The organism is Silvanigrella paludirubra, assembly GCF_009208775.1.
Taxonomy (GTDB): domain Bacteria; phylum Bdellovibrionota_B; class Oligoflexia; order Silvanigrellales; family Silvanigrellaceae; genus Silvanigrella; species Silvanigrella paludirubra.
Genome location: NZ_WFLM01000005.1, coordinates 406,866 through 464,536 on the forward strand (window position 1 = coordinate 406,866; position 57,671 = coordinate 464,536).

Annotated in this window: 49 protein-coding genes and 1 tRNA gene (2 of these 50 cut by a window edge); 27 read left to right on the top strand and 23 right to left on the bottom strand. The window is 30.2% G+C overall.

Annotation, left to right across the window (positions count from 1 at the left end; genetic code table 11):
- Positions 1 to 445 carry the 3' portion of an SgcJ/EcaC family oxidoreductase gene (locus GCL60_RS15085; RefSeq protein ID WP_153421500.1) on the top strand. Its footprint begins 53 nt before the window's first position, so only the last 445 of its 498 coding nucleotides appear in the window; its start codon lies off the left edge, out of view; its stop codon occupies positions 443 to 445.
- Between the two features lie 3 nt (positions 446 to 448).
- Here the strand turns inward: GCL60_RS15085 and truB are convergent, their stop codons facing one another.
- The 6 genes from truB to GCL60_RS15115 form a co-directional block, all read right to left on the bottom strand.
- Positions 449 to 1,444: a tRNA pseudouridine(55) synthase TruB gene (truB, locus tag GCL60_RS15090; RefSeq protein WP_153421501.1), complete on the bottom strand. Its 996-nt coding sequence runs from the start codon at positions 1,442 to 1,444 to the stop codon at positions 449 to 451.
- Between the two features lie 8 nt (positions 1,445 to 1,452).
- On the bottom strand, positions 1,453 to 1,878 hold the full coding sequence (gene rbfA, locus GCL60_RS15095; RefSeq protein ID WP_153421502.1) for a 30S ribosome-binding factor RbfA: 426 nt from the start codon (positions 1,876 to 1,878) through the stop codon (positions 1,453 to 1,455).
- Between the two features lie 14 nt (positions 1,879 to 1,892).
- Positions 1,893 to 5,204, bottom strand: a complete 3,312-nt coding sequence (gene infB, locus GCL60_RS15100; RefSeq protein ID WP_153421503.1) for a translation initiation factor IF-2 — start codon at positions 5,202 to 5,204, stop codon at positions 1,893 to 1,895.
- 72 nt (positions 5,205 to 5,276) lie between these two features.
- Complete coding sequence (locus GCL60_RS15105; RefSeq protein ID WP_153421504.1) at positions 5,277 to 5,774, bottom strand: hypothetical protein; 498 nt, start codon at positions 5,772 to 5,774, stop codon at positions 5,277 to 5,279.
- Positions 5,743 to 7,359 carry a transcription termination factor NusA gene (gene nusA, locus GCL60_RS15110; protein WP_153421505.1) on the bottom strand — a complete coding sequence of 539 codons (1,617 nt, stop codon included), beginning with the start codon at positions 7,357 to 7,359 and terminating at the stop codon, positions 5,743 to 5,745. Before nusA ends, GCL60_RS15105 begins: the two co-directional genes overlap by 32 nt.
- A 59-nt stretch (positions 7,360 to 7,418) precedes the next feature.
- A complete protein-coding gene (locus GCL60_RS15115; RefSeq protein ID WP_153421506.1) occupies positions 7,419 to 8,090 on the bottom strand; it encodes a hypothetical protein in 672 nt (223 codons plus the stop codon).
- Positions 8,091 to 8,309: 219 nt separating this feature from the next.
- Here GCL60_RS15115 and GCL60_RS15120 point away from each other — a divergent pair, with 219 nt between their 5' ends.
- Positions 8,310 to 8,807 carry a YraN family protein gene (locus GCL60_RS15120; protein ID WP_153421507.1) on the top strand — a complete coding sequence of 166 codons (498 nt, stop codon included), beginning with the start codon at positions 8,310 to 8,312 and terminating at the stop codon, positions 8,805 to 8,807.
- A gap of 26 nt (positions 8,808 to 8,833) precedes the next feature.
- Here GCL60_RS15120 and GCL60_RS15125 read toward each other — a convergent pair whose 3' ends face one another.
- Entirely contained in the window at positions 8,834 to 9,091 is a 258-nt protein-coding gene (locus tag GCL60_RS15125; protein ID WP_153421508.1) for a hypothetical protein, read from the bottom strand.
- A 306-nt stretch (positions 9,092 to 9,397) separates the two neighbouring features.
- Between GCL60_RS15125 and GCL60_RS15130 the strand changes: the two genes are divergently transcribed.
- The 3 genes from GCL60_RS15130 to GCL60_RS15140 all read left to right on the top strand — a co-directional run bounded on the left by GCL60_RS15130 (position 9,398) and on the right by GCL60_RS15140 (position 13,275).
- A complete protein-coding gene (locus tag GCL60_RS15130) occupies positions 9,398 to 9,859 on the top strand; it encodes a transposase (protein WP_272914833.1) in 462 nt (153 codons plus the stop codon).
- Between the two features lie 35 nt (positions 9,860 to 9,894).
- Positions 9,895 to 10,158, top strand: a complete 264-nt coding sequence (locus GCL60_RS15135; RefSeq protein ID WP_237639070.1) for a hypothetical protein — start codon at positions 9,895 to 9,897, stop codon at positions 10,156 to 10,158.
- 1,380 nt (positions 10,159 to 11,538) lie between these two features.
- Positions 11,539 to 13,275: an ABC-F family ATP-binding cassette domain-containing protein gene (locus GCL60_RS15140; RefSeq protein WP_153421511.1), complete on the top strand. Its 1,737-nt coding sequence runs from the start codon at positions 11,539 to 11,541 to the stop codon at positions 13,273 to 13,275.
- A gap of 50 nt (positions 13,276 to 13,325) precedes the next feature.
- Here GCL60_RS15140 and trxB read toward each other — a convergent pair whose 3' ends face one another.
- Positions 13,326 to 14,249 (bottom strand): thioredoxin-disulfide reductase, encoded by a 924-nt coding sequence (gene trxB / locus GCL60_RS15145; RefSeq protein WP_153421512.1) that lies wholly within the window; start codon positions 14,247 to 14,249, stop codon positions 13,326 to 13,328.
- A 486-nt stretch (positions 14,250 to 14,735) separates the two neighbouring features.
- Here trxB and GCL60_RS15150 point away from each other — a divergent pair, with 486 nt between their 5' ends.
- Both GCL60_RS15150 and GCL60_RS15155 read left to right on the top strand, forming a co-directional pair.
- A complete protein-coding gene (locus tag GCL60_RS15150; RefSeq protein ID WP_153421513.1) occupies positions 14,736 to 15,464 on the top strand; it encodes a M15 family metallopeptidase in 729 nt (242 codons plus the stop codon).
- Between the two features lie 75 nt (positions 15,465 to 15,539).
- Positions 15,540 to 16,319 (top strand): SDR family oxidoreductase, encoded by a 780-nt coding sequence (locus GCL60_RS15155; RefSeq protein WP_153421514.1) that lies wholly within the window; start codon positions 15,540 to 15,542, stop codon positions 16,317 to 16,319.
- 78 nt (positions 16,320 to 16,397) lie between these two features.
- On the opposite strand, the gene GCL60_RS15160 is transcribed toward GCL60_RS15155, so the two are convergent.
- Both GCL60_RS15160 and GCL60_RS15165 read right to left on the bottom strand, forming a co-directional pair.
- Complete coding sequence (locus tag GCL60_RS15160; RefSeq protein WP_153421515.1) at positions 16,398 to 17,159, bottom strand: tyrosine-protein phosphatase; 762 nt, start codon at positions 17,157 to 17,159, stop codon at positions 16,398 to 16,400.
- A 144-nt stretch (positions 17,160 to 17,303) separates the two neighbouring features.
- Positions 17,304 to 17,390 (bottom strand) — tRNA-Leu (locus tag GCL60_RS15165).
- Positions 17,391 to 17,519: 129 nt separating this feature from the next.
- Between GCL60_RS15165 and fabG the strand changes: the two genes are divergently transcribed.
- Both fabG and GCL60_RS15175 read left to right on the top strand, forming a co-directional pair.
- A complete protein-coding gene (gene fabG / locus GCL60_RS15170; protein WP_153421516.1) occupies positions 17,520 to 18,338 on the top strand; it encodes a 3-oxoacyl-[acyl-carrier-protein] reductase in 819 nt (272 codons plus the stop codon).
- A gap of 392 nt (positions 18,339 to 18,730) precedes the next feature.
- The gene (locus GCL60_RS15175) at positions 18,731 to 20,002 is read left to right on the top strand and encodes a hypothetical protein (protein ID WP_153421517.1); all 1,272 of its coding nucleotides are present in this window, start codon (positions 18,731 to 18,733) and stop codon (positions 20,000 to 20,002) included.
- Positions 20,003 to 20,173: 171 nt separating this feature from the next.
- On the opposite strand, the gene GCL60_RS15180 is transcribed toward GCL60_RS15175, so the two are convergent.
- Positions 20,174 to 21,577 carry an RsmB/NOP family class I SAM-dependent RNA methyltransferase gene (locus GCL60_RS15180; RefSeq protein ID WP_153421518.1) on the bottom strand — a complete coding sequence of 468 codons (1,404 nt, stop codon included), beginning with the start codon at positions 21,575 to 21,577 and terminating at the stop codon, positions 20,174 to 20,176.
- Between the two features lie 5 nt (positions 21,578 to 21,582).
- Positions 21,583 to 23,088, bottom strand: a complete 1,506-nt coding sequence (gene der, locus GCL60_RS15185; RefSeq protein WP_153421519.1) for a ribosome biogenesis GTPase Der — start codon at positions 23,086 to 23,088, stop codon at positions 21,583 to 21,585.
- Between the two features lie 140 nt (positions 23,089 to 23,228).
- On the opposite strand from der, the gene GCL60_RS15190 reads away from it, so the two are divergent.
- Together GCL60_RS15190 and GCL60_RS15195 are read left to right on the top strand one after the other, a co-directional pair.
- Entirely contained in the window at positions 23,229 to 24,602 is a 1,374-nt protein-coding gene (locus tag GCL60_RS15190) for a CCA tRNA nucleotidyltransferase (RefSeq protein ID WP_161998241.1), read from the top strand.
- Positions 24,603 to 24,612: 10 nt separating this feature from the next.
- Positions 24,613 to 25,359 (top strand): RNA methyltransferase, encoded by a 747-nt coding sequence (locus GCL60_RS15195; protein ID WP_161998242.1) that lies wholly within the window; start codon positions 24,613 to 24,615, stop codon positions 25,357 to 25,359.
- Here the strand turns inward: GCL60_RS15195 and GCL60_RS15200 are convergent.
- The 4 genes from GCL60_RS15200 to GCL60_RS15215 all read right to left on the bottom strand — a co-directional run bounded on the left by GCL60_RS15200 (position 25,345) and on the right by GCL60_RS15215 (position 31,023).
- The gene (locus tag GCL60_RS15200) at positions 25,345 to 26,481 is read right to left on the bottom strand and encodes a beta-alanine-activating enzyme beta-propeller domain-containing protein (RefSeq protein ID WP_153421522.1); all 1,137 of its coding nucleotides are present in this window, start codon (positions 26,479 to 26,481) and stop codon (positions 25,345 to 25,347) included. The genes GCL60_RS15195 and GCL60_RS15200 overlap by 15 nt on opposite strands.
- 385 nt (positions 26,482 to 26,866) lie before the next feature.
- Positions 26,867 to 28,477, bottom strand: a complete 1,611-nt coding sequence (locus tag GCL60_RS15205) for an aldehyde dehydrogenase family protein (protein WP_153421523.1) — start codon at positions 28,475 to 28,477, stop codon at positions 26,867 to 26,869.
- 157 nt (positions 28,478 to 28,634) lie between these two features.
- Positions 28,635 to 29,687, bottom strand: a complete 1,053-nt coding sequence (locus GCL60_RS15210) for a hypothetical protein (RefSeq protein ID WP_153421524.1) — start codon at positions 29,685 to 29,687, stop codon at positions 28,635 to 28,637.
- Between the two features lie 103 nt (positions 29,688 to 29,790).
- Positions 29,791 to 31,023: a KamA family radical SAM protein gene (locus GCL60_RS15215; protein ID WP_153421525.1), complete on the bottom strand. Its 1,233-nt coding sequence runs from the start codon at positions 31,021 to 31,023 to the stop codon at positions 29,791 to 29,793.
- 191 nt (positions 31,024 to 31,214) lie between these two features.
- Between GCL60_RS15215 and GCL60_RS15220 the strand changes: the two genes are divergently transcribed.
- The 12 genes from GCL60_RS15220 (at position 31,215) to GCL60_RS15275 (ending at position 44,216) form a co-directional block, all read left to right on the top strand.
- Positions 31,215 to 32,504 carry an FtsX-like permease family protein gene (locus GCL60_RS15220; protein WP_153421526.1) on the top strand — a complete coding sequence of 430 codons (1,290 nt, stop codon included), beginning with the start codon at positions 31,215 to 31,217 and terminating at the stop codon, positions 32,502 to 32,504.
- A gap of 17 nt (positions 32,505 to 32,521) precedes the next feature.
- Positions 32,522 to 33,211, top strand: coding sequence for an ABC transporter ATP-binding protein (locus tag GCL60_RS15225; protein WP_153421527.1), 690 nt, complete (start codon positions 32,522 to 32,524; stop codon positions 33,209 to 33,211).
- 123 nt (positions 33,212 to 33,334) lie between these two features.
- Positions 33,335 to 35,755, top strand: coding sequence for an outer membrane protein assembly factor BamA (gene bamA / locus GCL60_RS15230; protein WP_153421528.1), 2,421 nt, complete (start codon positions 33,335 to 33,337; stop codon positions 35,753 to 35,755).
- 44 nt (positions 35,756 to 35,799) lie between these two features.
- Positions 35,800 to 36,414 carry an OmpH/Skp family outer membrane protein gene (locus GCL60_RS15235; RefSeq protein ID WP_153421529.1) on the top strand — a complete coding sequence of 205 codons (615 nt, stop codon included), beginning with the start codon at positions 35,800 to 35,802 and terminating at the stop codon, positions 36,412 to 36,414.
- Between the two features lie 5 nt (positions 36,415 to 36,419).
- Positions 36,420 to 37,430 (top strand): UDP-3-O-(3-hydroxymyristoyl)glucosamine N-acyltransferase, encoded by a 1,011-nt coding sequence (lpxD, locus tag GCL60_RS15240; RefSeq protein WP_153421530.1) that lies wholly within the window; start codon positions 36,420 to 36,422, stop codon positions 37,428 to 37,430.
- Between the two features lie 23 nt (positions 37,431 to 37,453).
- A complete protein-coding gene (fabZ, locus tag GCL60_RS15245) occupies positions 37,454 to 37,933 on the top strand; it encodes a 3-hydroxyacyl-ACP dehydratase FabZ (RefSeq protein WP_153421531.1) in 480 nt (159 codons plus the stop codon).
- The gene (gene lpxA, locus GCL60_RS15250) at positions 37,930 to 38,754 is read left to right on the top strand and encodes an acyl-ACP--UDP-N-acetylglucosamine O-acyltransferase (protein WP_153421532.1); all 825 of its coding nucleotides are present in this window, start codon (positions 37,930 to 37,932) and stop codon (positions 38,752 to 38,754) included. Before fabZ ends, lpxA begins: the two co-directional genes overlap by 4 nt.
- A gap of 3 nt (positions 38,755 to 38,757) precedes the next feature.
- Positions 38,758 to 39,990, top strand: coding sequence for a lipid-A-disaccharide synthase (lpxB, locus tag GCL60_RS15255; protein WP_153421533.1), 1,233 nt, complete (start codon positions 38,758 to 38,760; stop codon positions 39,988 to 39,990).
- Positions 39,987 to 41,726: an ABC transporter transmembrane domain-containing protein gene (locus tag GCL60_RS15260; protein WP_153421534.1), complete on the top strand. Its 1,740-nt coding sequence runs from the start codon at positions 39,987 to 39,989 to the stop codon at positions 41,724 to 41,726. Before lpxB ends, GCL60_RS15260 begins: the two co-directional genes overlap by 4 nt.
- Positions 41,719 to 42,954 (top strand): tetraacyldisaccharide 4'-kinase, encoded by a 1,236-nt coding sequence (locus GCL60_RS15265; RefSeq protein ID WP_153421535.1) that lies wholly within the window; start codon positions 41,719 to 41,721, stop codon positions 42,952 to 42,954. The genes GCL60_RS15260 and GCL60_RS15265 overlap by 8 nt, the downstream gene beginning before the upstream one ends.
- A gap of 14 nt (positions 42,955 to 42,968) precedes the next feature.
- On the top strand, positions 42,969 to 43,418 hold the full coding sequence (locus GCL60_RS15270; protein ID WP_153421536.1) for an NUDIX domain-containing protein: 450 nt from the start codon (positions 42,969 to 42,971) through the stop codon (positions 43,416 to 43,418).
- 84 nt (positions 43,419 to 43,502) lie between these two features.
- The gene (locus tag GCL60_RS15275) at positions 43,503 to 44,216 is read left to right on the top strand and encodes a substrate-binding periplasmic protein (protein WP_153421537.1); all 714 of its coding nucleotides are present in this window, start codon (positions 43,503 to 43,505) and stop codon (positions 44,214 to 44,216) included.
- 10 nt (positions 44,217 to 44,226) lie between these two features.
- On the opposite strand, the gene GCL60_RS15280 is transcribed toward GCL60_RS15275, so the two are convergent.
- Genes GCL60_RS15280 through GCL60_RS15295 form a run of 4 tightly spaced genes read right to left on the bottom strand, consistent with a single transcriptional unit; the run spans position 44,227 to position 48,547 of the window.
- Positions 44,227 to 44,838 (bottom strand): NUDIX hydrolase, encoded by a 612-nt coding sequence (locus GCL60_RS15280; protein WP_153421538.1) that lies wholly within the window; start codon positions 44,836 to 44,838, stop codon positions 44,227 to 44,229.
- Positions 44,838 to 46,076, bottom strand: a complete 1,239-nt coding sequence (locus GCL60_RS15285; RefSeq protein WP_153421539.1) for a small ribosomal subunit Rsm22 family protein — start codon at positions 46,074 to 46,076, stop codon at positions 44,838 to 44,840. The genes GCL60_RS15280 and GCL60_RS15285 overlap by 1 nt, the downstream gene beginning before the upstream one ends.
- A gap of 7 nt (positions 46,077 to 46,083) precedes the next feature.
- A complete protein-coding gene (mltG, locus tag GCL60_RS15290) occupies positions 46,084 to 47,100 on the bottom strand; it encodes an endolytic transglycosylase MltG (RefSeq protein ID WP_153421540.1) in 1,017 nt (338 codons plus the stop codon).
- Position 47,101: 1 nt separating this feature from the next.
- Positions 47,102 to 48,547, bottom strand: coding sequence for a hypothetical protein (locus tag GCL60_RS15295; protein WP_153421541.1), 1,446 nt, complete (start codon positions 48,545 to 48,547; stop codon positions 47,102 to 47,104).
- 61 nt (positions 48,548 to 48,608) lie between these two features.
- On the opposite strand from GCL60_RS15295, the gene nadC reads away from it, so the two are divergent.
- From nadC to GCL60_RS15315, 4 genes are all read left to right on the top strand, one after another.
- The gene (nadC, locus tag GCL60_RS15300; protein ID WP_161998243.1) at positions 48,609 to 49,565 is read left to right on the top strand and encodes a carboxylating nicotinate-nucleotide diphosphorylase; all 957 of its coding nucleotides are present in this window, start codon (positions 48,609 to 48,611) and stop codon (positions 49,563 to 49,565) included.
- A gap of 14 nt (positions 49,566 to 49,579) precedes the next feature.
- On the top strand, positions 49,580 to 52,696 hold the full coding sequence (locus GCL60_RS15305; RefSeq protein WP_153421543.1) for a type III pantothenate kinase: 3,117 nt from the start codon (positions 49,580 to 49,582) through the stop codon (positions 52,694 to 52,696).
- Positions 52,693 to 53,847 (top strand): trans-sulfuration enzyme family protein, encoded by a 1,155-nt coding sequence (locus GCL60_RS15310; RefSeq protein ID WP_153421544.1) that lies wholly within the window; start codon positions 52,693 to 52,695, stop codon positions 53,845 to 53,847. Before GCL60_RS15305 ends, GCL60_RS15310 begins: the two co-directional genes overlap by 4 nt.
- 68 nt (positions 53,848 to 53,915) lie before the next feature.
- Complete coding sequence (locus GCL60_RS15315; RefSeq protein ID WP_153421545.1) at positions 53,916 to 54,083, top strand: hypothetical protein; 168 nt, start codon at positions 53,916 to 53,918, stop codon at positions 54,081 to 54,083.
- 74 nt (positions 54,084 to 54,157) lie between these two features.
- On the opposite strand, the gene GCL60_RS15320 is transcribed toward GCL60_RS15315, so the two are convergent.
- The 3 genes from GCL60_RS15320 to GCL60_RS15330 all read right to left on the bottom strand — a co-directional run.
- Positions 54,158 to 54,526, bottom strand: coding sequence for a DUF1304 domain-containing protein (locus GCL60_RS15320; RefSeq protein ID WP_153421546.1), 369 nt, complete (start codon positions 54,524 to 54,526; stop codon positions 54,158 to 54,160).
- Positions 54,527 to 54,689: 163 nt separating this feature from the next.
- Complete coding sequence (locus tag GCL60_RS15325; protein WP_153421547.1) at positions 54,690 to 56,102, bottom strand: hypothetical protein; 1,413 nt, start codon at positions 56,100 to 56,102, stop codon at positions 54,690 to 54,692.
- A gap of 666 nt (positions 56,103 to 56,768) precedes the next feature.
- Positions 56,769 to 57,671, bottom strand: the 3' portion of a protein-coding gene (locus GCL60_RS15330; RefSeq protein ID WP_153421548.1) for an iron-containing alcohol dehydrogenase. The gene runs 558 nt beyond the window's last position; 903 of the gene's 1,461 nt are visible here — the last part of the coding sequence; its start codon lies off the right edge, out of view; it ends in the stop codon at positions 56,769 to 56,771.

A 57,671-nucleotide genomic window follows, 5' to 3' on the forward strand; every position in this document is an offset into this window, starting at 1 on the left:
ATTAGTTGTTATTCATACAGTAGCAAATGCTTTGAGTAAATCAGATGAAAATTCCATTAATAATGTAATTATTAGTTATATGAAAGGCTGGAATGAGAATAATGCAGATAAATTTTCTGAATCTTTTTCATCTGACGCTGAGTTTGTTAATATCTTTGGCCAAAGATTTATAGGTAAAAAAGCTGTTAGGGACAGACATGAAGTTGTTTTAAACACTTTTTTAAAAAATACTAAACTAGAAGCAACTCAAATAGACTTAAAAGAAATAAAAAGCTCAAATGTAGTAATTGGACATATTAATTGGAAAATTATTGAGCCACATAATAAACAAGACGCTGAAAAAGTAGATTCACAAATTAAATATGGAATTTTTACACAAGTTTTTGTTAAAGAAAATGGCAAATGGCTTATAGTAGCTTCACAAAACACTCTTAAAAAAGACTAAAGTCTAATTAATTTTTTTCTTAGGCATAATTTTAAATACATTGTTTACTTGAATATATTCAATATCAGAATAAAACATAAATTCAAAATTTTGAATAGATACAAATATTTTATTATATGAACTTCCATTACGTAAAGAATTTAAATCTAATTTGCCTTCTAATACATCAGCTGAAACAAATATTACATTTCCAGAAGATAATTGTTTATGATACTCTTCATTTAAAACTACTTTAGGAATATTTGGTAACATTTCTTCTGGTGAAATCATTTTTTCAATAATTTGATCTGAAGAAATTTTACTATCTAATGAAAACACGATTGCATTTTCTACTGACCAAGGCTCAACATATTCTCTACGTAGTTGAGTACAATGCCCCACAGTTCCAATTGACTTTGAAATATCTCTAGCAAGAGATCGAACATAAGTTCCTTTGCCACAAAGTACTCTAAGTGTTATTGATTTAGCTTTTAAATCGAAAGATACAATATTAATTTTTTCAATTTGAATAATTCTTTTTTTTGTTTCGATGGAATCGGGGAGTTTACCAGTAGCCCTCATATATTCATATAAAGGTCTTCCGTTCATTTTCAATGCGCTATAAACAGGAGGAACTTGTTCAATATTACCTATAAATTGGTAAAGATTTTCTTGTATTTTTTCATTAAATTGTTCTGGTACCGCTTCTTCATTTATTACTCTGCCTGAATAATCTAAAGTATCTGTCTCGGTTCCTAATGATATTGTAAATAAATATTGTTTTTTTCCATCCATTATTTCGTCAGATAATCGAGTGGCACCACCAATTAAAACTGGAAGTAATCCAGTGGCAAAGGGATCAAGTGTTCCTAAATGACCGACCTTATCAATATTTAATATTTTTCTCATTGCAGAAACAATCTTGTGGCTATTAATTTCAGCTGCTTTATCAATCAAAACAAGGCCGCACAAATTTTTTTTATTTGTGCCCTTATTCTCTATATTTTTAGTTACATTCATTTGATTACTTATTTATGATTAGAGTTTTTTTCATCTGATGGAAAATCATTGTCATTAGAATTATTTCGACTTTTTTCGTCTTCTCGTAATTCATCACTTACTTTAGAAATGAGAGCTCCCATTTTAACAGAATACTCAATGCTATCATCATAATGAAAAATCACTGCAGGTGTATAACGAACAAGTAAAGCTTTTCCAAGCTCGCGTCTGATATATCCAGATGCTTGTTTTAATCCTTTTTCTGCTTCTTGGCGTTTTTGTTTTTCGCCAAGAACAGAAAAATAGACTTTTGCAATCTGAAGATCGGGAGACATTTTTACTGAATTTAAAGTAATGCCACGCACTCTAGGATCGGATATTTCTCCACGAACAAGCATTAAAGCAATGTGCTCACGAATTTGCTCCGCAAGTTGTAACATACGTTTAGTAGCCATGAAATCCTCTTACCTTAATTTAATGTTGCCGCAATTTCTTCGACAATAAAGGCCTCAAGAATATCACCAACCTTAATATCGTTATAATTTTCAACACCAATACCGCACTCAAAGCCTTGCGCAACTTCTTTCGCATCATCTTTAAAGCGTTTTAGTGAACCAATACGTCCTGTATAAATAACCACACCATCACGAACTATACGAACGTGAGAGTTACGAACTACTTTACCATCTGAGATCATGCTACCCGCAATAACTCCCACTTTTGGAACTGAGAAGGTATTACGTACTTCTGCATGACCAATCACTTTGTCTTGTTTGATAGGAGCAAGAGTTCCCACCATAGCAGCTTGAACAGCTTCAATAAGTTCATAAATAATGCTGTAGCATTGAATCTTAATGCCACCTTGTTCAGCTACTTGAGCAGCAACACGATCAGGGCGTACATTAAAGCCAAGTATTAAAGCATTAGAAGCTTTTGCAAGAATAACATCTGTTTCTGTTATGCCACCAACAGCGGCATGAAGAATTTTTGTTTTTACTTTAGGAGTATCTAATTTTAATAAGGAAGCGCGAATGGCTTCTGCAGAACCGTGAGTATCTGCTTTAATAATAATAGAAACTTCTTGAGCTTTGTCATCTGTACCAGACATCATAGCAAGCAACTCATCCATTGAGGAAGCACGCTGGCTTGAGAGATCTTTTTGGCGTTGTTTTTCAATACGGTAAGCAACAGCTTCTTTCGCAATCGCATCACTGACAACGCAGTTAAATTGATCTCCAGACGCAGGTACATCACTTAAACCGATAATTTCTACAGGTGTAGCAGGCTCTGCAACTGTAATTTTATTGCCACTTGCATCGTTCATTGCACGAACACGACCCATAGAAGTACCAACAACAATAAAGTCTTGTTGTTTTAAACTACCTTTTGTTACGATAACAGTAGCAACAGGGCCTCTTGCTTTGTCTAATTTAGCTTCAATTACAATACCTTCTGCAAGTGTATCTTTAGAAGCTTTTAGATCAAGAACTTCAGCTTGAAGTAAAATGGATTCAATTAAATCATTTAAACCTTGGTGTGTCTTAGCAGAAACTTGAACAAAAATGGATTCTCCACCCCATTCCTCAGGCATAACGCCTTGCTCAGATAATTCACGATTGATGCGGTCTAAATTAGCTCCCGGTTTGTCAATTTTGTTAATTGCAACAATGATAGGAACTCCAGCGGCTTTTGCGTGCGCAATCGCTTCCGAAGTTTGCGGCATAACACCGTCATCGGCAGCAACCACTAAAACAACAATATCTGTAACTTGAGCTCCACGAGCACGCATTGCCGTAAAGGCTTCGTGACCAGGAGTATCAAGGAACGTTAATTTTTGTCCTTTATAATCAATTTGATACGCACCAATATGTTGTGTAATTCCACCTGCTTCTTTTGCGGCTACATTCGCAGAACGAATGGCATCTAGAAGTGATGTTTTACCATGGTCAACGTGACCCATAATTGTGATAATTGGCGGTCTAGATACTGTGTTTGTATCATCATTTTTAACTGTTTTACGAGATAAAATGTCACCAATAGAAATACTTGAACTTTGAGTTTCAAAACCAAATTCTTGCGCTACAAATGTAGCTGTATCAAGATCAAGTTGTTGATTTATTGTTGCAGACATTCCAAGCTTCATTAAAACCTTAATTACAGCGCTTGCTTTTTGGCTAAGTTCACCAGCAAGATCGTTTACTGTAATAGATTCGTCAACTCTGACGATTTTTTTGGAAGCTTTAGTTGGATTTGCTGCTTCTGTCTTTTTAATTTCTTTTTTCTTAAATGATTGAGAGGTTTTTTTACGATTCGGAATCATTGTACGAACAACAACAGCCTGATCTTCGCCACCTTCAACTTCTGTATATATGTCTAAATCTTCTTCAGTTTCTTCGAGACGACGCGCATTTTTAGCTCGAATGCGACGAGCATCTTCTTCTTCGCTAATTCTACGTTTTTCTCTATCTTTATCTTTATCACGATCTTTAAGACGTGAAGGAACATCTTTTGTTGGAGTTGTTGGAGCAGCATCTGCGCCCATTACAAAAGGACGGCTACCTGGTGCAGCTGCTCCTCCTGGACGCGGAGAAAATCCGCCTCTATCACCACCAAAACCTTGTCCTGCTGGACGAGGAGCACCCGCTCCGCCAGCTCCAGCTCCTGTACGGAAAGAACCTTGACCAGAAGCATTATCACGAGCTCCGCCAAAACCTCCACCTTGCGGACGGCCTTGACCACCACCAGATGCACCCATACCAGGACGGCCACCTTGACCACCTCCAGTTGAGCTTCCTTGGTAACGGGAATCACGAGATCCGCCGCCGAAACCTTGTCCTTGTGGGGATCTTCCGGAGTCGCGACCACTTCCTCCCGCTCCACTACGAGGAGCATTGTTATCGTCTCTACGATAAGAGTTTTGTGCATTAAAACTTGCTGTCGTGTAGCTTTGTGGCTTCGAAGCAGGTTGTGGAACTGGAGCTGGTTCTGCCTTTCTAACAATCACAGCACCGCCATCCATTTTTGGGGCAGGGCTTGTTGATTTATTATTTTGTGCGTTAGCTCCAACTGTGGAAGCAGGGCGTACAACTTGGGCAGAATTTGAAGAACTTGGGGAATTGGTGGTTTGCACGTTATTGATCTCGTCACTCTCTTGAGAGCGCATAGCTGATGCACCTACTTCGGAGCCCTTTGGCGTATCGCTAAATACGCCATTAGTTCTTCCGGCGCTTGCCTCTTGAGCTTGAGCAGAAGCAGCTGTTGTCTCTCTGGAATCTTGGGTTGTTGATTGAATTCCTGCACCTGCAGGAGTTTTTAAAACTTTTTGATGATGTGTGGAATCGGAAGCGCCCTCTTCAGAGTCTTCTTCTATGCGATGCTTTGGCTCTTCTTTTTTTGCTTTTAGCGAATTTGTAGATGAACTTTCGTCATCATGCGCTTTTGCAGAAGAAGCGGAAGCTTTTTTTATAATTGTTGTTTTTTTTGTAGTTTGCTCATTTAATTGCATGTCATCATTACTTTTTGGAGCAACATCTTCATGGGAATCCGAAGAAACTTCTACTTTTCTACGAATAATGAGTTTACTAGCTGCAGCCTTTTGTGCAGCTTCTTTTTCAGGGTTTTTACCTGATCGATGAAATGCACGCAACTTTGCAGCCTCTGTTTCAGAGATTGCATTGAAGTGGTTTTTTACTTGGATCCCGAGTTCTTGGAGCTTAATAATGGCTGCCTTGGTCTCAATTCCCAACTCTTTAGCCAAATCAAGTACTCTAATGCGACTCATCAAATGCAGCTCCCAATAATAATCATGCCAGCAAGTACGGCATAGTATAAAAAATAAGACGTGCGATTATGACTATGAATTAGACATAACGGCGGACAAAACTTTAATAACTGCATCCTTGCGGCTGACAAGCATTGCTTTAACAGCTTTTTCTTTGCCAAAAAAGGATTTTCCAAGCAAAACGGAATCAGCGTTGATTTTAATTCCAAAAACTCTACTTTTATATTTAGCAAGTAAAGTTTCACAATGGCGATAAAAACGATCACTTCCATCATTAGAAAAAATAAGAACCCTAGAAATTCGGTTTGGGTCTTTCGATTTTTGCCGAGAACGCATAGAAACTAATCCAGCTTCTTCTGTTTGCAATAAAGTTTCAATACTTTCCAGACCACCACGGAGACTACCGCAGCGGCGAGCAAAGGCAAGCGCTTGAATCAAATTATCGTTTAATTCAATACACGGAACTTTTATAGTACCTTCAGGAGAAAAAGTCTGGAAAGACTTTTGCATTGTATGGAACAATAATTGATTTTCAGTTTCAGTTTCCAATAATCTTGGCAGTTTCAGCATGTAACTTTCCAGAAAGTTTAACAGGTAAACCTGTTTTATAAGCAATTTCGTCTGCATTTGAACTTGCAACAGAGTTGAAATCAGCAAATCCAGCAGTATGAATAACCGCAGCAATTTGTTCAGCAACACCTTTTAATTGCATCCAATAACGAAGACGTTCTACAGGAACATTTTTAGAATCTACTTTTTCAGGATCAAGAAGTGGCTGAGGACGTGTTTTAGCAACAATGTCGTCAATAGCAGCTTCTGCTTCCTCAGATTCGGTAGTTTCTTCATCTATAATGGGTTCGCCTAAATGAAATTCTTCAAGATCTTCATCTGTGCTTGACTCCGCATTTTGAGCTGCTTGAGTCGCAGCGAGTTCAGCTGCACCTTGTACAACTTGCTCAGCCTCTTCTGGAGTTAAACGAAGAAGTTTTACTAAACTACGGTGATCCATGCGAGAAATATCTGCGGGATCTTTATAACCTTCATTCACTAAAATTTCTGCGCGCATTTCTCCTAAAGCAGGAATTTGAGCAATTACATTTTTATACTCTTGAACGAGTTCGCGCATTTTTGATTCGGAGCGAATGTCAACTTTCCAACCTGTTAATTGAGCCGCAAGACGCACATTTTGTCCTCTTTTACCAATGGCAAGAGATAGATGCTCATCTGGGACAACAACTTCCATAATATGGAGTCTTTCGTTCACAATTACTTTTGAAGGCTCAGATGGTGCAAGTGCATTACACACAAAACGAGCTGGGTCACGATCGTATGGAATAATATCGATTTTTTCACCACGAAGTTCTTGAACAATTGCTTGAACACGAGCACCTTTGATACCAACACACGCCCCAACAGGATCGATAGATGGCTCTGTACTGTACACAGCAATTTTTGAGCGGCTTCCCGGATCACGAGCCGCACTTTGAATAACCACAATTCCTTCTGAAATTTCAGTTACTTCTTGCTCAAAAAGACGTATTAAAAGTTCAGGGTGAGCACGACTTAACATAACTTGAGGCCCACGAGTTGATTTTTTTACATCAACCACAAAAGCAATTACTTTGTCTCTAATTTTATATTTTTCACCAGGAATTTGCTCACGAACAGGTAAAACACCTTCAGTTGGTCCAAGATCAACAATAATGTCTGCTTTATCAAAGCGACGAACCTGACCTATAACAGTTTGGTGTTTTTTATCGCGAAATTCACGAACAACCTTTTCTTTTTCCGCTTCCATTACTTTTTGAACGATAGCTTGTTTTGCGGCTTGCGCAGCAATACGGCCAAGCTGATCCGTAGGAAGAGGTTCACCAATTTCGTCGCCAACTTGTAAGGAATCATCCATAACAATTGCTTCGGAAGTTGGTATTTGTTTACTTGGATTAACAAGATCTTCATCTGCCACTACTGTCCTGTAGCGAATAAGTTCTATTTCCTCAGTTTCTTCATTAAAGCGTGTTTCGAAAACGCAATCACCAAAATGTTTGCGTGCCGCTGTAAGAACGGCTTCTCTTAATGCGCCAATAAGAAGTTGACGATCGATATTTTTCTCTTTACCTACAGTTTCGATAACACGCTTCAAATCTATTTGCATTAAATGCACCTCAGAAAACAAGTCAAGAATTCAATAAATCTCAGCTCTATGAGATCCAACTATTTGGATTTTTTAAACGCTCCATTACGCGCCTTGTGCCTTGCAGCGTCTTTTGCCACTTTTACGGACTTTGACGAAGGATGAAAAGGAAGTGCAAAAGCAACTTTGATGTCCTCTAGAGGAACTTCAAACCGATGGGCACCTTCCACAAGCACAATGACTTTAAATCCTTTATTATCACAAATTTCATTTAAAACCATAGTATACTTACTTCTTCCAGCAACTTTTTGCCAGGTTTCTACAGTAAGCATATCTCCGACAGAAGCTTCAAAGTCTTCCAAATCGTGGAGCGTAGGCTCTGAACCTGGGGATCCTACACGAATATTAACATCATCCGCAAACGGATCGAGAGCGTTGGTAGTAAGAAGATACTTATGAATTTCAGTACATTCATCAAAAGTAAGAGCTGTTTCAGCCTGACGGGGAACTTTGCAAGCTTCTACATCAGCCAAAGAGTAGCCCTTATCTAAAATGATATCAACAACTGGCTCACCTTCTTCGTATAGAAAAAGCCAATTACGAATTCGCATTTTTAAAACCCCAGGATTTTCAACCTTGGTTTCCTTTAGTTCACTTAGAGCTTTTCTAAGATCATCTAAGATTTGTGTATGAAGTTGTTTAGTTAACAGCCTAGGGTCACTGATTTTATTAGTATCATTCGTAAGATACAAGATTTCTCCAACATTTTCGAGCAGGTTTACTTCAAAATTCGACCCAAAAGAGGGTAACTCTGAAAAAAGGCAAAACAATAAACAAATTGGGTATAACGTAATGCGTTTAAAATCAAATCAAATTTTTTAAGAAGTGTCCAAATATTTTATCTATCCCAAAAAAAGACAAATTTTTAGTAAAAAATATTTTTCTGAGCATAAAATTTTAGGGAAGACAAAATGACGAAGGATCACAAGAAAGAATTAGGAAAATGGGGTGAGGATCAGCTAGACAAATGGATGATTGAACAAGAATGGCATCCAATTGAAAAAAATTTAAGAATTCATGGAGGCGAAATTGATAGGATCTATATTTTAAAAAAACACACCGATGAAAAATTGTTTTGCATAGCCGAAGTGAAAACAAATATAATTTACAACAAATCTAATTTAAATTTATTATTAAGTGAAGTTGGAATTAAAAAATATATAAAAACTAGGCAAATGAAAAATTTATATAAAATTGGAGAAAATTACTTAAGCAAAGGATTTAGTAAAATTTTTTTAAGATTGTTCATTATTTTAAAAACAACCAAAAAAATAGATACATCCTTATTTGAAGGTAAATTTAGTCCTTTTAAATTATGTTTTAAAAGTAATCATTACTTTATTATTTCACTCGAACCAGAATTTACAAAAATTCAAGCAAGAAAAAGTTTACTACAAATTAAAATATGAAAATTTAAATTTCAATAAAAAATATTTTAATTAATCCAAGGAGGAGCTTTATCTTTAGTCCATTTAATCCATTCTATTTGTGGAAAATATTCTGGCAAATGTCCTGTTGCTAAATAAATTTCTTTAAATCCTTTATCATATATATCTTTGGCAAATTCCTCCCCTTTTTTTTCTTGCCCTAATTCAGAATCATTATAAATAGGAATATTAAAATTAAAGTCACCCATTTGTTCAAAAAATAAATAAGGATTATCAAAACATACTATATTTTTACCGGTTGACATCATTTTCCAGAGAGTATGAATAAAAGCGTCGTCATCTATTAAAATAGCATGAATATCTTTTAAAGTAGATTTGACTTTAGAAAAGAAATATATGGCCTCTTAATTTAATTAAGTATGAAATTAACGATGAATCTTTTTCTGGCTCATTATTTTTATTTACCAATAAAATAGAAGAAATATAAGAGATGTTTATTAGGGACTGTCCAACATAGAATTTAGAAGAAATTGACAGAATATAAAAGAAGGTGTTCAATTATTTTCGCTAAAAAGATAAAGGAACACCAGATGAGAAATATAAATCAGATAATGATTCTTGTGCAAGAGATATCTCTACTTTTTTTGAGTTATAAAACCAGAAAACACGAAATGAAAAATATACTGGGAGGAATTATTTGGATTTTAGTTACTGGATCGCAATGGCATTTATTACCACGAGAAAACTTTCCACCAAAAAGTACTTGTTATTATTGGTTTGAAAAATTTAGAAAAAACAATATTCTTGGAATTATATTGTTTAACATGTCTTTAAAAAACAAGAAGAATAAAGAATACCAAATAAAAGAAGCTTACATTGACGCAACGTTTACCGAATCTAAAAGAGGAGGAGATAAAATTGGGGGAACAAAAGCTGGAAAAGGGACAAAATTATTTGCAATTGTTTCAAGAAATAATAGAATATTACATTTGAGTCTAGAAAATGCAACGCCTCATGAATCAAAATTTATATTGCCAATAATAGAAAAGATGCCTAAAAAATTAAACCATTAATTCTTATTGGTGATAAAGCTTATGATTCATTTACAATAAAAAATCAGTTACAAGAATTAGAAGTGAAATTAATTGCTCCTAATAAAATAAATCGAATAAATAATAGGCAAGATGGACGTAATCTTCGTCGATATAAAAGAAGACACATAGTTGAAAATTATTTTGCCGATTTACAAACATTTCGTAGGGTGATTATTCGTTATGAAAGAAAATCAGAAAATTATCTGGCATTTGTGAAACTAGCAGCAATTTGCTTAAATTTTTGGAAATTCAATATTGGTATGAAAATTGTTGCTTGAAATTATGTTGGACAGCCCCTAGAATAAAACTGGATTTACAATGTGGACAAAAGTTCTTGAAAAAGAAATATTTCCTTGACCAAAAAAACAATCAATTCAATAAAATCACTTTGGAGCAAGAACATTTTTATTAGATTTTATCTGGTACTAAGACATTGAAATTAAATCATCATCAAGAATTAAATTACTCTATAATTTCCTAATACATTTTTATATTTTTTTTTAAAATAAAATAATAGTTTAAACTATTGACTAATTATTTAATAAATGATCGATTTTAATACTCATTTTATTTCTATTTTTAATGAAATTAAACGTCTTAAAGAAGAAAATATGTAAAATATAATTATATTTCTCCTGATGGTACTTTATTTAATTAAGCTGAAAATATTCTACAAAATGAGAAACAAATTAATGTAACTGATGATATTTCAGTTCCTTCTGAAACGAATATTGCGCAGAATAGAAGCGGGATCAAAGAAAAAAAGATTCAAAAGAATGACTCCTTACTCTTTGATGAACAATTTTCGCAAAAATCTTTTCCAAGTCTTATCTCAAGAGGTGTTCGGCTTTATAAGGGGCTACATCAATTATAAACAAGTGAGAATGAATTTAATTTATATAATAAAATATAATTTATTATTACTTATTTTTAACGTGTTTACTTAGAATTTTAAGCTCCTTCCCTAGATCACCAATAAATTCTATATTTAATATGTTATTTTTTTGGGTGTCTATCCATGCAATTAATTCGTTTTAAAATCGCATTCAAGATTGACACTTTCCAACATAATAATGTTTTTTTTTGAACTAAAAATTCACAATCAACCGCTCATGAAGACCAAATGATGCCTCATTTATTAACAAAACATGCTATATTTATTAATATAACTTTCTTTCATCACAAAAAATGATAATATTTCAATCAATGCATCATCAAGTGGTTTGAACCACTTTTAGACAAAACTTTTTTGATGAGACAAGCATCATCATTTACACACCCGTTCTAGATTTCACTCTTATTTAGGCTTAGCTATTATTCATGATCTCATATATTAACTGCAAAAAAATATTAAATTATAAATGAATTTTCTTTATTATCGGACAACCTCTCCGCATAAAAGCTTAAATTTATGGCGGATGGCTCACAAAAAAATTTTTCCATTAAATTTAATCCTCTTTTTCAATGATTAATATACCTTCAAAATTTTTATTTTTTTATTTCTTAAATCCACAATATAATTTTATTCTCATACCTCAAATCTATTTGGTAATCTATCCTTCTTGCAAAATAAACTTACGTGAAATAGATTCATATTTTATGCTATTTTATTAATTTAGCAAAATTTAAATCAACTATATAAAGAAATAAACAAAAACATGATATTAATGACAAGCAACCATATTTCTTTTAAATTAAATTCAACTCCACTTTTTTCAGACATCTCATTCTCGCTACATGACTCAGAAAGAACAGCCTTAATAGGAAATAACGGCTGCGGTAAATCTACCCTCATGCGCGTGATCGCAAATCAACAATCGACCGACAAGGGAGAAATTACCTGGCGTCGCAACACCCGCTTAGGCATTATTGAACAATTTGTGAATGAGTCTTTTTTAGACTTAACCATTTTAGAAGCAGTGAAACAAAATTGCTCCACACCTTTATTAAATTCTCCTTGGCAACTTACATCGCTTTTACTTGAAATTGGATTTAACGAGGACTCTTTTACAAAACAAGTAAAAACATTAAGTGGGGGTTGGAAAAATCGCCTTCTTCTCGCCCGCGCCCTCGCTGCAGAACCTGATTTTCTTTTGCTAGACGAACCGACCAATCACATGGATGTAACGACACTCCTCTTTTTTGAGGATTATCTTCAAAATATATCGTTACCTTACTTAGTGATAAGCCATGATCGTGAATTTTTAGATTCATGTACCAATCGAACTCTTTTTTTACGTGACGGAAAAATATTTGATTTTCCATTTTCCTATACAAAAGCACGCCAGGCTTTATATGAAATGGACGCCTCAGATAAAGCCCGCAGACAAAATGAACTCAAAGAAATGAACCGAATTGAGGCTAGTGCAAAGCAGCTTGCGACTTGGGGAAAAATTTATAACAACGAAGATTTTGCAAGACGCGCCGAAAGCATGCGCAAAAGGGTTGAAAAATTACGCGGTAACCTAACAGAGGTAGCCACTGTAGATAAAAGAAAACTAACAATAGAAACCGCAGAAAATCGGGCAAAGTTAGCTGTTACTTTTGAAAAGGTAAACATAAAAACCTCAAATTCGAATGAAGATAAAATTCTTTTTTCAATTGAAAAATTATTTATATCCCGTGGTGATAGAATTGTTATTTTAGGGAAAAATGGGTGTGGTAAAAGTGTATTTTTAAAAACACTTGCTTATTTATGGGCAAATCAACAAACATCTAATTGTTTAGAAACAGGAATTCGCTTTAATCCTCAATGCACTTTAGGTTATTATGATCAAATGCTAGGTGGAGTTCCAATAAATGAACCTATCTTTAAAGTATTGAGAGATATTTCATCTGGTTCTGATTTAGAAGTCAGACATAATTTAGTTGCGACAGGTTTTCCGGTAGAAGAACAACATAAAACCAGTTCTGAATTAAGCGGAGGACAAAAAGCAAGATTACAAATCCTTCTCATTTCAACTTTAAAGCCAAATATTTTAATATTAGACGAACCCACAAATCACATTGATATTGCAGGTTGTGAAGCCTTGGAAAATGAACTGATAACCTCAAAGGTAACAGTTTTTTTCTCTTCCCATGACAGGCGTTTTATTTCAAATATGGCAAATCGATTTTTGCTCGTACACGAGAATAAATTAATTGAAATAAATAATCCCGAAGAATATTATGCCACTGAATTAGTTGCGGATGAAAAAAATTTCGTAACAGCGAGTCCTATTCATAATAAAAATATAAATAATTTTGAATTTAATTCAGAAGATGATATTTTAAAAGCCATTTTAGAAATTGATGAAAAGATAGAAGGAGAGCTTAGACAAAAACCTGCGCGGCAAAACGCACAAAAAATAAAAGAACTAAAAGAGAGAAAATCGCAACTCGAAAGATTAATTTAAAATTAATCTCACCAAAAACTTATTCTCTCTTATTAAAATTAAATTAAAAATTAATGTTCCATACCTTCAATAAATTTTTCTGCCTGAAGTGCCGCTTGGCAACCCCTACCGGCCGCTGTAATTGCCTGGCGATACAATTTATCTTCAACATCACCGGCAGCAAATAATCCAGGTATATTTGTATGTGTTCCATTTTGAGTTAAAATGTAACCTTTTTCATCCATATTAACTAGACCTTTAACAAAATCTGTATTTGGGTGATGACCTATTGCCATAAATAATCCATCTACCATAATTTCATTTGTTTTTCCGGATTTATCTTTCGTTACAATACCTGTGAGGCCTTTATCATTTGCAAGAGTATCAATAACATCTGTACTATAAATAATTTTTATTTTTGGATTTGCAATTACTCGTTCTTGCATAGCTTTACTTGCACGAAATTTATCACTTCTATGAATTAAAATCACTTCACTTGCTAATTTAGATAAATACATTGCTTCTTCCATAGCACTATCACCACCACCTACAACAGCGACTTTTTTGTTACGATAAAAAAATCCATCACAAACAGCGCATGTAGAAAGTCCATAACCCATTAATTTATCTTTACTGGGAAGAGGTAAAGTAATTGCAGACGCTCCTGTTGCAACAATAACAACTTTGGCTTCAATATCTTCTTCGTAATCACGTTTTATTAAAAATGTTCCTTTATTTGTTACCTCTACTTTAGTAACAGAACCTGTTAACATACGCGCTCCTACTTTTTCAGCTTGCTCACGCATGTCATTCATTAATTTGTTACCGTCTATTCCATCTACAAACCCAGGCCAATTTTCTATTATACTTGTCGTTGTTAATTGCCCACCTGGCTGCATACCGCTTATGACTACAGGAGAGAGAGCAGCGCGTGCTGTATAAATTGCAGAAGTAAGACCAGAAGGACCAGAACCAATTATTACAACTTTTTCCATGTATATCTCCAATGTTTTAAAACTTGATTCAAAAATCTAAATCAGAAATAACTTAGACTTCGTCTAAGATATGTCAAGAGGGGTAATTGAATTATGAAACAGAAATTTGCTCTATAAAATTTTATTTCTAATAATGTCATATGTTTAAAACAACTCACAAAATCAAGTTAAAGTTATTTTGCCCTGTCCTTCTTATCATCTCAAATATAGATCCGTATACAGCTGTTTCAATAAATAAACGATATTTTATGCAATAACCATAACCCAAATTAAAAAATTCATTAAATAAAAAATTTAATATTTAAAATAGAATAGAAAATTTCATTTTTTGAATAAAATTAAATTTTATTCAATTTGCATTATTTGACAATAAATAAAATTGAAGTATGTTTCTTAACTGTAGTTTCTAAAAAATGAACTACTAAAATAACTTAATATATCTATATAAAATAGCTTATTAAATTAATATTCTGTAGCGAGAAAATTATGATTAAAAAATTCTCAGAAACACCAATATTTTTTGAATATAAAATTCCCAGTGAAAATGATATTAATTGGCTTAAAAATAACTCTAATGCCATTAATGTTGAACAAAATTTTAGAATAAAATCTCTTCATACATATAAAAATATGAAAATAAATGGAACTCAAGATATTATACTTGCACGTCAAGCAGTTGTGTTAAAACTCAATGAAGCCCTCGAACTGTTACCTAATGAATATACTTTTGCTGTTTTTGATGCTTTTAGAACAATAGAGACACAGTTTGCTTTATTTCGTTATATATATAATCAGCAAAAACAAATGAATCCTTCAAAAACTCATTCCGAACTTTATGACATTACAAGAGAGTTTGTTATTCATCCTAATGAGACATCAAGATACGCCATTCCACCACATAACAGTGGAGGAGCTTTAGATTTAACGCTAAAGCATGAAGATAGTTTTTTAGATATGGGTACTGATTTTGATGCCGTCACTCCTGCTTCTTATACTAATTTTTTTGAACAGGAATTTAATGAAAATTTTGGAATATCAAAAGAAAGATGGCTTTTAATAAGAAAAAATCGAAGAATTCTTTTTAATTCTATGAAATATGTTGGTTTTACAAACTTTCAAGTAGAATGGTGGCACTTTGATTTAGGAGATTGCATGTGGGCTAAAGAACTTGAGCAAAATTGGTATTTCCATTCAATGGAAAAAAGTTTAAAATAACTTTTTTAATTTTGGAGTTTTGATTCAATATATTACGTCTTAATTTTAATCTTATTAATTATTTAGGAGAATTTTATGTCGAATTCAGAAAATGATTTATTTTGGTTAACGGGTGCTTCTTCTGGAATTGGTTATGCGGTTGCTAAAGAATTAGCTCAAAAAAAAGCGCGACTTATTATTTCCTCTCGCAGCGCTGATAAAATGGATGCTAAAATAAATGAATTGAAACAATTAGGAGCCAAATCTGTTGAAACGATTTCAATTGACATTTCTCTTGGAAACTCAAAAGAAAAAGTAGAAAGAACATTGAATGGCAGAAAGCTTAATGGTGTTTTAATTAATGGCAGCGGATATCCTGGAAAAAAATTATCAGATCATAATTATAATGATTTTATAGAAGGAAACAAAAATATTTTAGCAGGGCCAGCTCAATTTATTTTAGATATTCTTCCTTTTTGTGAAGAACAGAACTCAAGTATAGTTGCAATTACAAGCACCTCTGTTAAAGAACCTGTTGGACAACTTCATTTATCTGCTATTTACAGAACAGGCTTTGTCATTTTTCTCAAAAACTTGGCACATGAAATAGGTAACAGAGGAATACGAATAAATAATGTTGGCCCAGGAGCAACAGCTACAGAGCATATGGAAAATTTAGTTAAAATATCAGCAAAAGAAAATAATAAATCTATTGAAGATACAAAAAAAACATGGGAAAAAAGAGCTTCACTTAACAGAATGGGTACTCCAGAAGAAGTTGCAAAGGTTATTACTTTTTTAATGTCTAAAGATGCTTCATTTGTAAATGGACAAACTATTTTAGTTGATGGTTGTTCTACACAATCTTATTTGTAATAAAAAGTTAAATCTACATTCTAAAATGAGATTTTAAATTATTATTTTCTTATTTAATATTTTAAAAATAAATTAAAATTATTTAATAAACTGATCTGCAGCTTTTAATAGTATCTCAGGATTTATATTGCATTCTGTTTCTATAAATTTTGAAACACCACCCTTTGATTGCATTTCTAACATAAAATCTTTCATTCTGCCTATTTTTTGTTTTTCAAGTGCACTTGTTTTTTCGTAATCACATTCAATTGCATTGATCATTTCTGTATTTGAAAGTTTTTTTTGCTCCAACATAATCATAGACATCATTGCTGCAAATGCTCCCGTACGATCACGGCCTACGTCACAATGAAAAAGAAAACTATTTTTTTGAATTAAATCTTGCATTGTTTCTTTAAAAAAAGTGCACATTGAAGATTTAAATTCAGGTCTTTTCCAATTATCTAATTTTTCAATATCACTAATTTCAAATTCTGTATTAGGATGAAAACCATACATTCTTGTTCCATCATTTTTTTCACAATAGTAAGAGTGAGGATCCCAAGGACTAAAATTTAATGAGTATATTTTTTTTGGATTTTGAATTTTATCGCAACTCCAACCAGAAAAATACTTGTTAGAACGAAACATAAGCCCTGTGTTAAAAACATCTCTATTAAGACATTTATTTAAGCTTTCCCCAACATCTCTAAAATTTAAACGATAATCAAATAATCCAATCCAAAGCTTGGGTTCATATTTACTTTTATCACGCTTATAAACATAGCCAATAACAGACGCTATCGAGCCAAGAATAAAAAAGACCGCTAATAATATAATTATAATTTTCTTTTTTTTCATTCAAATTCTCATTTTAACTATTTGAAAATATCATTAAAAAATCAAAGATACTATTTTAACGTAAAGGATTTTATTATTTCTTTCAAATAAATAAAAGCATAATTTTTTGTAGTAATTTCAGGGAAGTAATAGAAATAAAAGGAATGGTGCTCATGACCAGAATCGAACTGGTACACCCTTGCGAATACAGGATTTTAAGTCCTGTGCGTCTACCTATTCCGCCACATGAGCACGAAAGATTACTTATAGCATTAGTTTGAAAATGACAAGGCTTCAAAGAGTATTTACGCAATTTTTTTTTCATGCTAGCGTCAAGGCGTCTATTTCGCTAACTTATTTGCTTATTCAATAGAGGAATATATGGAAAATACAGAAAAAAAACAGACAAGCTTTGCAGACGTTGCTGAAATTGTAAGCAATATTTATGCAAAAAATCTATTAAATGGCAAAGTAGCACTCGTTACTGGTGGTTCTAGAGGAATTGGAAAAGCCATTGCTGTTGCTTTTGGAGCTTTAGGGGCAAAAGTTATCATAAATTATGCTGGAAATTCACAAGCTGCAGAACACACTGTAGCAGAAATATCTAAAAACGGAGGCATAGCTACTTGTGTAAAATTTGATGTTTCTGACTTTAATCTAGTTCAAGATACAATTAAAGCACTTGAAAAAGAACACGGCGGCATAGATATTCTTGTAAATAATGCGGGTGTTTCCAGAGACAACTTATTTGTAAAATTTAAAGAAGAAGAATGGGATTCTACATTAGATACCAATTTAAAGGGTGCGTTTAACTGCTCCCGTGCCGTTGCCATGGGAATGATGAGAAAACGTGCAGGAAAAATTATAAATATATCTTCTGTTGTTGGTTTAACTGGAAATGCGGGACAATCTGCATATGCTGCGAGTAAATCAGGAGTGATCGGCTTAACAAAAGCCTTAGCTTTAGAACTAGCAAGCAGAAACATTCAAATAAATGCGATTGCACCAGGTTATTTTACTACAGATATGACTGGAGCTCTCAGTGAAGAAGTTCTCAAAAAAATTATTGAAAAAATACCATCAGACAAGGTGGGCGATCCCGTAGAAATTGCCAAAGCCGCTGTATTTTTGGCAAGTACTTCATCTAGTTATATCACAGGACAAACTCTTGCTGTTGATGGCGGCATGACTATGTATTAATGAGAATTTTTCTCATTAATACATTAAAATACTTTTTTTATAAATATCATATAAATTTCTTATTTATCCACCTTCAAAACAAGAATAAAGTGTCAATTAAATAGACAATTTAAATTACTTATTAGAATAATATTCAATATTTTAAACAATTTAATACTCAATTAATGTAAATAATAAAGACATAATAAATAATTATTTTTTTATATTTAATTCTTAATTATTTCAAATAACGAATTTCAGGATGAAATTAAAAAAATAGAAATAATATTTTACTATATCAATTAAATTTTCTTTTTTTATTCTGGAGATATTACTAAATGATACCAATATCAACTAACGTCACCTTAGGAAAGAGCTGCCTTAATTCTTTTAAATTTTTTCCGGGAAGTAGATTGCAAAATTTTTCGGATTTAAAGAAAATTAAAAGATTATTTAGTGGCTCAGCGGAAATAAATTTTAATCATTTAATAAGCCGAAGAATTATTATAATTGGACATGGAAGAGAAATAGATAAAAATGTGACAGTAAATAAAAATTGGGCTATTGGATTTTTTGGTGAACCACACAAAATATTAGAACTAAACAATAAATATAGTGCACTCCCAGCTTGTATGTTTTCTGCAGTATTTGGAGTTGATTGGTATGCAAATAAATCATGTTACACAAATGAAAAATATAGTGAAGTAATTAAACACATAGGTGCTGAACCCAATGAAGTAAAAAATAGTTTTACTGATGTAACTTTAAGCGGTGACTATTCTCATCCTCAATGGCAATGGAACATACCTAGTTTTTTTAAAGATCCTAAAAAAAATCTAAATATTTTTTGGAGTAATCCAAAAAAATATATTGAAAGTCTTTTATATTTGCCTAAATCTGGCTCATGGATCAAACAGAGTACAGAAGGAGCTCTTTACAAACAAATTGATCAAATAACTGGAAGCTATGATGATCATAGATCAACCTCTATATCTTCTGCTCAAAAAGGTTATTGGCTTTGGCAATATAATGAACCAAATCGAATAATTGCTGGTAGCTCTTCTGATTCTGACGAAACAAGCGAACAAGAGTTTAATCAAATTCATGAAAGTTATTTTGATTCTGTTCAAGAAATTTTTAAAAAATATTTTGATTACGCTGCAGCTAATTTTTCTTATAAAAATCCAGGTAAATCAAGAATTCAAAATTTCTTAAGATTTACTAAAAGTGATATTCTTCTTGTTCAAGGAAAATCAGAAATAACTTCTTCAAATATTTTAGAATTTTTAAAAAAACAAAAAATAAATTACGAAGAAATTCTTTTTTTATGCTGTCGTGGAAATCAAAATAATCAAGATAAAACAGAAGTAACTAGTTTAAATGTTTTTGAAACAAGATTAAACAGAAATCATTTTAGCAATATTTCACAAAAAAATAAGCAGACAGTAAAAAACGATATTGAAAACATTTACGAATGGTGGAAAAATATATCTTCATATTTACCTCAAATACCAGGACAAACATTTAATGGTTTTCAAAAAATAAATGATTTTTTTAATACAAAGTATAATGATAATATACCACAAGAAATTTTAATGGAAGTATTTCATTTTTTGATGCTAAACTTTATAAAAAGTATGAACCATTTTTATGGCGAATACTATAAAAACTCTAGATTATTGTAGAGCAAAAAATTAATATTTAGTTTATCATTAATATTAAGTAAAATGAGATATTTCAGTAAACTTATAAGCATATATTTGATTTTTTTTGAATAATAATTAGAAAAATCTCTAAATGTTTAGAAAATTGTTAAATTGCTATTTGATAATTAATAATCTAAAAAAATCAATAATTTATTTTTTCTGTATAACAGCTACAAACATAGTATCTGCATTTTCCATTGGAGAACCCAGCATCTTGTGATTTATTATTGTAAAATCAGGATTATTTTTAATAAAACATTCAATAATATTTTCATTTTCTTCATATAACCAACTACATGTAGAATAAACCAAATGACCACCACTACGCACAGCTTCACTTGCTGTTTGTAAAATATTTAATTGAAGATCCATAAGGCTTGAAATATTTTCTTTTGTAATACGATATTTGGAATCAGGATTTCTACGCCATGTTCCTGAAGAAGAACAAGGAGCGTCAACCAATACCCAGTCAAAACCGTTTTTATTTTCAACTTCTTTTTGAAATTGTGGCAAACCTTCCCCATTCCAAGGAAGACAACGAATATTAAAAAAACCACTTTTACGAGCCCGTTTTTTTACTTCTTCTAATTTATATTCTCGTATATCTGAGGCATATATAACACCTTTGTTTTTTAAAAAACTTGCAATTTGTTGTGTTTTTCCACCACCACCAGCACAAGTATCCCAAACAAATTGTCCAAATTTTGCTTCTATATGCTCACCAATTTGCTGACTTGCAAGATCTTGTATTTCAAAAAGTCCTGCTCGAAAAGAATTTAATGCAAATATTCCTCCCTTACCTTCAATAACTTTTAGAGTAAATGAATTATGAACTTCTACTTGAAAGCCTTCTTTTATTAGCTCATTTAATACATTTGTTTTAAATTTTTCATCATTTAATCGAAGCCACATGGGAGGACGACTCTCAAGAAGACTAAAAAAAGAATCTTGTTGATCTTTATTCCAGTTGGAAAGACTAAATCTTTTTTCAATTTGATCTATAAACCATAAAGGAACACTTTGCATAATCATTTGAGATATTAAAATATTATTATGATTTAATTGTTTTTCAATTTCAAGAAAAACCTTTTTTTCATTTAAAAATTCATTCTCATTAGTTTCAATAGAAATATTTTCTTGTAATTTTGCATTCGATGCCAAATAGCGAAGACGGATCCATATAAAAAATCTTTCTTCATTCATTTTGCGGAATGCTTGCAATATATCTTCTACAGATAGGTATTTATTTTTAAAATATTGAATAAAATTTTGAAAATGAATTTCTTTTTTATTTTCTGAATTTATTTTATATTTTAAATTAAAAAAATCCTCGCAAAATAAAGCAAAATAACCGTAACGAATTCCAGCAAATAAACATTCACTATACCAGCGTCTATCGCGACTTCCATATTTTGAATTTTTAGCAAACTCTTGAGCAAGCCATCTATCCATTTGAGGAAGAGTTTCTTGAGAAATAGCGGCACGCCATAATTTATTTAAGTGCAACCAACGGCCTTCGTAATTTTTAGTATTTATATTTTGCTTTTCAGACATGAATTTTATTCCTCAGATTCATCATCGAAAAATTCGATTTCAGCTCCATCTAAAGCCTTCATATCTTCAAATTCCATAGAACGAATATCATCATCATAGTTTCTATCTTTTTGAAAACGAGCTGCTTTTGTCGTTTTAACTCTTTCACCTTTGTCATCTATTGGTGAACGCGTTCTTTCACGGAAAATAATAGAGATTGGAATATCTTTATAGCCAAATGCCTCACGGAAAGCATTTTCAACAAATCTTTTATAGCTAAAATGAAGATCTTGAGGATGTGAACAAAATATAATAAATCGAGGAGGCAAAGTACCAACCTGAGTTGCATAGAAAAATTTAATTCTTTTAGACTTATTTTTAACCATTGGAGGAGTATGTTTTAACAATACTTCTTTCAATATATTGTTTACTTGTGAAGTTGAATTTCTTCGGCTACTTTGATCATATAAATCTATGCACATAGGTATTAGTTTACTAACTCTTAAATTTTCAAGTGCACTCACAAAAACAACAGGAGCATATCTTAAATATCTAAGATCAAGATGAAGTTTTTCAGTAAATTCATTTACAGTATTAGATGTTTTGTCTTTAATTAAGTCCCATTTATTTACAACAATTAATATTGGTTTTCTTAATTCAAATGCATAGCCCGCTACTCGAGCATCTCCATCCGTAGCCCCATCTTCGGCATTGATAACAAGAATGGAAACATCGGCATCTTCAAGACAGGCAACACTTCGAAAAGCAGAAAAACGCTCGAGCTTATCTGCCATACGACTTTTTCTACGAATTCCTGCTGTATCAATCACTCTTAAATCACGGCCATGATATTTTAGGCCTGCATCAACGGTATCACGTGTAGTCCCTGGGCGTTCATCAACAATAGAACGAACTTCTCCAACCAATCTATTTAGAATAGAAGACTTGCCAACGTTTGGGCGTCCAATAATAGATAGTTTTATTGGTGGATTTTCTGGATCATCTCTTTTTTCTTTAGGAGAATTTGCAAAAATTTCAGTTGCCGCGTCGAGAAGATCAGACATCCCTCTATTATGTTCAGCACTTACCGGAAAAATTCTTTGAACACCTAATTTTCTAAATTCTTCTATAAAAATATCATCTTTAGGTAGGTCACATTTGTTTACACAAACAATAAAGTTTTTTTCAGATTTTCTTAAACGGCGGATAAGATCGGAGTCAACGGGGTGAATTCCTTCTCTTCCATCGACCACAAATATAACTGTTTCAGCCTCTTCAATTGCCATTTCCGCTTGTTCGACAAGTTGAATTTTAATATTATCACGAGAAGTTGGCTCAAAACCGCCCGTATCACAGATATAAAATGCTTCCCCATTATGTTCAGCGCGTCCAAAAATACGATCGCGAGTAACACCAGGTTCATTATGTACAAGGCTCTTACGCTCGCGGATAATGCGGTTAAATAACGAGCTTTTTCCTACATTTGGACGTCCGACAAGGGCTACAAGTCGAGTATAAGTTCTTAAAGTCATTTTAGAGTGATCCTGTTTCTGTCTTGTAAAATATGCTAGAAGCTATTCTAGATGCCATGATCCTTTAATTATCATTGAGGCAAATAAAAGGGCAAAAAGAAGAGGCATCATAGCCAATCCACTTGCATAACGGAAAATTTGTGAAACATAAAGCGCTTTTTAAGAATAAGGAATTTTCTCCCTTTTCAAATGTTAGAAAATCTAAGCTTTACCTATCCGCAAAACAAATATGCTCTATTCTTCAAAAAAATGGCCATGAATCCTATTTTGTTGGTGGAGCGATAAGAGATCTTTTAATAAAACCCAATGCAATTCCTAAAGATATTGACTTAACAACATCAGCTACACCTGATGATATTTTTCGTTTGTTTCAAAATACCCAGTTTGTTGGAGAAGCATTTGGAGTTAGTTTAGTTAAAATAAATGATATGCAGTTTGAGCTTACAACATTTAGAAAAGAAGGAAAATATAAAGACAGAAGAAGACCTGAATCAATTTCTATTGGAAGTTTTTTAGACGATGCTAATAGAAGAGACTTTACTATGAATTGTCTTTATTTTGATCCAATTAAAAACAAAATATTAGATCCACATCTTGGTTTAAGTGATATTAAAAATAAAATAATTCGTTGTGTTGGGAATGCTAATGATAGACTATATGAAGATTCTCTAAGAATTTTAAGAATGGCTCGTTTTTCGGCTAACCTTCATTTTACAATTTCAAATGAAAGCTTAGAAGCTGCCAAAAAACAATCTGATGGTATTTCATTATTAAGCAAAGAAAGAATTTTACTTGAGTTTCAAAAAGTGAAATTAGGAAGATTTTACTATTTTTTTGAAGCTTTAAACAATATTTTAGAAATCAATAAAATTATATTCACCAATATTAAAATGGAAGAAAATAACGATCAAAACTTATTTTATAAAAATCCTTTAACTATTGGAAAAATAAAAATAGAAACTCCATATCCATTTTTTAATTTCTTAAAAGTTTTTTTATTTAGCTATAATATTGAACTAAATAATTATCAAAGTATTATGAATGAAATAGAGAATTGGCCTTTGTGCAATGAAGATAAAAAAATATGCCTTCTTTTTTTAAAAAGTATTACTCTAAAGACTAATTTATCGGAAAATACAGATATTGAAGTTCTTGACTTTATTTTTTTTGAATACCTTTCTCAAATTAATGTAATAACAAATAATTTATCCTATGGAGTTTTAATAAATTTATCTATTTTTGTTAAAGACTCTATGCTAAAAGAAACCTTATATAAAATGATAGAATCTAACTCAAAAGAAAACAATACAAAAATTAACACTTCTGAAGTTATTAAATATGTAGAAAAAGAAAATTTAGATAAAAAATATATTTCTTCTATTATCAAATATCTTCAATATATAAATTTAAAAAAAGGTGTTATTCCAAAAGTACAAAGTGTTATTCAATTTAAAAACCAATTTTTTAAAGAATATTTTAATTCTTTAAATTCTAATATTCTTAAACAAAAATGAGATTTCTATTTTGATTATAAATAAAACAAATGACTCCAATAATGTTAGTATTGTTTTGGTTTCACCAGAACATCCTAATAATGTTGGAGCAGCAGCCCGTGCAATGAATAATATGGGTATATCCGATTTACGCCTTGTCAATCCCTGCGAATTTTTAAATAGTGGAGCTGATGGCTCTAAAACATTAGCCGTTCACTCACATTCTATATTAGAAAATGCAAAAGTATTTACCTCATTAAAAGAGGCTATTTTAGATAAAGAAATTATCATTGGCACAACCAACAGAATTCGAGGACATCACAAACAATTGAAATCAATTTGGGAGCTTGATTCTTTTTTATTGAATTTAAATTCTCCAAATAAAATTGCTTTCGTTTTTGGTAGAGAAACTTCTGGCTTGAGTAACCAAGAAATTAATCTATGTAATCATATTATTTCTATCCCAACGTTTGGGCAAAATAATTCATTAAATTTATCTCAAGCTGTCATGATAATTTTATATGAATTTTCAAAATTTAATTACAAAAATACAGAATTAAAAACAATCGAAGATCCTATTGCAAATTCAAATCATATTGAAAAATTAAAAGATAATTTATTTTTAATTTTAAAAAAAATTGAATATATAAAAAATGGGAATGAAGATAAAAAATGGGGCGTTTTTTCTAAATTAATTTCAGATAAAAAATTAACAACAAAAGAAGTAGATATTATTCAAGGCGTTTTAAGCAAAATTAAAAATTTAATCCCAGGGTGAAGGAGTTAATTCTAATTTTTTTCTAAAAGCATATATTTTATGATCGAAACTACTTACATAAATTGAATCATTTTCTCCAAAAGCTATATTAGAGTAAATAGGCCCCCCTATCTTAAAATTCCAGAGCAATTTTCCTTCAGTTGAGATTTCATATATACGACCATCAAACGAACCTACAAAAATATTCCCCAATCGACTTATTTTGGGCTTAGAATAAATTGTTCCACCCGCAATAAAAGCCCATTTTAGAGATCCATTAGGATAAATTGCATATAATTTATGATCATAAGAACCTATGTATAATACTCCATCAGAACCAACAGTAGGACTTGAATAAATCATTTTTTCTGTCTTAAATCTCCACTTTAATGTCCCATTTAAATTTAAAGCATAGACATAATTGTCATAGGAGCCAAAATAAATTGTTCCGTCTTTTGCAAAAGCAGCAGAAGAATAGACATATCCTTCTGTTTCATATTCCCAATTTTTTATTCCGCTTGGATGAAAAGAATATAATTTGTTATCATTAGATCCTATATAAATATTTCCATAATTATCAATTGAGGGACTTGCTGAATAAATTTCAGCACCTGTTTTATAATCCCATTTTTTTGTACCATCAGAATTTATTGCATAAATTTTTTGATCATTAGAACCAAAATAAATTACACCATTTTTATCTATTGCTGGACTAGAATAAATTTCACCACCAGCTTCAAAATGCCATCTCTTTGTACCGTTTGGATTTAATGCATATAATTTTTTATCATTTGATCCAAAATAAATAATTCCATTTTTATCTATTAATGGTGATGAATATATTTTTCCATCAGTTAAATAACTCCAAATTATTTTACCTTCTTTATTAATTGCATATAACTTATTGTCATATGAACCAACATATATTGTTCCAGCCTTTCCTACAGTAATTGAGGAAAATATTGTAGAACCTGTTACTATATGCCAATTATAGACAAGTTTATATGGATTATTATAGTTTCTGGATCGAGGACTGTCATTATTAATATATAAATTAACTGTTGCAGCATTTGTTTCTTTAGATAACAAACAATTTATAATTACAGAGTATAATATAATTTTTCTTAATGAAATATAATTCATATGATCTCCTCTATACAGGTCAAAGTATTTAACTTTGAGAAAGACTTATCATATAAATTTGATAATTTGTAATAAATTTTTGATTATTTTATAATCAAAAAAGTTGCTATTAAATATATTTAAAATTAAACAAATTTAATTAATTCAAAAAATACTAATTTAAAAAGATGACCAAAATCGAAGTAAATAATAGTTATTATTTAAATTTGTATACAAATAAATTTAACTCATTTTTAGATTAAAAATTAAATTTAAGAATTATTTAAGAAAATTTAAATCTTCTAAGAAATTAATGGTGTTCTATTTTTTTAATTCATTTTATTTTATAAAGATATATAATAGAATATAAAAATTGAGATAATTTTTAATTATCTCAATCTATTTGTTAATATTGGCTTATTTTATCTAATGCAGAGGCAGTAGTTGATTTTAAATTTCGTCTTGTAATCGTTCCTTGAGAAATAAAATTTAATAAGTACCACTTGCCGCCAGCTTTGCCATTGGTACCACTCGCTCCATCACCACCAAAAGGCTGCATATTTACTATTGCTCCCGTTGTTTTTCTATTAACATAAAAATTTCCTGCAAGTTGGCTTAAAACAGGAACCGCTTGTTCAAGAAAATTTTCATTTTTGCTAATGACACTTCCTGTTAAACGATAATTATGTTGCTGAATAATAGAAACAGCATCTTCAAATTTTTTATATGTCCTAACTGCAATGACTGGTCCAAAAATTTCTTCACTTAATAATTCATGTTTATCGACATAAACTTCAATTATAGTTGGTGACACATAAAATCCATTGTTTTTTTCATAGGTACCGCCAGCAATAATTTTGCAATTTTTATCATTTTTTGCGCGATCAATATAAGATGTTATTTTGTTAAACTGGCGTTCATTTATTACAGGACCAACATCACATTTTCTTTCAATTGCATTACATACAATAAGTGAATCTGTTTCCTTAAGCAAAGCACTTCTCAATTCAGGCCATATTGTTTCATGAATTAAAGCAACACTGTTTGCAGAACATTTTTGTCCGCTTCTTCCAAATGCACCCTGAATAATACAACGAGCGGTATCAATAACATCAATATCGGAGTCGGCAACAAGAAAGTCTTTTCCGCCTGTTTCCGCAACGTAACGTGGAAAATTCGCACGAGGATATTCTGTATTGTATAGATAATTTCCAAATGCTCTTGCCGTTTGAAAACTTCCTGTAAAATTAACTGCTGTTAATTCAGGATGAGTTAATACTGTGGGGAGACACGGTTTACCATCACCCGTAATCATATTGATTACACCAGGAGGAAAACCCGCTTCGTCTAAAGCAAGCATTAGCATATAGCCACTCATAACAGCATCGTCAGAAGGTTTCCAAACAACCGTGTTTCCTGTTAATGCCATAACCAATGGCAAATTATAACCAATTGCTTGTGGAAAATTAAAAGGTGTAACCGCGCATGTAAAACCTTTTAATGGTCTCATTTGAATTTGATTTGTCTCACCCCATCCATCTCCAAGTTGTTCAGATAAAATGTCTGCATAAAAATAATTGTTGAATCTTACAAAATCCATAAGCTCAGCCCATTCAACATAAGTCTCATAGGAATTATATCCACACTCCACACTGGAAACGGCGCATAGTTCATATTTCCATTTTAATAAAATATTTTCTAAATCACGAAATTTTTGAATTCGTGTTGCTGGAGATAAGGAGGCCCATTTTTCTTTTGCGTTAAGAGCGGCATCAATAGCCAATTGAGAATGTGTAGCATCAGCTTGTTGATAACTTCCTATGGCTTCTCCATTGGAAGGATTTAAATTTTTTACTTTATTTTGAGAAAAAACTTTCTTTCCATTAATTATCATTGGAATATCTAAATTTCTTGGAACTTTTTTTACAGCCTCAGAATATTTTTGCCATTCTTGATCTGAATCTTTTGGATTGATAATCATTTCATTATTAGGAACTTTTAAAGATAACTTAAACATGAGAACGCCTCCTGAAGGTCACACTAAGAAATTAGGATACACAAAATATTCATATTACAAGAGAGAGAATTCTACAAGAAAGTTCAAATTTATAGAAATACAATACTAAAATATATAAAAATGCATTTGTTATATTAAATTTATATAGTTACTTAAATTATATTTTGGAATACTGCTGACCTGAAACAGTTTGTTCAAGCCATTTTTTTTCATTTGGAAAATCCCAAACACTAACTAATTCATTTTTTCTATAATCAAAATAACAAGCTTTTACAAAGCCAGGTGTAACAATAACTAATGGATCCTTTGAACCAACCGTATGTGAATTCATAATTGTGATTTTAATATTTTTATTAAATTCTTCATATGGATTCCAATAATATATTCCTCCATGTTGAGCTTGAAATCGAGGACTCAACATTAAATCTTTAAGTAGTGCTTTATTTTCAATACTAGCAGGAGAAACTCCATTAATTCCAGCAAAACAAAATAGGTCATGATCTCCGTATATTTTTTGCCCTGGTTTTGATTTTAAAAATAGGAAAGGCTCTTCAACATAAACGTGCTTAGAGTATTTACCGCCAGGTTGATATAAAGCATTTTCTTCAATATACTCATTTGTGCGTAAGTAAAAAATATTTTCAATTTTATTCATATTACAATAAAAATAATCAACGATTTTTTCAGTCACACTTCTATTTTTAAATACTTTATTTAATTTTTCTCTTTTTATTTTCCATAATTCTTTTTTAAATTTTTTAAAATCATTCAATGATAAATTATGCCCTGATGGATTATAGTGAACAACAGAACCAATATCACGTATTTCAATATTTTCATGTAAAAAAGTATCATCAAATTTACTAGTTTTATTTTTAATTTCCTGAGGTTTTGTTGGGTTTCCTGACTCATTTGCCATAAAAGCAACAGGAGTTGTTGGGCGTATAGCAATTGAAGTCATATATTTTTTTGCAAGGGCAAAAGCTTCATGAAGCGCAAATATTTCAATCGAAGATAAGATATATTCTTGTTCTGCTTGCCTTTGTAACTGAGTTAAATTTCTATTTTGGTTAAAAAGATAATTTTCTAAAAAATCATGATTTATTTTAATATTATGGTCATCATTGCCCTGATGAACAAATTCTTTAAAATAATTTCGTCTTAAATTAATATTAGTTTTTAACTTTAACATTTCAAATGGGTTGGTCATAAATTCACCTAATTTTAAATCCTATCAGTTATATAGGAATTTAAAATTATCTCATTCTTTTTTTAAAGACAAAAAACAAAAAAAAATAATCTAATATTTTTAATTAAAATTTATTTTCAGAATGAATACGGTGAGCTGAAGGAAAACTTTTTTCTTCTAAAGGCCTTTGCGGGACATAACCGTCTAAAGGAGAGGGCTCTGCCCAGGGTTCTGTTGTTAATTGCTCTAAAATAACACTGTCACCATCTCTTGCAATCACATGATTTGGCGATAAAGGAATTTTCCCGGTTGGAGTATCAAGAACATATTGAGGATTTGCAAAACCTGTTGTGGAACCTCTTAGTCCTCTCATAATATCCAAACCTTTTTCTAAAGGAATTCGAAGATGTTCAGTTCCATCAACAATTTGGGGGTGATAAATATAATAAGGACGTACACGAATTTTTACAAGACCTCTAACAAGATCTCGCATTTTATCGACATCATCATTTACATTTTTTAAAAATACAGATTGATTTCCAACAGGTATTCCTCTTTTTAATAATGTATCAATTGCAGATGCTGCTTCAGGAGTTAATTCTTGGACTGAATTAAAATGGGTATTAATCCAGATTGGATGATATTTTGCAAGCATATCAGCAAACTCTTCGGTAATTCTATATGGCAAGGAAACAGGGGTTCGAGTCCCAAATCGAATAATTTCGACATGTGGTATTTCTCTTAATTTTTTTAATAAATTTTCAATACTAGAGTCGTGAGCTATAAAAGGATCGCCTCCCGTAATTAAAACATCTCTAATATTTTTATTTGAGGCGATATATTCTAAACCTTTTTCAATAATACGAGGATTAAAATGCAATCCTTCTTCACCATCTCTTCTTTTTCTAAAACAATATCTGCAATAAACGGGGCACAACTGGGCAACACACCAAGCAATACGATCTTTATAAACATGAACAACTTCTTTAACAGGAGAGTTATTCACTTCCTTCAAAGGATCTGCTACACCATATTTATCTTTTAACTCTTCCATTCTTGGCATTAATTGAAGCCTAACAGGATCAAGCGAATCATTAAAATCAATTAATGAAATAGAATAAGGACTAATTCCAGCATGAAATTGTTTTTTTAATTCTTCAAAGGCTTGTTCTTCATTCTCTGAAATCTTTAAAATAGAAGCAAGATCATTTGCAGATTGAACTTGAAATTTCATTTGCCAACGCCAATTAACAAAAGTTTCTTCAGAAACTCCAAACAATTGGGCCCCTACTTTTGTAATACTTTTTTTATTAGTAGCTGTTCTAAAATGAAGTTCATTAGGTGCAATGAAAGGCATACTTATTTTCTTTCTCAAAGATCTTTTAATTAAACCCAATAATTACTTAATTTATCAAGCTAAACGAAAAACTCAAATTAAGGGGCTTCTCCTTTTTAACACTTCCATCTTGTACACGATTGCTGAACCTTGTAAACACTTATTGAAGCTCATTGAGAGTCCTTTAAACACTTTTTATTGGAATCTAATTCATGTCAAAAAAATCAAAAGCAATTCGATTTCTTCTTTATAGATATCTTGTTACTCCTTGGGCGAGCAGATCTAAAAGAAATGCGTCGTCTATTGGAGTTTTATTACCAGTTTTAGGTGTTGCTATTGGCGTTTTTGCTTTTACTGTAGTTTTAAGCGTTATGGGCGGATTTACAACAGATATAAAATCTCATTTACTTAATTTACAAGCACATATTGAAATTATTTCAAAAGAAAAAGGCAAACAAATTCCAGAATCTTCTGAACTTATGGACAAAATAAAATCATTTTCTGATGAAATCCTTTCTGTATCGCCATATCAAAGCGGAGATATTATTTTACAAGCAGGAAACAAGGGCGTTTTAGCACGACTTGAAGGCATTGAACCTGAATTAGCAGAAAACACGCTTAATATTCAAAAATTTCTATCTAATGAAATTAGTTTAAATGTTTTAAAAAAGAAAATACCTGCAGATAATATAATTAACTCCGATCTTTTTCCTACGGTCATTATTGGTCAAGACTTAATGCTAAATTTAGGATTAAACATAGGTGATAGTTTAACTTTAGTTTCCACAATTCCTGATGATGGTCCAGGTGGAATTGCACCAACTCAATTTCCAGTTGTCATTGCAGGAACAATTAACTCTGGAAGTTTTGCTTATAATCAAAAAGTAGTCTTAAGTTCTTTAAAAATTGCAAATCAATTTTTTCAAACTGAAAACAATTGGCTTGGATTACAATTAAAATTAAAAAATCCATTAGAAGTTGAAGCTTTCTCTAAAAAACTTGATAAATTAATAAACCCACTCGGATTTAGAGCAAAACCTTGGACCGAATCAAATAGCGCTCTCTTAAAAACTCTTACTTTAGAAAGATGGGGAATGAGTTTTGTTATGATGATGATTATTCTTGTTGGGTGCTTTAGTATTTCTATTTCACTTCTTCTTTCAATTAGAAGAAAATCTAGTGAAATGGCAATTTTAAGAAGTATGGGTTTTGAACAATTAGATCTAAGTAAACTATTTCTTTGGCAAGGATTCTTAATTGGATTAACAGGAGTCATTATTGGTTTTATTTTAGGAGGAATTTGTCTTTACTTTATTCATAATTATCAAATTCCTTTTATAACCAGCTCTTATTCATCAAAACCATTGCCAATTTTAATTAATAAATTCGATCTTATTTTTATTTCGTTTGGAAGTGTATTTTTAGCAATGCTTGCAGCTGTATGGCCAGCTATTGAAGTAAAAAATTTAGATATAATTGAAATATTATCTGTAAGAAATTAAAATAAACTGGAGAAATTGTGCTTGCTGTCAAAGTAGAAAATCTAAAAAAAATATATAACTTTGGTGAACAAAATTTAAATGCATTAAACGACGTTTCATTTCAAGTAAATAAAGGAGAAATCGTTGCTATTATTGGAGAAAGCGGCTCAGGGAAAAGTACATTACTGCATATTCTTGGCACTTTAGACTCACCAACTTCTGGAAATATTTTAATTGATGGAAAGAATCCATTTGACAAAAACGATAAAAATGTAAGTTCATTTAGAAATCTTCATATAGGATTTATATTTCAACATAATAATTTACTCCCAGAATTTAATGCTCTTGAAAATATTATTATGCCAGGTCTTATTGCTGGATTTCCTGAAAAAAAAGTAAGAACAAAAGCAGAAGTTTTACTTGAAAGTGTTGGTTTATCAAAAAGAAAAAACCACTTTCCTAGCCAGCTGAGTGGTGGCGAACAACAAAGAGTAGCCATTGCTAGAGCTCTTATTAACGATCCTGTGCTTATTTTAGCAGATGAACCCTCAGGAAATTTAGATTCTAAAAACGCAATGATAATCCATGAAGTATTCAAAGAAATAAACAATAAGTTTGGCTCAACTGTCCTTATAGTAACGCATAATACTGAGTTTGCAGATGCTCTTCCAAGAAGAATCCGCTTAAGAGATGGCATGATAATTTCGGATGATCGGAACAACTCATAAAACTCTAACTTTCTATCAATTTATTTCCAGAGGAGACTCAAAATTTGCAAAATCACCTTAGATAGTGAATAGTGCAGCTTTGTTGATCACTTTTCTGGCCTTGTTCATGCGAGTACCTTTGAAATGCCTGGTTTAAAAAAATACAATTTTCTTAATCATAAAACTATATACAGTTTAACAACAATTGCCTTGATGATTTCTGGAAATGCTTTTTCTCAAGCTCCATTGCAATTTCCTACACAATGGGAACAGACTTCTGTTTCTAAAATAACAATAGTTGGAAATAAAACAGTAACAAATGAAGCTATTTTAAATTTAATGACGATTAAAGTTGGAACAAAACTAACTCAATCCTTAGTTTCAAATGATATTAAAAGTATTTTCGGAAGTAGTTATTTTCAAGATGTTAAAATAGATAAAACATCAGATAATGAATTAATCATATCTGTTGTTGAAAAACCAACGGTAAACGATATATTTTATGAAGGATTTGACATCGTTTCCGCTTCTTCTGTAAAAGATAAAATTTTAACAAAAAAATATACCATAGTTGATGAAAAAAAGCTCTCCCAAGATTTAAGATCTATAGAACAGGCATATACGGAAAAAGGTTATTATCTTTCAAAGCCCACTTATACTCTTGAGCAAACAGAACAAGGCTCTGTAAATGTTGTTTTTCAAGTTAAAGAAAACAGACCCATTCAAATTAGAAAAGTAGATCTCTTAGGTAACGAATACTTTAGCGATTCTGAATTACAATCCTTTATGGCAACAAAACCATTTTCATGGATGTCAATATTATCGTCATCAGGTCTATATAAAGACGAGTTTATAGCTGCAGATCAACAAAATATTACTTATTATTATAGAGATAATGGTTATGCCGAAGCTACTGTTGCTTCACCTCTTTCAAGACTCGAAAAAAACAAAAGAGATATTGGCGTCTCTTTTTTCATTGAAGAAGGCGAAAGATTTAATATCGGTAAAATAACAATTAGCGGTGATCTTATTGATTCAGAAAATGAATTAAAGGAACAGTTATCTTTAAAAGAAAATGAAATTTACCGCATTTCTAAATTCAACTCAGATATGAAAGCTCTTAAAGTTATTTATGGCGATAAAGGCTATGCTTTTGCATATGTTTATCCAACATTTAATATAGATAGAGTTAAAAAACTTTATGATATAAATTATAATGTTACTAAAGGCGAAAAAGCATATTTTAGAAAAATTACCGTTGAAGGAAATGTGAAGACAAGAGATAACGTAATAAGACGTGCTCTTCGTGTTTCGGAAGGACAACTATTTAATTCAACAAAGTTAGATAAAAGTAAAATAAACGCAGAAAGACTTGGCTTTTTTGAAACTGTGCAAATTATTCAAGAACCCGATCAAGCAAATAATGCAATGGATCTTAAAGTCATAATAAAAGAAAAGCCAACTGGTAAAATTTCGGCATCACTCGGCGCATCTCCCGATGTATCTGGATCAGGTGTTACCTTTTTTGGTCAGGCACAATATCAAGAGCCAAACTTACTAGGTAAAGCATATAATATAGGATTAACTGGACAAATAAGTCCAAACCAACAAGACACATCAAAGTTTAACTATTCTATTGGCGTCAATTTTGGAAATCCAAGTATTTTTGATAGCCCCTGGAGCTATGGACTTGGTGCAAATTATTCGCATAATGTAACTTCATTAACTTCTAGCTCTGCAATTAATAAAGTATATATTACCCAAGTTGTTAAGTCAGCAAACGTAAGTGTTGGACGCGAAATTATTGAAAACCTAAGATTCAATTTAGGCTATTCTATTTCTGATACAAGCACGGATCCAAGCGTTCCTTTAACTGCTAAATTTAGTGCTTCTGGAACAACTGAAAAATTTATTCAAAACTTAACTTATGATGCAACAGATAACTATATTAATCCTACATCAGGTTTGTTTTTATCAGGAACAAATTCCATTGCATTTAAGGGCTACTGGGGTCAATACACTTTTGGTTCAAGTTCTGCATTAATATCAGGATATATCCCAGTTAATTATAGTGAAAATTTTAAAACAAACTTTAGACTCGCATTCCAACCTAGATTTGTATATCAAATTAAGGATGATCAACCCGTACCAATTTGGGAAAGATTATCTTTGGGTAACTCATATTTTATGAAAGGTTATTCAAGCGCAGGCGAAAGTATTACCTCAACAATACCTGTTACGATATCTCCTATTACGGGCCAAACTGTAAATTTAAATTTTGGTGGTAATAGAAGCTTTTATTCAACTATTGAATATTTTCTTCCCGTTATTCCTCAAGCAGGTCTCCGTTTTGTGACTTTTGCGGAAGCCGGAACTGTCCTAGATGACTATGATTCCTTCAGTGCTGATAAAATTAAATATGACATTGGATTTGGATTTAGATGGACAACACCTATTGCCCCATTTAGATTTGAATGGGCATTTCCAATTGATAAAAATGGCCAAATGGGTCAAGCACATTTTATTTTCTCTATTGGATCTGACAGTTTCAGCAATAATATGTAATATTTAAGAGTTTAGAATAAAATCATAGCGGAGGATTTCACATTATGTCATCAAAAATAAAAAAAATAACATTTCTTGCTTCAGCTTCATTATTTTTATCTAGTTTTTCTTTAGATATGGTTTCTGCTTCTGAAGCGAGGGCTCAGTCTCTCAATTCATCTAAGCTAAAAATTTGTGTTGTGAATGTACAAACAGCAATTTTACAAACAAATGAAGGAAAAGCAGCAAAATCAAAAATAGAAAAAGAAGCTGAAAAAGATCGCCAAGACATTCTAGCAAAACAAAATCAACTTAAAAAAATGGAAGAGGATTTCCAATCTCAACAATCTATTTTATCCGATTCCGATAAATTAGCTAAGCAAAAAGAGTTTCAAATAAAGTTACAAGACTATCAAAAATCCCAAATGAGTTTTGAACAAAAAACACGTAGCAAAGAACTTGCAGCTACTCAAGAAATATACCAAAAAATAACCTCTATTGTTAAAGAAACAAGAAAAAAAGAAGAATGTTCCATGGCTTTTGATAGTGGCGCAGGTGTTTTATTAGATGCAGATGATGTTAAAGATATCACAAGCAAAATTGTTGAAAAATACAACTCTGTTTATAAAACAACAGATAATACCACTGATAGTAAAAAAGAAAACAAGAAAAAAGGCTAAATCTTATGACTTCTATTTCTATTCGTGAAATCATTTCTCAGGTAACATGTGAAGCTATTCCACATAATGATGATTTAAAATTTATAGGTGTTTTACCTTTAAACCATGCAACAAAAGATCATATTTCATTTTTAATTAATGATAAATATTATGATGAGACATTGACATCAAACGCTGGGGCAATTATTTGCTCAAAAAAATCTGCTGAAACTTTATTAGGTAAAACTAAAAGTATTTTACTGGTAAGTGATAATCCTCATGCTACACTTGCAAAAGTATCACAATTTTTCTTTAAACCTAAGCATCCTTTTTCTGGTATTTCGGAACATGCCATAATTGATGTTTCTGCAGAAATTCACCCAAGTGCAACCATATTTCCTTTTGTATTTGTTGGTCCAGGAGCAAAAATTGGGGCAAACTCAACTATTTACTCAGGTTGTTTTATAGGTGCTGCAAGCACAATTGGTACAGATTGTCTTTTATATCCAAATGTTGTTATTCGTGAAGGTTGCAATGTAGGCGATCGTTGTATTTTTAATCCTGGGGCTGTTATAGGCGGAGATGGATTTGGATTTGCACCAACTGAAAAAGAAAATATAAAAATCCCACAAATTGGCGGCGTTCAAATTGCAAATGATGTTGAAATTGGAGCAAATGCGACAATCGACAGAGGAGCAATGGCTGATACTAAAATAGGATATCAAACTAAAATTGATAATTTAGTTATGATAGCTCATAATGTTGTTGTTGGTGATTTTTGCTTTATTGCTGCACAAACAGGAATAGCAGGCTCTTCCATCGTAGGAAACCGAGTCATAATGGCTGGACAAGTTGGCGTTGCTGGTCATTTAAAAATTGGAGATAAATCTATTTTAACTGCGCAAAGTGGCATATCAAAAAATGTGCCTGCAGGTGAAACATGGGGAGGCTCTCCAGCTAGAACATATAAAGAACATGCAACAACAATTGCAACAATAAATAAAATTGTAAAACAAGCGAATAAAAAGAATAATTAATTTTCAAAGGGGATAGATTCATAATGGGTAGTATTTTTGATAAAATAATAATGAACGCAGAAGAAATAAAAAAATGTTTACCTCATAGAGATCCTTTACTCCTTATTGATGTTGTTCATGATTTAAAACTTGGTGAAAGTATCATTGCAAGCAAATTATTAACTAAAGACGATCCTGTTTTTAGAGGTCATTTTCCTGATAATCCAGTTTATCCTGGAGTTTATTATATTGAAGGAATTGCTCAAGCAGGTGCTATTTTAGCTTTTTTAACAAGAAATGATAAGGGAATTACAGAAGAAAAATTAGGATTTTTATCTTCCGTAGATGAAGCACGTTTTCGCCGCCCCGGATCACCAAATGATAAAATCCGCTATGAAGTAGCAATAGAAAAAATGCGCGGACCTTTTGTTTGGATGAAAGGAAAGGCATATATAAATGATGAAATAGCTGCTGAATGCAAGCTTTCAATTGCTATAGCGCCTAAAAAAGGATTAAATAAATGACAAATTCTTCTGTTAATATCCACCCAACCGCAATTATTGAACAGGGCGCAGAAATTGACACAGGTGTTAGCATTGGGCCATATGCAATAATCGGAAAAAATGTAAAAATTGGTAAAAACACAAAAATTCATTCTCATGCTTTATTAGCAGGTCATACTTATATTGGAGAAGATAATGAAGTTTTTAGCTTTGCGTCAGTAGGAAATAAACCTCAAGATCTAAAGTATAAAAATGAACCTACACTTCTTTTAATTGGAAATAAAAATATCATTCGTGAATATGTTACTTTACAGCCAGGAACGGTTCAAGGTGGTGGAAAAACCACAATTGGAAATGAAAATTTATTTATGGCTTATTCACATGTTGCTCATGATTGTTCTGTAGGCAATCAAAATGTTTTTGCAAACGGAGTGCAACTCGCTGGACATGTAACAATACATAACATGACAGTTATAGGTGGCCTCTGTGCCGTTCATCAGTTTGTACACATAGGCGATATGGCGATGCTTGCCGGAGGTTCCTTAACTGTAAAAGACATTCCTCCATACTGCATGTCCGAAGGTGGTCGCGCTATACTAAGAGGCCTTAATATGGAAGGCATGCGTCGTAGAAATGTTTCAGCAGAAGCTAGAAATGCGGTTAAAACAGCTTATAAAACTTTTTTTCTAAAAGGGCATCCAACAATAGAAGAAGCATTAAATTCTATTTCTCATTTAATGACTTTTCCTGAAGTTGAAAAATTTGCGAATTTTATAAAAAATTCAAAACGAGGTATTGCTCATCCAAACGTAACAGGGAAAGCAACTCCATCAGAAGAGTAACAAATGCAATCTAATTTAAATGGTGGAATCTGCATCATTGCTGGTGAAGCAAGTGGTGATGCCCAAGGAGCTCTTCTTGTTAAAGCTCTAAAAGAAGAATATCAAAATAAAAATGTGAATGAAAAAACATTTTGGGGTTCTTCTGGCCCACTAATGCGTAAAGAAGGCGTTGAAGACATTATCAAAGTAGAAGACTTAGCTGTCTTTGGTCTTGTAGAAATAATTTCACATTACCCTGTAATCTCAGCTTGCTATAAAAAAATATTAAATGAAATAAAAGTAAGAAAACCAGAGGCTGTTATCTTAATAGATTATCCTGGTTTTAATTTAAAATTATTACAAGATGTTTATTCTTTAGGTAACACGGTTATTTATCATATACCTCCCAAAGCTTGGTCACACGGTAAAAAAAGAACAGAATTATTAAAAAATTATTGTCACCTTGTAACAAGTATTTTACCTTTTGAAACACAATTTTTTAAAGATAATGGTGTAAACACATTTTTTGCCGGGAATCCTTTAAAAGATAATGTTGATGAATATTTATCTAAAAATAAAACAATAAAAGTTCCATTTAAAATTGGAATTTTACCAGGTAGCAGAAAAAATGAAATTCAAAAACTTTTACCAATTTTAATTGAATCTTTTGTTATGCTGTCTGAAAAAGAATCTAAAATAACAGGAGCAATTCCAATTGCTCCGACGTTGGATCCTAACTTTGTTAAAGACATTGCATACAAAAGTGCATCAAATCTTGGTTACACAAAAGAATGGATTGATCAAAAAATTTCTTTTGGCGTTGGAAATGCCTATGAAGTTATGTCAACTTCAAGCTATGCATGGGTCTGCTCAGGAACTGCAACTCTTGAAACTGCATTTTTTAACACCCCAATGTGTGTTATTTACAAAATATCTCCTATAACTGCATATATTGCTAGAAAATTAATTTTTATTAAATATGTTTCTTTAGTAAATTTAACTGAAAATTCGGAAATAATTCCAGAGTATTTACAAGAAATGGCAAAACCAATATATCTTGTAAATCATGCTTTAAAAGTTTTTCATGACAAAGATTATGAAACAAAAATGCTAATTAACTTTCAAAAAGTTCAAAATGTTTTTCCAAAAAATGCCGCTAAAAATGCTGCGCAAGAAATAATAAAATGTATTGATAAATATAATGTCCCAAACTTAAATAAATTTAAGTATCACAGAGAAAATCGGACAGTAAAATGAAAAAGGACCACAAGGGATCATTTATAAAAATAGTTTGGAATTCTGGCAAAAAAGATATTCTCATAGGTGTGCCTTGGCTTCCATTATATTCTTTGTCTGAAATTACTTTAGCTTTATCTGCTACAAGTTTAATGAAGTTATTATTTTTTACAACACCTCGTATACCCGTATCAGATTTAATTCCAGGTAATTTAAAAAATTATATACAATTTAATCAAACTCTTGATAGAAAAGATATTATATTTATAATTCCATTAATTATTATTGCTGCTTCATTTGTTAAATTAATAAGTGGTTTTATGAGCAGCTATCTTACAGAAAGAGCTGGTCATAAAGTTGCTCATTCCTTAAGAGAAGAAATGTTAAAAGGATTTTTATCTTCTCCTGGTAACAAACTGGATCAAAAAAATCCTGATTTTATTGCAAATCAACTCATGCAAGATACAACTCTTTTGCAAGCGGCCATTAGTAAAGGAACCATTAGTGCTATTCGAGACACCTTAGTTTTGATTGGTATTATTATAACAATGCTTTTAATATCGTGGCAAACATTTTTAATTGGATGCTGTATTTTTATTCCATTGGGTATTACTCTAAAAAAAGTAGCTCAAAAATTAAATTATTACACACGAGAAAGCCAAAAACATCAAATTGGAATATCGACACGTTTGCTTTCAAGCCATAATGGTTTATTAACAATAAATGCTTTAAGAAGTCATGAAAGAGAAAAAATAGATTTTGAAGAAACAAATATTAAAAACTATTTTATAATGAAAAAAAGTTTATTTGTTCGAACTTTTTTTACTCCAGGAATGGAGTTTTTTGCAACATGCATGCTAGCATTTGTATTTGCATGGCGTCTTAATTATGTAGGTGATTTTGAGGCAAGTACATATTCATCTATGTTAATTTTACTTGCATTTTCATTTAAATATATCAAAAATATTACAGGTTCTATTACTTTTTTCAGCGAAATCCGTGTTGTTTTACAAAGAGTGCAATCTTTTTTAGGGGATTTCTCTAATTCAAAACTGATAAAACCTTCACCTCTTCCTAGTTACGCAAAAGAAGCTATTATTGCAAATCAAGTTAGTTACGTTACTGAAAATGGAAAAGAAATATTAACAAATTGCTCTATCACAATTCCAAAAGGATTAAAAATTGCTTTTGTTGGTGAAAGCGGTGCGGGAAAAACAACTTTTTTAAGAGCTCTAGCTGGATTAATCATTCCAACTCAAGGCAATATATCTATAAATCCAGATTTCTTATTAACTTCACAGACTCCTTATATTTTTAGAGGCACTGTTAAAGAAAATATTATTTATGCTGAACGATCTTTACCTGAACATATTGCAGAAGATAAAGCGAAAGATCTCATTATTGCTTTAATGCTAGCTTATTCAGAATCTGGATCAAAACTTATCCTAGATAAAAATTTAGGTTTTCTTGGTGATGGTCTTTCTGGAGGAGAAAAAGCGAGAATTGCACTTGCAAGAACTCTTTTTGCTTCACCAAAGTTAATTTTATTAGATGAACCAACAGCGAATTTAGATGCTCAATCTGCTGAGTTATTTTGGAAAGCAATTGATAATTGGAAGTCTAAAAACTCAGAACATACAGTTGTGGCCGTTTCACACGCTATACATGAAGTTAAAGATTTTGATCTTTGTTTTATTTTTGAAAATGGAAAAATAATAAATCAAGGTAATCCAAAGGAGATTTTATCGCATGCCTGAATCAATAGGGCAAAAAATCCGAAATCAATTAGACTTACCATTATATAAAAAAAACATTATTTTTTGGATAATTTCCCCATTATTAATTATATTATCAATTATAATTCATTTTTTTTCAAAAAAAAGAAGAGAAATTTCATACCCTAATAAAAATATTCTCAATATTAAAGAGAATTTAAATAATGATTATTTTCATATTATTTGTGTAGGCAATATAATAATTGGGGGAACTGGAAAATCGCCCGTAGTCCAAAAAATGGCACAAACTTTTTTATCTCAAGGATATATAGTTGCAATAGCTTCACGCGGAATTGGACAAAATATAAAAAATATTTATGTTAATAATTTATCTGATATTAATGACATTAATCATCTTTCCGATGAAAATAGAGAACATTTTGAAATTCTAAAGAAACATTCAAAAAAAGAAAGTATTTTTTATGTTTTACAAAACAAAAGAAGATTATTATCTCTTGAATTCCTAATAAATGAAATAAAAACGAAAAACACACTACATAATTTAAAATGCGTAGTAATTCTAGATGATGGTCTTCAACATTTTGAATGCCCTAGAGATATAAATATATGCTTGTGGTCAACGGATATACTTCAAAATAGTCCTTATTTTTGTATGCCTATTGGCCCTTTTCGCGAAGGTTATGGAAAAAAATCATTCCAAAATTTATTATTAAGTTTTAATTATAGATTTTGGTCAAGAACAAGCATTATAAATATTGAAATTTACAAACAAAAAATAAAAGAGTGCTTAAATAAATTTAGTCTTGAATTAAGCGATAAAGATATTATTATAACATATTTAAACTCTTATTTTATGTTAGAAATAAAAAATAATTCAATTCATATTGGCAAAGAAGTTTCTATTCCTGAATTAAATCTAATTTTTGAATCACAAAAATCAATAGGATTTATTGCAGGAATCGCAAATCCAAATAAACTATTTCTTGATTTAAAAAATACTTTTAAAGTAAATAAATTAAACTCAATTTTTTTAGACGATCATGGAAAATTAACAAAAAAAGCAATAGAATTAATAAACACTTCAGACTCAATTATTTTCACATTAAAAGATTTTTTTAGATGGTGTCAACAACCTGTATTTTTAAATATGATAAAAAATAAAAATATAATATTATGCTCAATTGAAGTTTCATTTAGAGGATTAGATAACGAAGAAATTGATATAATAAAAAAAATAACTTCTGATTAAAAGGCAAATTTAAAATGTTTAGACAAAATGTAGCCGCTCTTATAAAATTTAAAGATAAATATGTTGCATGCTTTCGCTCTGATCATAGCACTTGGCAAAATGTTCAAGGTGGAATTGAAGATTCAGATAAATCTCCATTAAAAGCTATAATTAGAGAAACCAAAGAAGAGCTAGGACTAGAAGAAAATGATTTTAAAATAATTTATCAATCAAAATACTGGCGTCGTTATTTTTTTCCCAAAGAAATATTAAAAAAGGAAAGATTTAAAGGGAATATAGGACAAGAACAACTATGGTTTTTAATTGAATTAAAAAATTTCAACTCAATTAATTTAGAGAAATCAGTAGGTGAGTTTCAAAAAGTTGATCTTTTTGATATAGAAAGATTTTTAGAAACATATTCAAAATGGAAAAAACCTGGATTTTATGATTTTTGCAGAGAACTTGGAGTGATTAAATATTGACATTCATACATTTTAAAGTTTTCTTAAGAAGATATAATTAAAGTATTATTTTTTATTTATTTTTTCATAAAAGGAACATTTAAAATGAAATTATGCTTATTTATTTTAAGCATATTATTATCAAATCTGGCATTTTGTTCGTCAAATGATGAATTAAAAATAGTTACAGAAAACACACCTCCTTATATTTATTTAAATACATCAGGAAATCCAGACGGATTACTTGCTGAAAGAGTAAACAAAATTTTATCTGTACTAAAACTAAAAAATAAAATTCAAATCCTACCTTGGGAAACTGCTTATAATAATGCATTAAATTATAAAAATACAATGATATTTCCACTAGCTAAAAACAAAGAAAGAGATAAGCTGTTTAAATATTGTGGAGTTATTATTAATGTAAGAACATATTTTTATAAATTAAAATCAAGAAATGATATTATAATTAATTCATTAAATGATGCAAAAAAATTCAGAATTGGTGTTGTAAAAGAAGATATTAAATATAAATTTTTAGCTGAAAAAGGTTTTATTAACTTTGAGATTGCAGCATCAACTGATCTAAATATTTTAAAATTTATTGGAAAAAGAGAAGACTTAATTGTAGGAAGTGAATTAAGTCTTCAAGAGCAGTTAAAAAAAATTAATATATCTTATGATATTGTTGAAAAAGTTTTTGAATTAAAAGAGCTTGATGGTAGAAGGTATCTTGCTTTTAACAAAAATACTTCGGATGAAGTTGTAAATAAATTTAAAAAGGCGACTAAATTAGTTTATGACTATGATAAGGAATTATAATTAAAAAAATCTATAATAATGTTTCAATCCTAATTAAAAAGTCTTTTAGAATATTTCCGGTTGCTCCCCAAATATCTATGTCGCCAACATTTTTTATATTCATTGGAAAATGCCAAACACGTCTCTTTAATTGCATAATACTTCGCTCTTCACTCCAGCTATTAATATTTAATAATTCTTGAATTGAAAGAGGAACAATAAAACTAACTTCATCTTCATTACATCTCAAATTTTTATCATCTATAAATAAAGAGCAAAACGGAACTATATGATAGCCTGAACGCGCAAATGAATCATTTAATTTAATAGTAGATAAAATTTTAGAAGGTTCAAGGGCGATTTCTTCGTTCGCCTCTCTTAATGCAGTTTGTTGTGGACTTTCACCATGATCAATACGGCCACCTGGAAAAGAGACCTCACCTGCATGCTCTTTTAAATGCCCTGATCGGATCGTAAAAATTAGTTTCCAATTTAATATATTTAAAATTTTATTTTCAAAATCAATCCTTGGACATAAAACGGGTATTAATATTGCTGAACGTCTTGATAAATCAGGAACATCTTCATATAATCCATTAATATGTTCAATTTTTTTAAAAATTTTAAGTATATTATTTGGCATTAATTACGTTCTTTAGCTCTCATGTATAATTCAGAACTTTCTTTAATTCTTCTACCACGACGATACTCTTTCTGACTGGGATCTGCAATAACAAATGCAGATTCTAAATCCCCATTACTTGTACATAATAAAATTTTATTTAAACCATTTTCATGTTCAGACATTTCTAAAAATTCGGCATTCTCACCAGAAACTAAATTATTTGCAAAATAATTTAGTTGCGCTTTATTTCCTTTAACATCAATACTAAATTCATCACTAACACATCTGGCAAAATATTTCTCTGCAGAACGCACTTTATTTTTTTGTAAAAATAAATAAGAAAAATTTAATTCATAGTGATCTACTTTTGAAAATTTATCAATTAATGAAAGAGTTTTAGGTGGATTCCAAGCATGTCTAAACCAACACCAATCTTTCCTTGTTGATTTAAAAGATAAAGGACATGATTTTTTATGCGCACATGGGGAAATAATTTCGCAATTTTCTGCCGTTTCAATAAATTCATCTCTTAGTCCACCAAGTGCTTTGGAATGAAGTTCTTGGCCAGGTTCCATAATTAAAACAACACCACCCTCTTCTGTTTTTGAATAAAGGGTATTTAATGTTTTCAGGCGATGTTTTTCTGGGATTTCATTAAAAATATTAATACAAAGAACAATATGAGCTTGTTTTGTTATTTTTTCAGCTGAAGTCAATCTTTCTATAACAATTTGCGTATCTGGAAAAGTAGAGTTTTTAATAAATTTAGAACCAAACTCTACAATTTTTTCAGAGCGATCAATTGCATAAATAAATAGTTTTTTTGGAGCTACTAAATTTGGATTTTTAGAAAATATATATTCTAATAATGAGATAATTCCAACCGATCCACTTAATGGTCCACAACCAAAATCTGCTATAATTATTTCTTCTTTTTCAATAGAAAATAAACTTTCAATCGCAAAAATATTTTCATCTTTTACTAAAGTCGAAAAAACTCTTTCAATATTTGGTAATAAAAATGAAGAAACATAGGATTGAAGACCTATTGCGGACTCCATATAATGCTTATCAAGTTTGTCTCTATCCTGATTAAAATGACTCCATAGTCTTTGAACATGCGAAGCAAGGCTTTGGGCAGCTCCTTTTTTTTCTTGACCATCTTTTGAGTATATGCCCAAATAATTTTCCCATTCATCCATATATTTAGATAAATTTAAAAAATATTTACCTTCAACTTCGTAAAAATTCCTCATTCTATACTTATTCCTTTTGTCTATTTGCTTTTAAAAAAATGACATATTTCCTTACAGCAATATTATGATCTTTTAGATTTTGACTAAAAATATGAGTCCCATCACCTTTGGCTACAAAATAAAGATCTTTTGATATTGGATTTAATGTGGCTTTCAAGCTTGCAATCCCAGGGCTCGCAATGGGCCCTGGCGGTAACCCATAATTTGTATATGTATTATAAGGTGTAGGTGTTAGCAAATCTCTTTTTGTAATAGTTCCTTTATATTTGTTCCATATTCCATAAATTACGGTTGGATCAGCCTGCAGCTTCATTTTAATTTTAAGTCTATTCCAGTAAACTCCTGCCACTCTTTCTCTTTCAGAAGAAACAGCAGTTTCTTTTTCGACAATAGAGGACAAAGTTATATATTCTAAAGGGGTTAGACCTAGTTCTTTTGCTTTCTGAAGCATTTCTGATGTTACATTCTTTTTAAATTCAGAAAGAATGGATTTTATTACAGATCTTGGAGATAAATTGGGATCAAATACGTATGTTTCAGGAAATATAAAACCTTCCAAATTTACTGCATTTATTTTAAGTCCTAAAAAAGGGATAAATTCTTTTGAATTTATTATTTCCAGCCAATTTTCTTTTTTTGTTTTAGGAAAATCTTGAGCTAATTTTTCAGAAATTTGATAAATATTTAGCCCTTCTGGAATTGTTACTTTTATTGTAACAATATCCCCTTTTACAAGTTTATTTAGGATTTCTTCTGGAGATACATCCTTATTAAATCGATATGTTCCAATTTTTAAATTTCCGGTTAAGTGCATTATTTTTGCATAATCAATAAAAATCTTTGGATATCTTAAAACATTTAATTTTTCTAAATCATACGCAACCCTCATAAATGTAGAGCCTTCCTGTAAATGATAATCTACAGTTTCTAAATTTAAAGGGTTCGGACTTTTAAACCAATAAAAAATATATCCAACAAAACCAACAAATAGAAAGAAAGATAATAAAAATAATTTTTTTAGCATATTATATGTTCCACATCTTTTTTGCTATTGATTTTCTAATATTATTTATATTTGGAGCTATTCTAACAACACTTGAATCCCATATTTTATTTGAAATTCCATAATATTCATTTAAAATATCATTTAACTCTATTTTATTTATTTCCTTTATTTCATCATTTATAGCTCTAAAATATTTATTATTTTTATTAATAAAATCGGAATAAATAAATATCCGAGGACATTTTTCTACTCCATATTTTCTTCTTTGTGATACTCTATTTGTTAATAATGCATGGTATTTTGAATTATGTTTTTTCTCATTTGTTTGGAACCAAAAAGAAGTTCCAGTATATCCTAAATGACCGTAAACTTTAGATCGATTTTCTGGCCAATTTTTTAACCCAGCAGTTGATTCTTTCGAACTTGGAGTATCTAATCCAAATACAAATCTAACATTTGCATTACTCTCATAGTTAACTTCATCTAAAAATTTGCTTTGCGAAGAAATAATTTCTTTAGTAGCTTTGGTAACATCAATAATATTACCAAAAAAACCTGAATGCCCTGATACTAAATTATTATTTTCACTCATTGAGGAAAGTATATTTGAATTTGTGTCATTTACAAAACCAAAATTTAATTCTTTTAGTTTATCAATATTAATATCATCATTATAATATGAAATATATGGATAATAAGGAATACTATTTTTTGATTTTTGAGGAGATAAACTTGAATGAAAAAAATTTGATTCTAATTTATCATTTATTAAATCTACAATTTGTATCCAGTTTTTATCTCTCATAAAAAAAGATTCTATTAGTCTTGATAATATATAATAATTAACATCAGAATAAATATATTTCCCAAAGTCATCATTATTAAAAGATTTAATACAACTTGAATTTAAATTACGTTTAAAATTATGTAAGTAATTTTTATCATTTATATCTAAATTTGTATGATAAATATTTGGATCTGTATGATGGGATGTAGAAAATTGAAACCATTTAGCACTCCCCATCCAAAACCAATTTTTAGCTCCAGAGTAATGAGAAAGAAAAGAGTTTAAACAAAAATTATTTTTACTATTTAAAATATATTGAAATAATTTTTCATTTTCTTCTAAAATATTTTTATTTAAAAACAAATCATTTATTGGCGTATTTATTATTTTTATAAAATCTTGTTTAAATAATTCTCTTAAATAAAAATTTAAAAAAAAGGGTTTGGTAAGACTTGATAAATCAAAAGTCGGATGATAAGAGAAATCAATATTTTCTGAATTTTTTTTAATATTTAATTGACATTCATCTGCCCAAAACGCAGATAGTGCAGCTTCATTATTTGATAATGACCATGATGTAAATATTCCTTTTTGCGCTTCGATTTCAAGTTCTTCAAGAGATTCCAAAAATATTTTTGGAATATGCGTTTGTAAGCATTTTTGTATTGCTAAAATCATGATATGAGTACCCCTGCCTTGGATGTCCAAGGCATTAAAATTATCTCTAATAGGGTGCACTATGGATCACACGAAAGTAAAGCCTCGCTGTCCTTTTTTGATGCCAAAAAACGAGCTAACTCAAAACGATTTCATACATTTTTGCACATCAAAGCTTGGAGTTACACCAAACCGCATCCTAAAAGATATTCTACAATGGCTTGAAGAAGATCATGGTTCTGGAGACCCTACTTTATTTGCCGCTATGGACAAAAACCAAACTGCAGAGTTTTATATTGTAGCAAAACAAGATTTTATTCTTTCTGGTTTACACATGATGCAAGAAACATTTTATCAAGCATCAGGAGGAACGATTAAACTCTATTCAGACTGCAATGATGGTGATTTCATTAAAAAAGGCTCCGTTGTTCTTGGTGGCACTGGCAGTGCAAGTTGCATTTTACTAGCAGAACGTGTTGCTTTAAATTTATGCTCAAAAATAAGCGGTATTACTTCTAAAACAAAAACAATTCTGCAAGAAATTCGTAAATATTCAAGTAATATATCTCTATTAGAGACAAGAAAAACAACTCCTGGTTTAAGAATTTATGAGAAATATGCCACTCGAATTGCTGGAGCTCGAAATCATAGACATGGCCTTGATACGGGAGCTATGTTGAAAGAAAATCATTTAAGAGCAATTGGTTCAATTGAAGAATCTCTCGATAATTTATCAAAAAATATACCAATATTAACTAAAATTGAAATTGAAGTTACAAATTTAACTGAATTTAGAGCTGCTTTGAAAAAAGGAGCTGATGTTATCATGCTTGATAATTTTTCTGAAAAAGATGTCCTACTTGCAATTAAAGAAAAAAATAAACTTAATCAAAATATTAAAATTGAACTTAGTGGAAATTTAGATGAAAAAAATATTGAAGAAATATCAAAACTAGGTGTCGATTTTCTCAGCATGGGAGCTTTAATTCATAAAGCTATTTGGGTTGATATGAGTTTACAACTCTATTTACCTCATTAATTAATGGAACTACAATGACTAAAAATGATTTTTATACAATTTACACAGAACAGACCCCATCAACTATGGATCTTGCCAAGCATTACGCTCAAAATAATCCTCATAAAGGAAACATTTTAGCAATCATGACCAGCAGGCAAACTCTTGGCAGAGGTCGAGGTGGTTCTCAATGGAAACAAGCTGACATTAAAGAAAATAACTCTTTAAATGAAACATCTGAATTATTTTATTTTAACAATATTAACGATGCTGTATTAAAACAAAATGAATTTTTACCCGTTACTTTAGTTATTCCTAGTGAAAGAATTAAAGTTCCCTTCGAATGGGTGACTTCTTTAATAGGCTGTGCTATTCATGACTCACTAGCTGCTACTGAAAGCTTTATTAAATCCATGATTCACAGCATTCCATTTAATGAAGATAAAATGATATGTATTAAATGGCCTAATGATATTATTTACTTTCCTAAAAAACCAATTAATAAAGATATTTTAGAATATAAAAAAATCTGCGGTATATTGTGCGAAACAAATGCTATTGGAAATAAAATTGGAGATTTTTTTATTGGTATTGGCTTAAATTTTTTTAGTCACCCCCAATTAGATAAATCAATATCATTTTGGGAAAGTTTATTCGTAAATGACAATAAGTCAGTCAAAAGAGAAATTAATAAATATCATAAATCAGATGAATTTAGATCTGCAATATTAAACAAATTTTGCGAAACATTAAAAATTGAAATTATTGATTATATTTGCTCTCCACGTAATACAGAGCAATTAAAATCTTTAGTATTAGAAAGATCGTTACCAAAAGGCACTATTTTATCTGTAGATAAAGGAACGAGGCAAGGAGAGTTTATAGGGATTGATAATAATGCTGGATTATTATTAAGCGGTAGTTCAAAACCAGTTGTATCTGGCGATATTTCATTAAAAGAAACTACAGTCAATAAAAAAACAGAAACAAATACAGAATCAATACAAAAAGGAACACCCATTCTTGCTATCGATTTTGGAAACACAACAATTCATATTGGATATCAATCTTCTCATTTAAAAAAATATCATATTAATATTCCATATGATATTTTGCTTAAAAATGAGCAAATTAAAATTAGAGAATTTTTTAAAACAATATTAGAAGGTTTTATTTTAGATCGAAAACTAAAAATTGATTTAGTTTACACCTCAGTTAATACCCCTGAAAAAACAAAAAATTCATTAGGAATAATTAAAGATTACTTAACAAGCCTATTTCCGGAAATTTCTTTTAATGAAGTAAAAATTACCGAAAAAGAAATTTTTAATTGCATGGATATTACAGGAGATTTTGAAGTAAGTCGCTTAGGAGCTGATAGAGCGCTTAAATTTTTATTTGCATTTCAACAAGCTAAAAAATTAAAAGAAAATATAATTACTTTTTCATTTGGTACAGCAGTAACTTGCGAAGGGGTTTCAGGGTCTTTATCCATTTTAGAGAATTTTATTTTTCCTGGTGTGCAAATGGCATTTAATGCAATTCATCATTACACAGCCTTAGTTCCTTTATTCCAAGCTAATTCAGAAATGTTTACTCCAAAAGATAAAAATTGGAATCAAGAAATTTATGTTCAAAGAGGTGTATTTTTATCAACAGCATCAAGCGTTATTACATCTATAAAAATGCATTCTCCTTGTAAATGTTACTTTAGCGGCGGCAATGCGGAAGCTATATTAAATATAATAAACATGATAGATCCAAATCATAATTTAGGAATTGAAATACTCCCAAGCATTGAAACAGATATGATCATTCAATATAAAGATCAATTGCTAAAAAAACAAATTAATGAAGCAAAAGAAGAAAAATCAAAAATAAATAATAATATAAAAAAAATGAAAAATTTGATTGAAGAAAAATCAAATCAGACTCAACCAAAATCAACTCCTGTAATTAATGAAGATGAAATTGGCGAAGTTATGAAAACAATGCTAAAAGCACGAGCGCCAAAATCTATCGAAAGAAATAAAGAACCTAAAAAAGAAGATTTTAGAAAAATTGGAACCCATTTAGAAAATTTAGAAAATGAAGAAAGAATTGATGCTTATATGGCAAATAAGTTTCAATTTCATAATAGAGAAACATGGCGTGAAAGAATTTCAAATGGTGAAGTTTTAATTGAACATGGCGCAAATCGAAAAGAACGTGAAAAAATTCATTTAAATAAAATAAAACCTACCTACAAATTAAAAAATTATGACCAAATATGGCTTTTTCATCCACCAGAATATGAACCTGATGTAATTGAAAAAATGGACATTATTTTTGATGATGGAGATTTATGTATATTCTCTAAACCTCCAAATATGGTAATTCATGCTGCTGGTATTTATGGAAAAAATACATTCGTTAATATTTCTGCAAAAATGGGTTATGCAGACTGCTCAGCCGTGCATCGAATTGATCGTGAAACAAGCGGAATTTTAGCTTGTGCTAGAAAATCAGAAACTAGAAATATTATTTCAGAAGCTTTTAGACAAGGTAACATTGAAAAATTATATATTGCAGTTACCAAAGGAAAAAGCCAATTACCTGAAAATTTTAGAGTTACATTACCCATTGGAGAACCAGAAAATTCTTTAATTCGACTTAAACTCTGGGTTAATGGTAATTTACCACAACAAGCCGAAACTTGGTTTTCAAAGCTAGCAACTTACGAAGACTATACAATGTTTGCTTGTTTGCCTCAAACAGGCAGAACAAATCAAATTAGAATTCATTTAGCAGCAATAGGGCATTGGATTGTTGGTGATAAAATGTATCATGAAGATGAACAAGTTTTTATTCAGTTTTATGAAAATGGTTATACCGATTGGGTTCATGAACAAACTCTTTTTCCTAGACATATGCTACATAATGCAGGAATAATGGGTTCAAATATAAAATTAACATCGCTTTCAGATAATCCTATAGTTTGCGAACTTTATTCAGATATGATGAATTCTGAAATTGTTAAAAACTTACTTAAAAATTCATCAATTCCATTAGATCCAATTCAACAAAGAGAATATATTAAAAATATATTTTTAAAACTTCATAAAATCAATTTTAATGAATTTCCTGATATTTCCCTAGGAGAAAAAAAATGAGTAAATTAAGTAATAACTTTGATACTATTTGTGTTCATGCAGGAGTTGAGCCAGAATCTGTAACAGGCGCAATTATGACTCCTATTTTTCAAACATCTACATATGTTCAAGATAGCCCTGGTAATCCAAAAATTTACGATTATTCTAGATCTGGAAATCCGACAAGAACTGCTCTTGAGAATTCATTAGCCGCATTGGAAAAAACAAAACATGCTGTTTCATTTTCATCTGGTTTAGCCGCAGTTAGTGCTATTGCTCAATTACTAAATCCAGGTGATCATGTTCTTGTTTGTGATGATGTTTATGGCGGTACTGGTAGATTATTTAGAAAAATATTTGCAAAGTATAATATTGATTTTGAGTTTATTGATATGACAATTACAAATAATCTTGAAAGTTATTTTAAAAAAAATACAAAGCTTGTTTGGATTGAAACACCTACAAATCCTCTTTTAAAATTAATAGACATCGAATATATTTCAAAACTATCAAAAAAATTTAATGCAATTTCTGTTGTAGATAATACGTTTTCTTCACCTATTTTTCAAACTCCAATTGAATTAGGTGCTGATATTGTTTTACATAGTACAACAAAATACATTGGTGGCCATAGCGATTTAGTTGGTGGCTGCTTAATGCTTAATGATAATTCTCTTGCAGAACAACTTAAATTTATTCAATTTGCAGGAGGAAGTGTAAACGCCCCTATTGAAGCCTTTTTACTATTAAGAAGTATAAAAACACTTTCTTTAAGAATGAAAAAGCATAATGAAAATGCTTTATTTATTGCAAAAGAAATTCAAAAACTAAAAATATTTTCCGAAGTTATTTTCCCTGGGCTTGAGGATCACCCTCAATATAGTCTAGCTAAAAAACAAATGAGAGGTTTTTCAGGCATGATTTCAGCAAGAATAAATGGAGATTATGATAAATTAAAAACATTTGTTTCTAGACTAAAATATTTTTCACTTGCGGAAAGTCTTGGAGGTGTAGAATCTTTAATAAATCACCCTGAAACAATGACTCACGCTAGCGTTCCTTTAGAACATAGAAAAAAACTAGGAATAACATCTGATTTGTTAAGATTTTCAGTTGGCATAGAAGATGCACAAGATCTTTTAGAAGATATAAAATCTGCAGCTAATTTTTGACATAGGCATACAAAGCTAAATTAAATATTAAAATACTTCCGATAATTTAAAAGGAGGTATTTTTTATTATGGCTATTCCTGCAAATAAAAAGAAATTAAGAACAAATAATGAACTAGAACTTATTAAACTTGTGTTAGATGAAGATAAAGATTTAAAAAAAAAGGTAATTAAATTTATTCAAAAAAGCCTTGGAAAAACAAGTTCTGCAACAGCAAAGAAAAAAAAGAATGATTGAAATTTTTTAGTTTAATATTAATCACAGATAGTTTCTTTTTCAATCTTATAAATAAATCATGCGTAAATTTTATTTTAAAAATTATAGATAAATACAAATATTAAAGCTATGATAGCAGGAAAAGACTGAATATAAATTATTTTTTTTGAAAAAGTTACTGCACCAAATACACCTGCAATAATTACACAAACTAAAAAAAATACTTTAAAATAATATCCAATAAGAATATGTGAAGAAAAAACTCCATATAAGAGCCCAGCAGCTAAAAAACCATTGTATAGCCCTTGATTCATGGCAAGTACTTTTGTTTCTTTTGCTTTTTGAAGAGACTGTCTAAATATTTTTAGACCTATTGGTTTTGTCCACAAAAACATTTCTAAAATTAAAAAAGAAAAATGTAAAAATGAAATAAATAGCACTAATATATTTGATAGTAAAATCATATTTTTCCTTATTTCTTTGATAAAATAATATTAAATAATTTATTTTAATAATAAAAAAAAAAAAACAAAATATTTCAATTAAAAATATAACAACTATTTTTTAATTTTACAATTGAATTTTAAAATTCCTATTTCAAAAATATTCATTATTAACTTTAATATTTTATTTAGCTAAATAAATTGCATTTCTTATAGAATTTTCTTCTGAATACACGGAATATAACAATTGCAATAAACCGTCAGAGTACTTAAGCATTATTTTTAATCTAAACCTTCTTTTTAATAATAGAGGCTGATCCTTCATTAAATTTTCTAATAGTTTCTGTAGATTCAATTTTATATTATTTAAAATTTGTATTTTAGTGTCAGCATGATATAAGGGTATCATTTTATAATCATCTAATGATTTATTTATTATATTTAATTCATTTAATACCTTATCAACTTTAGACAATTTCATTTTATCACATATACTTTTAAATTCTTTTGAAGATAAAAGTCTATTTCTTTCTAATAAAGACTTAATTTCGTTATCATTAAAACTTTTTTTAAATTTATCATTTTCTTTTAATTCACTTAAAAAACGATTTCTGTTTAAATAAGTCTTCATATAATCAATAGATTCTCTTAATGAAAAATTAAAAGATGTTTCTGAATTTTTATAATATATTTCTTCAATATTAATTAAACTAAAATTGTTGACAAGTTCATTTAAAATAGATCTTACAGCTGAAATTTCAAGAACTTTATAAAACTCAATCATAGTATGACCTCCTTCTAAATAAAGAAGAAGTGAAGTTATAAGTCTAAAAAATTTTATAAAGAAGTCATTATTTTTAAAATCATTTTCATAATCTTTCAATATTAAATAACTATCTTGACTTTTATAAGTTGCAATATCATCAATCGAAAAAAGCTTTTCTTTAGTTAAAGTAGCGGCATATAATCTTAATATAGCTAATGTTGTACCAGATAAAGAGTTAGAAAAAATGTGAACGCCAGAATCTGCAATAACTTTAGGAAAAGTATTATCTTCAATTATTGGTGCATAAAGATCGGGACATCTGTCTGAAATACTGCCCAAATTATCTATTAAAACTCTGTTTCCATTATCATCAATAAACCCCTCAGAATATTTATCAAAATAAGGAGTAGGATCTTTTGATCGCACTAAACCAGTTTTATTTGAAAAAGAAAACTCTTTTGATTGCTTTTCGTCAGAAAACATTGATTTTTTACTTCGATAACTTTCAGCAAATTCATTTTTACCATAGCAATTTAAAATTCTTCTACAAATAAAATCACGCGATTTTTCATAATTTAATGCAAACCAAACAAAATCTAGCAATTTATCTATTTTCTTTTGTTCATCTTGAGAAAATTTTGCTTTTGAATGAATTATTGTTTTATCTTTTCCCTCTTTTTTTGAATTTGTTTCACTTAAAATTGTTGCAAAATTATTTTCATTTTCTTTTTTTAATTTATCTTTAAAATCTTCAAATGCCTGAAAAAATTTATCCAGTTTATTAGAAAAAAACCCATCATTAAATAAATTTTTAACATTGTGATATCCCAAAATTGTCTCAAAATAATTCCTAACAGGATCTTTTAAATTTTTATTTAAATCAATTGCAATTGTACTATTTTCATATTTTTTTACGTTATTTAAATCACTTTTTATAGAATCAAAACTAAAAGCTGAATATGGGAAACCATATAAAATAAGTCTTTTATAGGATTCTTCTTTTTGACTATCTTCTAAATTTAAAGGCCTTTTATCATTTTAGTTAGATAATAAAATTAATATAGCTTGAAAATTAGTAATATCATTATACATAATAAATCTTCTTTTAGATAATGGTTAGCAAATATTTGATTTTATTTTTATTAAAATATTAATTATTTTTTATAAATTGAATATTAATTATTCAATTTATATTCAATTTATATAGAAACAAAATTTATGTCAATGTCTGAATTGTTTATATTATTTTATATTATAAAACTTTGTGAAGTTAATTAAATTTTTCTTGTTTATTTAATAATATTTTATATAATTTTATTTTATATAAAATTTATATAAAATATTTTATAAATTCATATATATAAATTTTATAAATTTCAAAATGTTCTTTGATTTTTTATTGATACATGATAACTTATCAGAATAAATAAAAATATTTATTTCCTCAATAATTTCATATTAAAGATTTTTTACACCTGATATTATTAAAATATTTTTCTAAATAGCAGCTACAACACAGGTATCTTCTCCTATCCAAAAAATAAGATCTGCTATACAAAAGCGAGATCTAATAAATGGAGAAAATCTTAAAGCCCATCTGAATTCAAGGGCTGAAGTAGGTGGATTTGTTATTTCTGGGTAAGTAGGTAATTTTGCATTCTCTAATAATTTTTGCATTTCGTAAGAACGAATTGTTATATTTGATAGATGTTTTTTTATTTGTGGTAATTCGTTTAAAAAGGAATCAAAATTTTCTCTTGCCTTATTCCACTTTTCACTTTTAATCATGTAATCCTGAATAAATAATTTTTTTACCTCTAATAATTTACTTTGATCTATTGAGTTTATATTATTTTGATTTCCATAATATGGCGCAGAATTTAAAAACTGATTTATTAGTTTTTCTGTTTCTTTTTCATTCATTGATCTAAATTTTTTAATATCAAATTCAGTGTTTTCTAAAAACCAATCTATGCTCATAGCACTTGTCAATGAAGCTAATGCAACTTGCTCGCCATGTAAAACTAGAGTTCTATTTGAAGTTAATCTTAAAAAATCAAGTGCATGACTAATCACATGCTCATAGCCACTCAATGGAGTTGTTTCTCCACTTAATGACATAGCGATTCCAGCCATGGCAAGAGCTGATGCATGAATTTGTGTTGCATCATTTGTTAAAATATTTTGACCAATACTTTCCGACAAGTTTTTTAAGGGAGCAGAAAATACTTCCATTAAACGATATGCTAATTCATTATAAGTCTCTGTAATTTTCAATTTATAAGCTAAATACCAATCACCATATGCAACAAATCGCGCAAGAAGATCTCCGTAACCTGCACGAGATAAAGTAATAGGAGCCGCTTGCAATAAAGGCTCAATCCAAATTGTAGTATGAAT

Coding starts and splice junctions, on each gene's coding strand:
- truB (WP_153421501.1), bottom strand. CDS start 1,444: ATGAATGTAACTAAAAATATAGAGAATAAGGGCACAAATAAAAAAAAT.
- rbfA (WP_153421502.1), bottom strand. CDS start 1,878: ATGGCTACTAAACGTATGTTACAACTTGCGGAGCAAATTCGTGAGCAC.
- infB (WP_153421503.1), bottom strand. CDS start 5,204: ATGAGTCGCATTAGAGTACTTGATTTGGCTAAAGAGTTGGGAATTGAG.
- GCL60_RS15105 (WP_153421504.1), bottom strand. CDS start 5,774: ATGCTGAAACTGCCAAGATTATTGGAAACTGAAACTGAAAATCAATTA.
- nusA (WP_153421505.1), bottom strand. CDS start 7,359: ATGCAAATAGATTTGAAGCGTGTTATCGAAACTGTAGGTAAAGAGAAA.
- GCL60_RS15120 (WP_153421507.1), top strand. CDS start 8,310: ATGACGAAGGATCACAAGAAAGAATTAGGAAAATGGGGTGAGGATCAG.
- GCL60_RS15125 (WP_153421508.1), bottom strand. CDS start 9,091: ATGTCAACCGGTAAAAATATAGTATGTTTTGATAATCCTTATTTATTT.
- GCL60_RS15130 (WP_272914833.1), top strand. CDS start 9,398: ATGATTCTTGTGCAAGAGATATCTCTACTTTTTTTGAGTTATAAAACC.
- GCL60_RS15140 (WP_153421511.1), top strand. CDS start 11,539: ATGATATTAATGACAAGCAACCATATTTCTTTTAAATTAAATTCAACT.
- trxB (WP_153421512.1), bottom strand. CDS start 14,249: ATGGAAAAAGTTGTAATAATTGGTTCTGGTCCTTCTGGTCTTACTTCT.
- GCL60_RS15150 (WP_153421513.1), top strand. CDS start 14,736: ATGATTAAAAAATTCTCAGAAACACCAATATTTTTTGAATATAAAATT.
- GCL60_RS15155 (WP_153421514.1), top strand. CDS start 15,540: ATGTCGAATTCAGAAAATGATTTATTTTGGTTAACGGGTGCTTCTTCT.
- GCL60_RS15160 (WP_153421515.1), bottom strand. CDS start 17,159: ATGAAAAAAAAGAAAATTATAATTATATTATTAGCGGTCTTTTTTATT.
- fabG (WP_153421516.1), top strand. CDS start 17,520: ATGGAAAATACAGAAAAAAAACAGACAAGCTTTGCAGACGTTGCTGAA.
- GCL60_RS15180 (WP_153421518.1), bottom strand. CDS start 21,577: ATGTCTGAAAAGCAAAATATAAATACTAAAAATTACGAAGGCCGTTGG.
- der (WP_153421519.1), bottom strand. CDS start 23,088: ATGACTTTAAGAACTTATACTCGACTTGTAGCCCTTGTCGGACGTCCA.
- GCL60_RS15200 (WP_153421522.1), bottom strand. CDS start 26,481: ATGAATTATATTTCATTAAGAAAAATTATATTATACTCTGTAATTATA.
- GCL60_RS15205 (WP_153421523.1), bottom strand. CDS start 28,477: ATGTTTAAGTTATCTTTAAAAGTTCCTAATAATGAAATGATTATCAAT.
- GCL60_RS15210 (WP_153421524.1), bottom strand. CDS start 29,687: ATGACCAACCCATTTGAAATGTTAAAGTTAAAAACTAATATTAATTTA.
- GCL60_RS15215 (WP_153421525.1), bottom strand. CDS start 31,023: ATGCCTTTCATTGCACCTAATGAACTTCATTTTAGAACAGCTACTAAT.
- GCL60_RS15220 (WP_153421526.1), top strand. CDS start 31,215: ATGTCAAAAAAATCAAAAGCAATTCGATTTCTTCTTTATAGATATCTT.
- bamA (WP_153421528.1), top strand. CDS start 33,335: ATGCCTGGTTTAAAAAAATACAATTTTCTTAATCATAAAACTATATAC.
- GCL60_RS15235 (WP_153421529.1), top strand. CDS start 35,800: ATGTCATCAAAAATAAAAAAAATAACATTTCTTGCTTCAGCTTCATTA.
- lpxD (WP_153421530.1), top strand. CDS start 36,420: ATGACTTCTATTTCTATTCGTGAAATCATTTCTCAGGTAACATGTGAA.
- fabZ (WP_153421531.1), top strand. CDS start 37,454: ATGGGTAGTATTTTTGATAAAATAATAATGAACGCAGAAGAAATAAAA.
- lpxA (WP_153421532.1), top strand. CDS start 37,930: ATGACAAATTCTTCTGTTAATATCCACCCAACCGCAATTATTGAACAG.
- lpxB (WP_153421533.1), top strand. CDS start 38,758: ATGCAATCTAATTTAAATGGTGGAATCTGCATCATTGCTGGTGAAGCA.
- GCL60_RS15260 (WP_153421534.1), top strand. CDS start 39,987: ATGAAAAAGGACCACAAGGGATCATTTATAAAAATAGTTTGGAATTCT.
- GCL60_RS15265 (WP_153421535.1), top strand. CDS start 41,719: ATGCCTGAATCAATAGGGCAAAAAATCCGAAATCAATTAGACTTACCA.
- GCL60_RS15270 (WP_153421536.1), top strand. CDS start 42,969: ATGTTTAGACAAAATGTAGCCGCTCTTATAAAATTTAAAGATAAATAT.
- GCL60_RS15275 (WP_153421537.1), top strand. CDS start 43,503: ATGAAATTATGCTTATTTATTTTAAGCATATTATTATCAAATCTGGCA.
- GCL60_RS15280 (WP_153421538.1), bottom strand. CDS start 44,838: ATGCCAAATAATATACTTAAAATTTTTAAAAAAATTGAACATATTAAT.
- GCL60_RS15285 (WP_153421539.1), bottom strand. CDS start 46,076: ATGAGGAATTTTTACGAAGTTGAAGGTAAATATTTTTTAAATTTATCT.
- mltG (WP_153421540.1), bottom strand. CDS start 47,100: ATGCTAAAAAAATTATTTTTATTATCTTTCTTTCTATTTGTTGGTTTT.
- GCL60_RS15295 (WP_153421541.1), bottom strand. CDS start 48,547: ATGATTTTAGCAATACAAAAATGCTTACAAACGCATATTCCAAAAATA.
- nadC (WP_161998243.1), top strand. CDS start 48,609: ATGGATCACACGAAAGTAAAGCCTCGCTGTCCTTTTTTGATGCCAAAA.
- GCL60_RS15305 (WP_153421543.1), top strand. CDS start 49,580: ATGACTAAAAATGATTTTTATACAATTTACACAGAACAGACCCCATCA.
- GCL60_RS15310 (WP_153421544.1), top strand. CDS start 52,693: ATGAGTAAATTAAGTAATAACTTTGATACTATTTGTGTTCATGCAGGA.
- GCL60_RS15315 (WP_153421545.1), top strand. CDS start 53,916: ATGGCTATTCCTGCAAATAAAAAGAAATTAAGAACAAATAATGAACTA.
- GCL60_RS15320 (WP_153421546.1), bottom strand. CDS start 54,526: ATGATTTTACTATCAAATATATTAGTGCTATTTATTTCATTTTTACAT.